The sequence below is a fragment of the Empedobacter sp. UBA5987 genome (genome assembly GCF_002429865.1).
GTDB classification, from domain to species: domain Bacteria; phylum Bacteroidota; class Bacteroidia; order Flavobacteriales; family Weeksellaceae; genus Empedobacter; species Empedobacter falsenii_B.
Genome location: NZ_DJBB01000055.1, coordinates 1 through 57,671, shown reverse-complemented (window position 1 = coordinate 57,671; position 57,671 = coordinate 1). Strand labels below are relative to the sequence as shown.

The 57,671-nt window shown below is 32.0% G+C and carries 52 protein-coding genes and 1 tRNA gene (1 of these 53 running past the window's edge); 23 read left to right on the top strand and 30 right to left on the bottom strand.

Features of this window, described 5'->3' with window-relative positions; all coding sequences use genetic code 11:
• Positions 1–2,430, bottom strand: partial view of a DNA polymerase I gene (polA, locus tag B3J26_RS09330; RefSeq protein WP_125349801.1) — the 5' portion only. Its footprint begins 408 nt before the window's first position; 2,430 of the gene's 2,838 nt are visible here — the first part of the coding sequence; the start codon lies at positions 2,428–2,430; the stop codon falls past the left edge of the window.
• Between the two features lie 75 nt (positions 2,431–2,505).
• Positions 2,506–2,838, bottom strand: coding sequence for a 2Fe-2S iron-sulfur cluster-binding protein (locus B3J26_RS09325; RefSeq protein ID WP_180905218.1), 333 nt, complete (start codon positions 2,836–2,838; stop codon positions 2,506–2,508).
• 142 nt (positions 2,839–2,980) lie between these two features.
• Between B3J26_RS09325 and B3J26_RS09320 the strand changes: the two genes are divergently transcribed.
• Entirely contained in the window at positions 2,981–3,772 is a 792-nt protein-coding gene (locus B3J26_RS09320; protein ID WP_038332593.1) for a TIGR00266 family protein, read from the top strand.
• Between the two features lie 233 nt (positions 3,773–4,005).
• On the top strand, positions 4,006–5,328 hold the full coding sequence (locus tag B3J26_RS09315) for a DUF5723 family protein (protein ID WP_349679514.1): 1,323 nt from the start codon (positions 4,006–4,008) through the stop codon (positions 5,326–5,328).
• Between the two features lie 61 nt (positions 5,329–5,389).
• On the opposite strand, the gene B3J26_RS09310 is transcribed toward B3J26_RS09315, so the two are convergent.
• From B3J26_RS09310 to B3J26_RS09300, 3 genes are all read right to left on the bottom strand, one after another.
• A complete protein-coding gene (locus B3J26_RS09310; RefSeq protein WP_115001902.1) occupies positions 5,390–6,442 on the bottom strand; it encodes an NAD(P)/FAD-dependent oxidoreductase in 1,053 nt (350 codons plus the stop codon).
• Positions 6,443–6,590: 148 nt separating this feature from the next.
• Positions 6,591–6,664: transfer RNA gene (locus B3J26_RS09305), tRNA-Met, on the bottom strand.
• 203 nt (positions 6,665–6,867) lie between these two features.
• The gene (locus tag B3J26_RS09300) at positions 6,868–8,049 is read right to left on the bottom strand and encodes a pyridoxal phosphate-dependent aminotransferase (protein WP_219034881.1); all 1,182 of its coding nucleotides are present in this window, start codon (positions 8,047–8,049) and stop codon (positions 6,868–6,870) included.
• A gap of 112 nt (positions 8,050–8,161) precedes the next feature.
• On the opposite strand from B3J26_RS09300, the gene tpx reads away from it, so the two are divergent.
• Complete coding sequence (gene tpx, locus B3J26_RS09295; RefSeq protein WP_114997736.1) at positions 8,162–8,662, top strand: thiol peroxidase; 501 nt, start codon at positions 8,162–8,164, stop codon at positions 8,660–8,662.
• A 76-nt stretch (positions 8,663–8,738) separates the two neighbouring features.
• Here tpx and B3J26_RS09290 read toward each other — a convergent pair whose 3' ends face one another.
• A complete protein-coding gene (locus tag B3J26_RS09290; RefSeq protein WP_114997739.1) occupies positions 8,739–9,629 on the bottom strand; it encodes a 3-hydroxyacyl-CoA dehydrogenase family protein in 891 nt (296 codons plus the stop codon).
• Between the two features lie 198 nt (positions 9,630–9,827).
• On the bottom strand, positions 9,828–10,832 hold the full coding sequence (locus tag B3J26_RS09285) for a Gfo/Idh/MocA family protein (RefSeq protein ID WP_114997742.1): 1,005 nt from the start codon (positions 10,830–10,832) through the stop codon (positions 9,828–9,830).
• Positions 10,833–10,903: 71 nt separating this feature from the next.
• Between B3J26_RS09285 and B3J26_RS09280 the strand changes: the two genes are divergently transcribed.
• Entirely contained in the window at positions 10,904–11,551 is a 648-nt protein-coding gene (locus tag B3J26_RS09280; RefSeq protein WP_038332579.1) for a protein-L-isoaspartate(D-aspartate) O-methyltransferase, read from the top strand.
• 48 nt (positions 11,552–11,599) lie between these two features.
• On the opposite strand, the gene B3J26_RS09275 is transcribed toward B3J26_RS09280, so the two are convergent.
• From B3J26_RS09275 to B3J26_RS09265, 3 genes are all read right to left on the bottom strand, one after another.
• The gene (locus tag B3J26_RS09275; protein ID WP_114997745.1) at positions 11,600–12,028 is read right to left on the bottom strand and encodes a PepSY-like domain-containing protein; all 429 of its coding nucleotides are present in this window, start codon (positions 12,026–12,028) and stop codon (positions 11,600–11,602) included.
• Positions 12,029–12,093: 65 nt separating this feature from the next.
• Entirely contained in the window at positions 12,094–13,368 is a 1,275-nt protein-coding gene (locus B3J26_RS09270; protein ID WP_221854498.1) for a sensor histidine kinase, read from the bottom strand.
• A 1-nt stretch (position 13,369) separates the two neighbouring features.
• Complete coding sequence (locus tag B3J26_RS09265; RefSeq protein ID WP_114997751.1) at positions 13,370–14,041, bottom strand: response regulator transcription factor; 672 nt, start codon at positions 14,039–14,041, stop codon at positions 13,370–13,372.
• 94 nt (positions 14,042–14,135) lie between these two features.
• Between B3J26_RS09265 and B3J26_RS09260 the strand changes: the two genes are divergently transcribed.
• Positions 14,136–15,152: a threonine aldolase family protein gene (locus B3J26_RS09260; protein ID WP_280036984.1), complete on the top strand. Its 1,017-nt coding sequence runs from the start codon at positions 14,136–14,138 to the stop codon at positions 15,150–15,152.
• 38 nt (positions 15,153–15,190) lie between these two features.
• Here B3J26_RS09260 and B3J26_RS09255 read toward each other — a convergent pair whose 3' ends face one another.
• Both B3J26_RS09255 and B3J26_RS09250 read right to left on the bottom strand, forming a co-directional pair.
• Complete coding sequence (locus tag B3J26_RS09255) at positions 15,191–15,700, bottom strand: hypothetical protein (RefSeq protein ID WP_286475725.1); 510 nt, start codon at positions 15,698–15,700, stop codon at positions 15,191–15,193.
• A gap of 89 nt (positions 15,701–15,789) precedes the next feature.
• Positions 15,790–16,965 carry a trans-sulfuration enzyme family protein gene (locus B3J26_RS09250; protein ID WP_291074267.1) on the bottom strand — a complete coding sequence of 392 codons (1,176 nt, stop codon included), beginning with the start codon at positions 16,963–16,965 and terminating at the stop codon, positions 15,790–15,792.
• Positions 16,966–17,208: 243 nt separating this feature from the next.
• Here B3J26_RS09250 and B3J26_RS09245 point away from each other — a divergent pair, with 243 nt between their 5' ends.
• A complete protein-coding gene (locus B3J26_RS09245; RefSeq protein WP_286475726.1) occupies positions 17,209–18,351 on the top strand; it encodes a DEAD/DEAH box helicase in 1,143 nt (380 codons plus the stop codon).
• A 70-nt stretch (positions 18,352–18,421) separates the two neighbouring features.
• Here the strand turns inward: B3J26_RS09245 and aspA are convergent, their stop codons facing one another.
• Positions 18,422–19,819, bottom strand: coding sequence for an aspartate ammonia-lyase (aspA, locus tag B3J26_RS09240; protein ID WP_291074296.1), 1,398 nt, complete (start codon positions 19,817–19,819; stop codon positions 18,422–18,424).
• Between the two features lie 108 nt (positions 19,820–19,927).
• Here aspA and B3J26_RS09235 point away from each other — a divergent pair, with 108 nt between their 5' ends.
• Together B3J26_RS09235 and B3J26_RS09230 are read left to right on the top strand one after the other, a co-directional pair.
• Positions 19,928–21,136 (top strand): acyltransferase family protein, encoded by a 1,209-nt coding sequence (locus B3J26_RS09235; protein ID WP_180905236.1) that lies wholly within the window; start codon positions 19,928–19,930, stop codon positions 21,134–21,136.
• 10 nt (positions 21,137–21,146) lie between these two features.
• Positions 21,147–21,713, top strand: coding sequence for a hypothetical protein (locus tag B3J26_RS09230; RefSeq protein ID WP_038332561.1), 567 nt, complete (start codon positions 21,147–21,149; stop codon positions 21,711–21,713).
• A gap of 30 nt (positions 21,714–21,743) precedes the next feature.
• Here the strand turns inward: B3J26_RS09230 and B3J26_RS09225 are convergent, their stop codons facing one another.
• Positions 21,744–22,403 (bottom strand): helix-turn-helix domain-containing protein, encoded by a 660-nt coding sequence (locus tag B3J26_RS09225; protein WP_038332559.1) that lies wholly within the window; start codon positions 22,401–22,403, stop codon positions 21,744–21,746.
• Between the two features lie 93 nt (positions 22,404–22,496).
• Between B3J26_RS09225 and B3J26_RS09220 the strand changes: the two genes are divergently transcribed.
• The 7 genes from B3J26_RS09220 to B3J26_RS09190 all read left to right on the top strand — a co-directional run bounded on the left by B3J26_RS09220 (position 22,497) and on the right by B3J26_RS09190 (position 34,145).
• On the top strand, positions 22,497–22,889 hold the full coding sequence (locus tag B3J26_RS09220) for a hypothetical protein (protein ID WP_038332747.1): 393 nt from the start codon (positions 22,497–22,499) through the stop codon (positions 22,887–22,889).
• Between the two features lie 12 nt (positions 22,890–22,901).
• Positions 22,902–23,606, top strand: a complete 705-nt coding sequence (locus tag B3J26_RS09215) for a PspA/IM30 family protein (protein ID WP_180905237.1) — start codon at positions 22,902–22,904, stop codon at positions 23,604–23,606.
• 69 nt (positions 23,607–23,675) lie between these two features.
• Positions 23,676–23,870, top strand: coding sequence for a DUF4177 domain-containing protein (locus B3J26_RS09210; protein WP_038332555.1), 195 nt, complete (start codon positions 23,676–23,678; stop codon positions 23,868–23,870).
• 18 nt (positions 23,871–23,888) lie between these two features.
• A complete protein-coding gene (locus B3J26_RS09205) occupies positions 23,889–24,581 on the top strand; it encodes an OB-fold-containig protein (protein WP_114997780.1) in 693 nt (230 codons plus the stop codon).
• 99 nt (positions 24,582–24,680) lie between these two features.
• Positions 24,681–26,765, top strand: coding sequence for a flotillin family protein (locus tag B3J26_RS09200; RefSeq protein WP_114997783.1), 2,085 nt, complete (start codon positions 24,681–24,683; stop codon positions 26,763–26,765).
• Positions 26,766–26,852: 87 nt separating this feature from the next.
• Positions 26,853–31,688, top strand: a complete 4,836-nt coding sequence (locus B3J26_RS09195; RefSeq protein ID WP_286475729.1) for a DNA repair ATPase — start codon at positions 26,853–26,855, stop codon at positions 31,686–31,688.
• 63 nt (positions 31,689–31,751) lie between these two features.
• Positions 31,752–34,145 (top strand): hypothetical protein, encoded by a 2,394-nt coding sequence (locus tag B3J26_RS09190; protein ID WP_291074262.1) that lies wholly within the window; start codon positions 31,752–31,754, stop codon positions 34,143–34,145.
• 26 nt (positions 34,146–34,171) lie between these two features.
• Here the strand turns inward: B3J26_RS09190 and prfH are convergent, their stop codons facing one another.
• From prfH to B3J26_RS09170, 4 genes are all read right to left on the bottom strand, one after another.
• Positions 34,172–34,792 (bottom strand): peptide chain release factor H, encoded by a 621-nt coding sequence (prfH, locus tag B3J26_RS09185; protein ID WP_291074260.1) that lies wholly within the window; start codon positions 34,790–34,792, stop codon positions 34,172–34,174.
• A 6-nt stretch (positions 34,793–34,798) separates the two neighbouring features.
• The gene (locus tag B3J26_RS09180) at positions 34,799–36,190 is read right to left on the bottom strand and encodes an RtcB family protein (RefSeq protein WP_291074258.1); all 1,392 of its coding nucleotides are present in this window, start codon (positions 36,188–36,190) and stop codon (positions 34,799–34,801) included.
• A gap of 2 nt (positions 36,191–36,192) precedes the next feature.
• Complete coding sequence (locus B3J26_RS09175; RefSeq protein ID WP_291074256.1) at positions 36,193–36,954, bottom strand: hypothetical protein; 762 nt, start codon at positions 36,952–36,954, stop codon at positions 36,193–36,195.
• 358 nt (positions 36,955–37,312) lie between these two features.
• On the bottom strand, positions 37,313–39,793 hold the full coding sequence (locus B3J26_RS09170; protein ID WP_291074255.1) for a beta-mannosidase: 2,481 nt from the start codon (positions 39,791–39,793) through the stop codon (positions 37,313–37,315).
• Between the two features lie 281 nt (positions 39,794–40,074).
• Here B3J26_RS09170 and B3J26_RS09165 point away from each other — a divergent pair, with 281 nt between their 5' ends.
• The 3 genes from B3J26_RS09165 (at position 40,075) to B3J26_RS09155 (ending at position 42,708) form a co-directional block, all read left to right on the top strand.
• Positions 40,075–40,347, top strand: a complete 273-nt coding sequence (locus B3J26_RS09165) for a helix-turn-helix transcriptional regulator (RefSeq protein ID WP_291074253.1) — start codon at positions 40,075–40,077, stop codon at positions 40,345–40,347.
• A gap of 126 nt (positions 40,348–40,473) precedes the next feature.
• Positions 40,474–42,270 carry a translation elongation factor 4 gene (gene lepA, locus B3J26_RS09160; RefSeq protein WP_038332533.1) on the top strand — a complete coding sequence of 599 codons (1,797 nt, stop codon included), beginning with the start codon at positions 40,474–40,476 and terminating at the stop codon, positions 42,268–42,270.
• Between the two features lie 93 nt (positions 42,271–42,363).
• A complete protein-coding gene (locus B3J26_RS09155; protein WP_125350035.1) occupies positions 42,364–42,708 on the top strand; it encodes a DUF4260 domain-containing protein in 345 nt (114 codons plus the stop codon).
• On the opposite strand, the gene B3J26_RS09150 is transcribed toward B3J26_RS09155, so the two are convergent.
• Positions 42,703–43,695, bottom strand: coding sequence for a 2-hydroxyacid dehydrogenase (locus tag B3J26_RS09150; protein WP_125350034.1), 993 nt, complete (start codon positions 43,693–43,695; stop codon positions 42,703–42,705). The genes B3J26_RS09155 and B3J26_RS09150 overlap by 6 nt on opposite strands.
• Before the next feature lie 173 nt (positions 43,696–43,868).
• Here B3J26_RS09150 and B3J26_RS09145 point away from each other — a divergent pair, with 173 nt between their 5' ends.
• The 4 genes from B3J26_RS09145 (at position 43,869) to B3J26_RS09130 (ending at position 47,015) form a co-directional block, all read left to right on the top strand.
• A complete protein-coding gene (locus B3J26_RS09145; protein WP_291074251.1) occupies positions 43,869–45,407 on the top strand; it encodes a serine hydrolase in 1,539 nt (512 codons plus the stop codon).
• Positions 45,408–45,469: 62 nt separating this feature from the next.
• The gene (locus tag B3J26_RS09140) at positions 45,470–46,057 is read left to right on the top strand and encodes a DMT family transporter (protein WP_260392006.1); all 588 of its coding nucleotides are present in this window, start codon (positions 45,470–45,472) and stop codon (positions 46,055–46,057) included.
• Entirely contained in the window at positions 46,054–46,353 is a 300-nt protein-coding gene (locus B3J26_RS09135) for a DMT family transporter (protein ID WP_260392005.1), read from the top strand. Before B3J26_RS09140 ends, B3J26_RS09135 begins: the two co-directional genes overlap by 4 nt.
• A 29-nt stretch (positions 46,354–46,382) precedes the next feature.
• Complete coding sequence (locus tag B3J26_RS09130; protein ID WP_125350032.1) at positions 46,383–47,015, top strand: CatA-like O-acetyltransferase; 633 nt, start codon at positions 46,383–46,385, stop codon at positions 47,013–47,015.
• A gap of 40 nt (positions 47,016–47,055) precedes the next feature.
• On the opposite strand, the gene B3J26_RS09125 is transcribed toward B3J26_RS09130, so the two are convergent.
• The 6 genes from B3J26_RS09125 to B3J26_RS09100 form a co-directional block, all read right to left on the bottom strand.
• Complete coding sequence (locus tag B3J26_RS09125) at positions 47,056–47,646, bottom strand: hypothetical protein (RefSeq protein ID WP_291062286.1); 591 nt, start codon at positions 47,644–47,646, stop codon at positions 47,056–47,058.
• Between the two features lie 23 nt (positions 47,647–47,669).
• A complete protein-coding gene (locus B3J26_RS09120; protein ID WP_114997823.1) occupies positions 47,670–48,317 on the bottom strand; it encodes a hypothetical protein in 648 nt (215 codons plus the stop codon).
• A 94-nt stretch (positions 48,318–48,411) separates the two neighbouring features.
• Complete coding sequence (locus B3J26_RS09115) at positions 48,412–48,912, bottom strand: regulatory protein RecX (protein ID WP_114997826.1); 501 nt, start codon at positions 48,910–48,912, stop codon at positions 48,412–48,414.
• Positions 48,913–49,102: 190 nt separating this feature from the next.
• On the bottom strand, positions 49,103–49,750 hold the full coding sequence (rpe, locus tag B3J26_RS09110) for a ribulose-phosphate 3-epimerase (protein ID WP_114997831.1): 648 nt from the start codon (positions 49,748–49,750) through the stop codon (positions 49,103–49,105).
• 84 nt (positions 49,751–49,834) lie between these two features.
• A complete protein-coding gene (locus tag B3J26_RS09105; RefSeq protein ID WP_291074248.1) occupies positions 49,835–50,422 on the bottom strand; it encodes a hypothetical protein in 588 nt (195 codons plus the stop codon).
• 60 nt (positions 50,423–50,482) lie between these two features.
• Entirely contained in the window at positions 50,483–50,872 is a 390-nt protein-coding gene (locus B3J26_RS09100; RefSeq protein ID WP_291074246.1) for a hypothetical protein, read from the bottom strand.
• 96 nt (positions 50,873–50,968) lie between these two features.
• Between B3J26_RS09100 and mgtE the strand changes: the two genes are divergently transcribed.
• The gene (mgtE, locus tag B3J26_RS09095; protein WP_291074245.1) at positions 50,969–52,288 is read left to right on the top strand and encodes a magnesium transporter; all 1,320 of its coding nucleotides are present in this window, start codon (positions 50,969–50,971) and stop codon (positions 52,286–52,288) included.
• Between the two features lie 39 nt (positions 52,289–52,327).
• On the opposite strand, the gene B3J26_RS09090 is transcribed toward mgtE, so the two are convergent.
• The 5 genes from B3J26_RS09090 to B3J26_RS09070 all read right to left on the bottom strand — a co-directional run bounded on the left by B3J26_RS09090 (position 52,328) and on the right by B3J26_RS09070 (position 57,025).
• On the bottom strand, positions 52,328–53,194 hold the full coding sequence (locus tag B3J26_RS09090; RefSeq protein ID WP_019975176.1) for a sigma-70 family RNA polymerase sigma factor: 867 nt from the start codon (positions 53,192–53,194) through the stop codon (positions 52,328–52,330).
• Between the two features lie 124 nt (positions 53,195–53,318).
• The gene (hutG, locus tag B3J26_RS09085; protein ID WP_291074243.1) at positions 53,319–54,260 is read right to left on the bottom strand and encodes a formimidoylglutamase; all 942 of its coding nucleotides are present in this window, start codon (positions 54,258–54,260) and stop codon (positions 53,319–53,321) included.
• Between the two features lie 2 nt (positions 54,261–54,262).
• On the bottom strand, positions 54,263–54,868 hold the full coding sequence (locus B3J26_RS09080; protein WP_291074241.1) for a trimeric intracellular cation channel family protein: 606 nt from the start codon (positions 54,866–54,868) through the stop codon (positions 54,263–54,265).
• A 38-nt stretch (positions 54,869–54,906) separates the two neighbouring features.
• Positions 54,907–55,515 (bottom strand): trimeric intracellular cation channel family protein, encoded by a 609-nt coding sequence (locus B3J26_RS09075; RefSeq protein ID WP_291074239.1) that lies wholly within the window; start codon positions 55,513–55,515, stop codon positions 54,907–54,909.
• A gap of 127 nt (positions 55,516–55,642) precedes the next feature.
• Positions 55,643–57,025: an NAD(P)-binding domain-containing protein gene (locus B3J26_RS09070; protein ID WP_291074237.1), complete on the bottom strand. Its 1,383-nt coding sequence runs from the start codon at positions 57,023–57,025 to the stop codon at positions 55,643–55,645.
• Positions 57,026–57,671: the final 646 nt, after the last annotated feature.

The following is a 57,671-nucleotide window of genomic DNA, read 5'->3' as shown; positions in this document are numbered from 1 at the left end:
ATAATACGCATCAATCAATGCTTTGGCTTCTTTACGAGAAATATTCGCTTGATCTGCCAAACCGAAAGCCGAAACACCATAAATAATTCCGAAATTCACCGTTTTTGCCTGACTACGTTGTTCACGCGTCACCTCATCCAACGCCACATTAAAAACTTTTGCGGCAGTAGAAGCATGAATATCTTCTCCATGTTTGAAAGCCTCTACCATTGCAGGATCTTGTGACATTTGCGCAATCAAACGCAATTCAATTTGCGAATAATCGGCAGAAATAATCACATGATTTTCATCTCGTGCAACAAAGGCTTTACGAATCTGCTGACCTTCTTCTGAACGAATCGGAATGTTTTGTAAATTCGGATTTACAGAAGACAAACGTCCCGTTGCAGCAACCGTTTGCGCGTATGTTGTATGCACGCGACCAGTTTTTGGATTCACCAATTCTGGCAACGCATCAATATAAGTCGATTTTAATTTTTGTAATTGACGGTACTCTAAAATATCATTGATAATTGGATGTTTATCTTTCAATTTCGATAAAATTTCTTCTCCTGTTGCGTACTGACCTGTTTTGGTTTTCTTCGCTTTTGGATCTAATTGTAATTTATCAAATAAGATTTCTCCCAATTGTTTTGGCGAGTTAAGATTGAATTCTTCTCCAGCATCTTCCTGAATTTTTGCTTCCAATTCTCTTAATTTCGCTTCGTGTTTAACTGAAAGTTCTTTCAAGAACGGAACATCCAAATTAACACCTTCCAATTCCATATCAGCCAAAACTTGCATCAATGGCATTTCAAGATCAGTGAATAATTTGTGTGTATTTGCTTTGATTAATTCTGGTTCGAAAAGATTTTTCAATTGATTTGTAATATCAGAATCTTCTACTCCATATTCAGTTTGCTCCATCAACGGAACATCACGGAAATTCTTTTGATTCTTTCCTTTTTTTCCAATCAAACTTTCGATTGAAACGGGTTGATAGCTCAAATATGTTTCTGACAACACATCCATATTGTGACGCATATCTGGATTAATCAAATAATGCGCAATCATCGTATCAAAATTCTGACCTAAAACAACAATGTCATATTTGTTTAAAACTTTAATATCATATTTTAGATTTTGACCAATTTTCGAAATTGATTCATCTTCAAAAAATGGTTTAAATTCGTTGATAATTGCTTTTGTTTCCTCGAAATCAGTTGAAAAAGGAACATAATAACCTTTTCCTTTTTCCCAAGAAAATGAAATTCCAACCAATTCAGCTTCTAAAGCATCCAAAGAAGTTGTTTCCGTATCGAACGTCACTTCTTTTTGTTTTAGAATATTTCGTAATAAAATTTCTCTACCTTTTTTCGTATCGATTAATTGATATAAATGATTCGTTGTTGAAATATCTGTAAAAGCTGAATTTTGTGGAACGATTTCTTCATCAGACGTAAAATCGAACAATGATTGTTGAGCCATTTGCACTTGATTCGAAGAAATCTGACTTGCCGCAGAAATTTCTTCTTGCGCTTCTTTGATAATTCCCGAAACATCCAAACCATAAATTCTGTAAACCGTTTCTAACATACGACGGAATTCTAACTCCGTGAAAAGTTCAGTAACTTTTTCTATATCTGGCGGGCAAACCGTTAAATCTTCTTCATCAAATTCTACAGGAACATCTGTAATAATCGTTGCTAATTTCTTCGAAAGAATTCCAAGCTCTTTATTCTCTTCAATCTTTTCTTTAGCTTTCCCTTTCAGCTTATCTGTATTCGCTAAAAGGTTTTCCAATGATCCAAATTCTTTCAAATATTTACTTGCCGTTTTTGCTCCAACACCTGGTAAACCTGGAATATTATCCACAGCATCACCCATCATTCCAAGGTAATCGATAACTTGAATTGGATCGTCGATTTCAAATTTTTCTTTTACTTCTTCAATTCCCCAAATCTCAACACCTTTTCCATTTGCAGCAGGACGATACATTTTAATTTTTTCCGTTACCAATTGCGCAAAATCCTTATCGGGTGTCACCATATAAGTTGTATAACCAGCTTTCTCTGCTTTCTGTGCTAATGTTCCGATCACATCATCTGCTTCGTAACCTTCGGCGAAAAGTACTGGAATTTTTAACGCTCGTAAAATATCTTGAATATACGGAACGCCTTGACGAATGGCTTCTGGCGTTTCATCACGATTTGCTTTATATTCAGGATAATCTACCGTACGAACTGTTGCTTGACCAACATCAAAAACAACCGCCAAATGCGTTGGTTGTTCACGTCGAATGACATCGAACAAGGAATTCGTAAATCCCATAATTGCCGATGTATTGAAACCTTTTGAGTTGATTCGTGGATTTTTGATAAATGCATAATATCCTCTAAAAATTAAGGCATAAGCATCTAACAAAAAAAGTCTTTTATCTAATTGATTCATATAATTTTCGTTATGCGAAAAGCGATGAGCGTAAAGCGAAAATTCTCACAAATCGCTAACCGCAATACGTTTATTTTAATATTCTGGTGCTAATTCAACAACCAATCCATCCATTTCATCCGAAAGATGTAACTGACAACCTAAACGTGAATTATCTTTCACATTAAATGCCTCTGCTAACATTGCATCTTCATCAGGCGTCATTTCTGGTAATTGAATTTCTGGTGTCAATACATAACATTGACAAGAGGCACACATTGCCATTCCACCACAAATACCAATGGTTCCTTCTGGTGCTAATTCGTATGCACGCACAAGCTCCATAATATTCATATTCATATCAGTAGGTGCGTCAACTTCGTGCGAAACACCTTCTCTATCTATAATTGTAATTTTAATATCTGCCATAATACTTTTTCAAGTTACACAAAAATACGGATTGTTTACTTTCAAAAAAAGAATATGCCTCATTGGATTATATTTAATACTAATTTTAAATAAGAACTGTTACGAATCACGAATTTTGTCTACTAATTGAAAAAATTAAAAAATGAATGCACACGAAATAGATTATAAAATTTACGGCGAAGAAATGCAATTTGTCGAAATTGAATTGGATCCACAAGAAACTGTTGTAGCAGAAGCAGGTAGTTTTATGATGATGGATGATGGCGTAAAAATGGAAACAATTTTTGGCGATGGTTCTCAACAAAGTGGTGGAATTTTCGGAAAATTATTAAATGCTGGAAAACGAATGTTAACAGGTGAAGGTTTGTTTATGACTTCGTACACGAATTACGGACAAGGAAAAAAGAAAGCTTCTTTTGCTGCACCATATCCAGGAAAAATTGTTCCGATTGATTTACCAGAGGTAAATGGGAAATTTATCTGTCAAAAAGATGCTTTTCTTTGTTCTGCTAAAGGAGTTTCGGTTGGAATTGAATTTAATCGAAAGTTAGGAACTGGACTTTTTGGAGGAGAAGGTTTCATTATGCAAAAATTAGAAGGCGACGGAATGGCTTTCATTCATGCTGGTGGAACATTGCATCGTCGAGTTTTACAAGCTGGCGAAGTCTTAAAAGTTGATACAGGTTGTATTGTTGGTTTCGAACAATCTGTTCATTACGATATCGAATTTATAGGCGGAATTAAAAATACATTTTTCGGAGGAGAAGGTGTTTTCTTTGCAACTTTGAGAGGTCCAGGAGTTGTGTATATTCAGTCTTTACCTTTTAGTCGATTGGCTGATCGAATTATTGCTCATGCACCTTCTGCAGGTGGTTCTTCTCAAGGCGAAGGATCTATTTTAGGAGGTTTAGGAAGATTAATTGATGGTGATTAAAATTTAATTTTATAAAAAAGAGTTTCAAATTGAAACTCTTTTTTTGAGCTCTACGTAAAACCGTAATTTATTTCGATTGATTTTTCTTATTTTTAATAAAAATTTCATCGTTTGAAAAAACTTCTATTAACCGTTATTTTTTGTTCAGGATTTACTTTTGGACAAAATATTTTATCTTTTAGTAATGATCAATATAGCGGGATTAACGGTAGTGTTTTTTCTCCGACAACTCCATATTTAATCCGAATAAATGGGATGTAAATATTATTTCTGAGGATATTTTATTCAGAAATGATTACGTCTATATATCCGATCAAAACGTATTAGGCTTAATAAAAGGTGAAACAAAATCAGCAAATATAAAAGCTGGCATAAGAGGTGAAACGCATTCTAATATTATAGATTTCACAACTAAAAATACGATTTCTTATCATTTGGAAAATGATCTTATGGGACCTTCCGTTTCTTTTAAAAAGAAAATTAATAATCAAACTTATCGTCTTGGAATTTTTACCCGACTTCGTACACAAGGTTCTATTAAAGATTTAGATAATTATTTTCGTTTTAGTAATCAAAATGAAATAGAACCAAAAAATTATGCGTTTGAACCAACAAAGACAAATGCAATGAATTGGGCTGAATTAGGCTTAAACGTTGCAACAAATTTGTACATAACTAATACTTCTGAAGTAATTATTGGTGCAAATATTAAATATCTTTTGGGTTTAGATGGGGCATATATCAAAAGTAAAAACGCGATAAAATTAGAAGCAGAACCAAGCTTATCAGGTACATTTGATCATTCCAAACTAGATATTTATGCCTCAAATTATGATATAGAAGCAGGATATTCTACCAATTATGATTTTGATCGAGATAAATATGTTTTTCGAAATAGAGGAAATGGAGTTGGAATAGATTTAGGAATTTCTTTTGTGAACAGAAGAGCGAATGATGAATTATATGATTTCAAATTTTCGGCAAATTTATTAGATGTTGGATTAGTGAAATTCAGAGGCGATAACCATCATTTCTACAATCCTTCACAAAGAATTCAACTTCGTAATAATCCAAATTTAGATGGAGTTGAATTTGAAAGTGTTGATCAATATTTAGGACTTTTGAGCAAAGAAGTTTATGGAGATGAGACAAAATCTAAAACGGGAAATAATTTTTCAATCGGTTTACCAACCAGTTTACATCTTAATCTAAGTAAAAAAATTATCGAAAATCATTACTTAAATTTCAATTGGATGCAACGAATTCCAGTTTTTGAAAATAGTTTGAAACGTATCAATGTGCTACAAACGTCTTATACTATCCAAAAAGATGGATTTGGAATTGGACCTTCCCTTTCTATCTATGATTATGAAAATGTAACGTTTGGTGGTTATGTAAGAATTGGCCCTCTGATTTTGGGCAGTGATAATGCAATTCCAATCGTTTTCAAACAGAAAAAATTAACTTCTGCAAACTTTTATTTTGGATTAAAATTTTATCCTTTTTGGGACAATGAAGCCAAAAGACGAAGTAGAGAACCTTGTGAATGTGAATAAAAAAAACCTTTTACGCAAAACGTAAAAGATTTAAAAAATATTTCTATTTATTTTGTTAAAATTAGTCAATAGCTTTGACAACCGCTTTTTCGGCTTCTTTTCTTGTCCCGTCGAAACCATCAACACCAGAAACAGTTGTGTATTTCAAGACAAATTTTTTCCCAGGATTCATTCTATTGTAAACAGACTGACACATTAACGTTGCTTCATGGAAACCACATAAAATCAATTTCAATTTTCCTGGATAAGTATTTACGTCTCCAATCGCGTAAATTCCTTCGATATTTGTTTGATAATCTAACGCATTATTTACCTTGATTGCATTTTTCTCAATCTCCAATCCCCAATTTGCAATAGGACCTAGTTTTGGAGAAAGACCAAACAATGGAATAAAATAATCTGTTTCAAGTTCAAAAGTTTCACCTTCTTTTTCAATTACCAAACTTTCCACTTTTCCTTCACCTTTGATTCCAGTAATTTCAGCTGGAGTAACCAAATTAATTTTTCCAGCTTTTTTCAATTCAATTACTTTATCAACAGAATCTAACGCTCCACGGAACTCATTTCTTCTGTGTACCAACGTAACTTCCGCAGCCACATCAGCCAAGAAAATCGACCAATCCAAAGCAGAATCTCCACCACCAGCAATTACGATTTTTTTATCACGGAACAGTTCAGGATTTTTTACAAAATACTCCACTCCGTTTTCTTCATACGCTTCGATGTTTTCGATAATTGGCTTACGAGGCTCAAAAGATCCAAGACCACCTGCAATCGCAACCGCTTTTCCTTGCACTTGCGTTCCTTTATTTGTTGTTACAATAAAAGTTCCGTCTTCTTGCTTATCGATTGTTGCAGCTTGTTCGTTCAATGTAAAACCTGGCTCAAATTGTTTGATTTGCTCCATTAAGTTATCAATCAATTCACCTGCACCAACAGAAGGATAACCAGGAATATCAAAAATTGGTTTTTTTGGATACAATTCTGTCAATTGCCCTCCTGGTTGAGGAAGTGCATCAATAATATGACATCTCATTTTTAATAAACCAGCTTCGAAAACGGCAAAAAGACCAGTTGGTCCAGCTCCGATTATAACTATATCTGTTTGAATCATTTTTTTGAATTTTATTTAGAACGTTACTAAATTGAATGCAAATTTAATGAATTTGAAAGGATTAATCGATGATTATCATCAGAAGTCTAATAATATTTATTGATAATAAAAAAGACAAATTCAATAATGAATTTGTCTTTTGAATTTGTAGCGAAGAGCAGAATCGAACTGCCGACCTCAGGGTTATGAATCCTGCGCTCTAACCATCTGAGCTACCTCGCCTTGTTTTTAGTGGTGCAAATATAAGAGGTTATTTTCGATTAAAACAAATCTTTTTTGAAATATTTTCAATAAAAAGTCGCTTAAATAGGCTAATCAATTGAAATTCATTAAAATTAAAATCACATTTTTTTGAAGAAAATATCATCTACAAAAAAATCCTCAAGCAAAACTTGAGGATTTTGATATTTTATCTGCTTTTCTACTTATGCTAAAGCATTTTTGATACGTGTCATTGCTTCTTTTAACTCCTCTACAGACGCCGCATACGAGATACGAATACAATTTTTAGATCCGAAAGCCGAACCAGAAACAACCGCAACTTGAGCATGTTCTAATAAATATAAAGCCAAATCATCTGCATTGTTAATTGTAACACCATTGTACGTATTTCCGAAAGTTGCCGTAACGTCTGGGAATAAATAGAAAGCTCCTTTTGGTTCGTTAACTTTGAATGTTGGAATTTCTCTCGCCCAACCTAACATCAATTCACGACGTTCTGCAAACGCATCAACCATGTATTGAACTGAGCTTGGATCTGCTTCTAAAGCCGTAATTGCCGCTCGTTGAGCGATAGACGTTGCTCCCGAAGTCACTTGTCCTTGTAACGTTTCGCATGCTTTTGCTAACCAAGCTGGCGCTCCAATGAAACCAATTCTCCAACCTGTCATTGCGAAAGCTTTTGCTAAACCATTTACAGTTACTGTTTGATTATAAACTTCTGGGAAAGATGCAATCGAAACATTTTTTTCTCCGTAAACAATGTGCTCATAAATTTCGTCCGAAATAATAATCACATCTGGATATTTTGCTAAAACCTCAGCCAAACCTTTCAATTCTTCTCTTGTGTAAACTGATCCTGACGGATTACAAGGAGATGAATAAATAATAGCACGCGTTTTATCTGTAATTGCAGCTTCTAACTGTGCTGGTGTAATTTTGAAATCAGCTTCTAAAGTTCCTTCCACAAAAACTGGCGTTCCTCCTGATAATTCTACGATATCTGAATAAGAAACCCAATAAGGTGTTGGAATAATTACTTCAGTTCCTTCGTCTACAATTGCTTGTAAAACATTATAAATAGATTGTTTTGCTCCAGTAGAAACAACAACTTGATTTGCTGTATATTCAATATTGTTATCACGTTTAAACTTCTTACAAATTGTTTCCTTCAAATCTGCATACCCTGCAATTGGAGGATATCCTGAATAATTTTCGTCGATAGCTTTTTTAGCTGCCTCCTTGATAAAATCTGGTGTATTGAAATCTGGTTCTCCAATACTTAAACTAATCACATCGATTCCTTGTGATTTTAATTCTCTTGCTTTCGCAGACATTGCAATAGTTGCAGATGGTTTCAAATTCTGTAAACGCTTTGAAAGTTGCATAATATTTGTGTGTTATTTGTAATGTAACAATTTATTATTGCGAAGATACTTTTTTCTCCGTAGAATTTTGTTACTTTTAATCATTAAAAATCTAAGAATAAAATAAAAAATTATGGCTGAAATTACATTCAAAGGAAATCCTATTCATACAGGCGGAGATTTACCTATAATTGGTGAAAAAGCGCCGATTTTTGCTTTAACAGCAGGAGATTTAAGCGACAAAACATTGGCTGATTATGCTGGAAAAAATGTTGTTTTAAATATTTTTCCAAGTGTTGACACTGGTGTTTGTGCGCAATCTGTACGAACTTTTAACAAAGAAGTTTCTTCTGCTGCAAATACAGTTGTGTTATGTATTTCGAAAGATTTACCTTTCGCTTTATCTCGTTTTTGTGCTGCCGAAGGTTTGGATAATGTAGTCACTTTATCTGATTTCAAAAATGAAGAATTCGCAAATGCTTATGGTGTTAAAATGGTTGATGGACCATTAAATGGATTATTATCTCGCGCAGTTGTAGTAATTAATCCAAATGGAGAAGTTGCTTATGCAGAACAAGTTCCTGAAATTGGTCAAGAGCCTGATTACACACATGCTTTAGCAGCAATTAAGTAATCAAAATAGTTTTCAAAATAAAAAGCGTTACCCGAAAAGTAACGCTTTTTGTTTTGACTATTTTGTGTAAGATAAACTACTTCGCAAACTGAGCAGCTAATTTTTCTGCTTTTTTAGATTCTGAATAATCATAGAATCCTTCTCCAGATTTTACTCCTTTTTTACCAGCAGTTACCATGTTAACTAACAATGGACAAGGTGCATATTTAGGATTTTTGAAACCATCGTACAACACTTCTAAGATTGATAAACAAACGTCTAAACCGATAAAATCTGCTAATTGTAATGGTCCCATTGGATGAGCCATACCTAATTTCATTACTTCGTCAATTTCTTTCACGCCCGCAACTCCTTCATATAAAGAATAAATTGCTTCGTTAATCATTGGCATTAAAATACGATTGGCGATAAAACCTGGATAATCATTCACTTCAACTGGAACTTTTCCTAATTTTTCTGACATTTCCATAATCGCTTTCGTTACTTCGTCTGTTGTATCGTAACCACGAATAATTTCAACCAATTTCATCATCGGAACTGGATTCATGAAATGCATTCCAATCACTTGTTTTGGACGACTTGTAACAGACGCAATTTTTGTAATCGAAATAGAAGAAGTATTAGACGCTAAAATTGCATTTGCTGGCGCAGCTTCATCAATTTGTTTGAAGATTTTCAATTTCAAATCTAAATTTTCTGTTGCAGCTTCTACAACTAAATCCGCATTTTTTACCGCTTCCGCAGTATCTGTAAATGTTGTAATATTATTTAAAGTTGCTGTTTTGTCAGCTTCCGTAATTTTTTCTTTGGCGATCATACGCTCCAAATTTCCAGCGATTGTTTTCAATCCACGCTCCAAACTATCTTGAGAAACGTCAACCAAATTCACTGCAAATCCTGATTGTGCGAAAACGTGAGCAATTCCATTCCCCATCGTTCCAGCTCCAATAACTGTAATGTTTTTCATCTTTTTGTATGTTTGTTTTTATTATTTATTTTTTTTCGAGATTCGAAGTTCGAAATGAGTTTTGCGAAATTTGATTTTTCAGAATGAGAAGCTGAAATGAATTCAGCTTGACAAATTTTCGTCATTCTGAACTTGTTTCAAAATCACATCATATTCATGCGTTTAGCGAAATTCGAACTTCTAAAATCTAACATCGATTTATTCTTTCTCGATTGTTTGATTTTTGATGACTTGCTGTTCTTTTTCAAAATAAGCAATAATCTCCAATGCAACTTTCAATGCATTTCGTCCATCTTGTAACGAAACTTTAATTGGTGAATTATTCACAATAGAATCTGCAAAGCTTTCTAATTCATCCAAAATTGCATTATTTGGTAAAATTTCTGGATGTTCAAAACAAATTTCTCTACGATCTCCTTTATCGTTTTCCAAAATCATCGCAAATTCACTTGGATTTTCTGGCGCTTTGTGCATTTTAATAATTTCAGTCTTTTTCGTCAAGAAATCAATTGAAATATACGCATTTCGTTGAAAAACACGCATTTTTCGCATATTTTTCATTGACATTCTACTTGTCGAAACATTCACCACACAACCATTTTCAAACTCAATTCGAGCATTTGCAATATCAGGTGTATCACTAATTACCGAAACTCCAGACGAATGAATTGATTTAATTTCTGATTTTACAATCGATAAAATCACATCTAAATCATGAATCATCAAATCTAAAACTACAGGAACATCTGTACCGCGCGGATTAAATTCTGCCAAACGATGCGTTTCAATAAACAATGGTTCTTCGATAAAAGGTGCAGCCGCTGTAAATGCAGGATTAAAACGCTCTACGTGTCCAACTTGCGCTTTCAAACCTTTTTCATTTGTCAATTTCAACAAATGATCTGCCTCTTCTAAGGTATGCGTAACTGGTTTTTCGATGAAAAAATGTTTATTTTTTTCGATCACTTTCAATGCCACTTCATAATGTGATAACGTTGGTGTCACAATATCGACAACATCAACAGCATCAATTAATTCGTCCATCGAACTAAAATATTTATACCCAAATTCAGCTTCAACTTTTTTTCCATTTTCTTCAAAAGAATCAAAGAAGCCAATTAATTCGTATCTTTCCGATTGATTTAATAACTTTAAATGGATTTTTCCAAGGTGCCCAGCACCGATCACTCCTACTTTTAACATTTGGTAGATTTTGCCGTTAAAATTAATGAGAATAAGTTGTATTTAATGCATTTTTGTAAAAATTTTGGAATATGTCTGTAGACGATTTTAAACACAGAGGACGACGCAAAATGTTGGTTGATTTGTTGCGCTCGAAAGGAATTGAAGATGAAAACGTATTGGAAGCTATTAATTTAGTGCCACGACATTTATTTTTAGACAGCGCATTTACGGAATTCGCATATCGCGACGAAGCTTTTCCGATTGCTGCTGGACAAACGATTTCGCATCCGTTTACAGTTGCTTTTCAGACACAATTATTAGACATTCAGCCTAATGAAAAAGTCTTAGAAATCGGAACTGGTTCTGGTTATCAAACTGCTGTTTTGGTTGCTTTGGGTGTTGAAGTTTTTACGATTGAAAGACAAAAAGATTTGTTTGATTTCTCGAAAATCATGTTGAAAAAAATCAATTTCGAGCCACGTTATCAAACGTATGGAGATGGTTACAAAGGTTTACCTTCTTTTGCTCCTTTTGATAAAATTATTGTAACGGCTGGTGCGCCAGAAATTCCAGAAGAATTAAAAAAACAATTGAATATTGGAGGAATAATGGTGATTCCAGTTGGTGAACAATCGCAACGAATGATTGTCATTATGAGATTATCAGAAGATCAATTTGAACATTACGAATTTGGTGATTTCAAATTTGTGCCAATGTTAGAAAGTCGAGATAAATAGAATAAAAAACTCCAACTAAAGTTTAGTTGGAGTTTTTTATTTTATTTATTAATCATCAATTTTCTTAAAATTCCCGTTTTTATCAAATTTTAATTCAAGTCCATTGTTCAATTTCACTTCAATTTCTTTTCGATCTCTTTCTATTTTTGTTATTGTAGTATTCGGAAAACTTCTTTTCACATAATTCGAAATTTTAGCTGGAATAAATCCTGTTGGAATAGCATTTCGTTTTCCATCGACTTCTTTCCAAGCTCCGTCTCCATCAAATTCTACTTTTGTTCCATTTGCCAAATACACTTTATATTCTTTCGAAAAATAATCGTCGTCCAACATCACAGAACCAACTTGTTTTACACCAAAATATTTGTTGATAAATTGCTGTCCCATTTTTGGAACTTGGTTATATTTTATTGCTTTATCTTGAGCAAAAGAAATCAACGTTGCACTTAACATGATAACACTTAAAAACTTTTTCATTTTGTTTGATTTTATAATTATTAAGACAAAGTTGCAAAGTGAATTAGGAAAGATTTGGGAATAATTTATTTTTTCAAAATAAATTGATGAAAAGGAAACTCATAATTGTAACGTAACGTCAAATTTTGTTGATTTTTGATAATCGTGTCCACAATCGAAAGCCCCAAGCCATTATTTCCATCACTTGTTCCTTGTTTATAAAAACGACTAAAAATAAGATTCGAATCCAATGTTGCGTTTTTCCCTGTATTCGAAATTATAAATTGATTTGAATCACTTTCTATCTTAATAATTTTCTCATCATTATTATGTTTGATCGCATTTCGAATCAAATTTGAAATTAAAATTCGCGCTAAATCGATATTAAAATCAAGAATAAAATCTGCCTTAAAATTCGTTTCTAATTTAATTTCTTCTGCTTCTAAAATTTCTTCATAATCTTCGATCAAATCTTTTGTCAAAGCTGTAAAATTAACTTCAACATTATTTTTGTATTGATTATTCTCGATTCGAGATAACATTAACAACGATTTATTAAGATTCACCATTCGCCAAAGTGTTTGCTTGGTTTCTACCAAACTCATCACCTCTTTTTCTTTTAAATCTGAATTTTCTATTAGCAAATCAAGTTTGTTTAGCGCAATTGTCAAAGGTGTTTGCAATTCGTGGGAAGCATTTTCGATGAACAATTTTTGTGAATTAAAAACCTCATCATTTCGATTAATCATTCGCTCAATTTCTTTTTGCAAATAAGAAAATTCTTTCACATTCGTTTCGACAAGTTTTGGTTTTTCGTTATTTCCTACTTCATATTTTCTTAATTGAGAAATAATTTGCCCAAAAGGTTTGAAGGCTTTTTTCAATCCAAAATGATTAATCAATAAAATACTAATCAAAATAAAAACATACAACGCAATCAAAGAAATCGATAAATCATAAATCAATTCATCTTCTTCGACTGTTGAGGTTCTTATTTCTAATGAATACGGATGATTTTCTTTGTCATAAAAACCAGTTCTCAATATACGATAAGGTTCCATATCATCATCGTATCCCATGTAAACCAACTCATTCGAAAAGTGATTTCTTTCATCATATTTACTTGGATCAACTTTGGAAATTTTGAATTGACTTAATCCAAATTCGGTTGTATTTAATAAATTCGGATCGCGATAAGCTTCTCGAATAATTTCAATTTTTTGATTCTTTAATCCGTCATCTACATTGTCATAAACTTCATCCAAAATCAAGGAATGAAAAAGAAATGCCCAAATCGCAATAACGATAAGCAACCAAAATGTGAGGTAACGAAATGTATAATTTTTTAGTGATATTTTCATGTTAAATCAACTTATAACCAATCCCATAAACCGCTTGTAAATCGGCTTCAGAATTTGCTTCTTTCATTTTTTTTCTTAGATTTTTTATTTGCGAATAAATAAAATCTAAATTATCAGATAGCTCAATATGATCTCCCCAAACACTTTCTGCTAAAGTTGTTTTCTGAAAAACACGTTCGGGTCTCAACATAAAATAATACAGCAAATCATATTCCTTTCTGTTTAATTTCAGTTCGATATTATTTACTTTTACCAAACGATCTTCGGGAAAAATTTGAATATTTTTATAACTCAAAACATCCTCTCCTTTTTGTAGATTTTTGCGCAAAGCAACTTTAATTCGAGCCAATAATTCAGCAAAATGAAATGGTTTCGCTAAATAATCATCCGCGCCAATCAATAATCCTTCTACTTTATCATCAACCGAATCTTTCGCCGACAAAATAATCACCGAAGTTTCTTTATGAAGATTCTTCAATTCCTTCAACAAAGACATTCCATCACCGTCTGGTAACATCATATCCAATAAAATGCAATCATAATCGAACGAAATTATTTTATCCAAAGCTTGCTGATAATTATCTGCTGTTTCGACAATCATCTTTTCCTTTTCTAAAAACTCAACAATTGTTTCTTGCAATTTTATTTCATCTTCTACGACTAAAATCTTCATAACTTCAGTTTAAATAATTGGTAAAAATAGATAGTAAAATAGGAAAGAATTAGGAAAACTCCTACTTTTATTCTCAAAATTTAAGATTTCAATTTTGAAAAAATATAGCTTTAAAAATGATTATAGCGAAGGCGCTCACCCAGCAATTTTGCAACGATTAATCGATACAAATTTAGAACAAACAATTGGTTACGGCGAAGACGAATTTTGCAATGAAGCAAGAGAGTTCATCAAAAAAAGACTGAAAAAAGATTCAGCAATTCATTTTGTTTCTGGTGGAACACAAGCCAATTTAATTGTAATTTCTTCTATTCTAAAACCACACGAATCTGTAGTTGCAGCCGAAAGCGGGCATATTGCCGTTCACGAAACGGGCGCGATAGAAGCAACAGGACATAAAATAAATACCATTGCGACGGATAATGGAAAAATAACTCCTGAGCAAATTTCGATTATTCTTGCCACACATACGGACGAGCATATGGTAAAGCCAAAATTGGTTTATATTTCTAATTCTACGGAAGTTGGAAGTGTTTATTCAAAAAAGGAATTGCAAAAGCTTTATCATTTTTGCCAAGAAAATAATTTATACCTTTTTGTTGATGGCGCACGTTTAGCTTCTGCTTTAACTTCTTCTAAATGTGATTTAAACTTAGAAGATATGGCAAATTTTGCAGATGTTTTTTACATTGGTGGAACTAAAAATGGTGCACTTTTAGGTGAAGCAATTGTGATAAATAATTTAAAATTGGACGAAGATTTTCGTTATCATATTAAGCAAAAAGGCGGAATGTTAGCGAAAGGACGTTTGATAGGAATTCAATTTTCGGAAATGTTTCGAGATGATTTATTTTTCGAGATGGGAAAACACGCCAATCAAATGGGAGAAAAATTAGCAAATGCTATTTCAGCAAAAGGTCACAACTTTTTGACAGAACCATCTTCCAATCAAATTTTCCCTATTTTACCAAATTCAATTATCGAAAAACTACAACAAGATTTTGAGTTTTATATTTGGCAAAAAATTGATGAACAAAATTCTGCAATTAGATTAGTCACTTCTTGGACAACACCAGAGGAACAAGTAGAAAATTTTATCAAATCAATATAAAAAATAAAAGGATCCATAAATTATTGGATCCTTTTATTTTAATAATAATCTTTCACATTTTTCAAACGCTCTTTCGCGCGTTTATATTCTGCTTTTCTGATTTCTTTTTTACGTTTCATCAAATTTTTATCGTGAGAATAATTACGTTCTATTCGCTTGATATCTCTTTCGTATTCGTCTTCTAAACGCTCTAATCGATCATCAATTCGGTCTTTGTAATAATCGTCACGATGAGAATTTGACCATTTATAACGTTGATTATCGTTTAAGATTTTATCAATATCACGTTGTAAATTGTAAGAAATCTCTCTTTTTCTTCTACCTTTTTCGTAACCAGATAAATTACGATCTCTTCCAACTCTTTCGAAATCTTTACTTGCTTGTTTTTTTAAAGCAATTATTTTATTTTTTTGACTACTTGATATTCCGTAATAATCAGATCTTTCAATTAAAACATCGACATTTCTATTATTTCCATCATTTGGTCTATTTTGCGCATAACTTGACATTGTAAACAACGCAAAACCAAAAATTAAAAACTTCTTCATATTCTAAACTTTCGTTTAGAATAAGCAAAGTCCGTGCTGAAATGAATAAATTTTTAATAATTACACATAATCAACAAATAATCAACTTATTAAAGTTTAGTTTTTTCTAATGCTTGCAAAATATCTTCGATAATATCTGTTTTATCTTCCAAACCGACTGATAAACGAATAGAACCCGGCATAATTCCTAAATCTGCGCGTTCTGCATCTGATAATTTTGCGTGAGTTGTTGTTGCTGGATGCGTTGCAATCGATCTCGAATCCCCTAAATTAGACGTATATAAAATCATTTCTAATGCATCAATAAATCTGAAAGCACGTTCTTTTCCTCCTTTCACTTCAAATGTTACGATTCCACCCCCGCCTTTCATTTGTTTTTTCGCCAACTCATATTGCGGATGCGATGGTAAAAATGGATATTTCACATCTGCAATTTCAGCATGATTTTCCAAAGCTTCTGCCAACGCCAACGCATTTTCGCAATGACGATCCATACGAAGTGGCAACGTTTCTAAACTTTTAGAAATTGTCCACGCATTAAAAGCCGACATCGCCGGACCTGTATGACGAATAAAAAACATCATTTCATTGATTAATTCTTCTTTTCCTACAACTACTCCACCCAAAACTCGACCTTGTCCGTCCATATATTTTGTTGCAGAATGAATAGATAAATCAAATCCAAATTGCAAAGGTTGTTGTAAATATGGCGTTGCGAAACAATTGTCAATTGCAAAAATAACATTCGGATGTTTTTCTTTCAATTTTGCCAAAGCTTCTAAATCAAATAATTCTAATCCAGGATTTGAAGGCGATTCTAAGAAAACAATTTTTGTATTTGATTGAATTGCTTTTTCCCAATCCTCGATATTTGGCGTTTCTACATATGTATAAGTTACGCCCCAACGCGGAAATAATTGCGTAATTAATTGATGTGTAGAACCAAAAATTGCACGACTCGATACAATATGATCTCCACTTTTTATATACGAAGCAAAAGATGCAAAAACAGCAGCCATTCCCGAAGCAAAAGCTAAACCTGCATCTGCTTTTTCCAAAGCACAAACGCGATTAATAAACTCTGTTGTATTTGGATTTGCATAACGTGAATAAACCATACCTTGCTCTTCTTCTGCAAAAATTGCACGTCCTTGCTCTGCGCTATCAAAAATAAAACTTGATGTTAAATATAATGGAACCGAATGCTCGCGAGTAGCAGATCTTGGCGCTTGCTCACGAATTATCTTAGACTGATCTTTTTTCATAAGAATCAAAGTTAACGATAGTTTTATTAAGCAAAAAGCTTTTAATAAAGTTTTAAACAGAAATTATTTCTGTTTTCAATCGTTGTTTCGATAATTTGACTGTTTCTAAAAAGATTTTTAGAAATATTTCAGAAACGATTTTAAAACTTTCATTTTCATCACGATTAAAAATGATTAAACGAGTAATTATTCCTAAAATATCATTCAAATTTAATCTCTACCTTTGCAGTCTTATATCAATTTATGTCATTCGAAAATTTAGGATTATCACCATATTTATCAAAAGCAATTACAAAACTTGGATTTTTAAAACCTTTTGAAATTCAGACCGAAACAATTCCATCTATTTTAAAAGGAAAAGATGTGATGGGAATTGCAAAAACTGGTTCTGGAAAAACCTTGTGTTTTGTTGCGCCTTTGCTACAAAAAATTCAACATCAATCGTACGAAAAATCTCGTAACATAAAAGCGTTAATTTTAGTTCCAACACGTGAACTAGCAGTTCAGATTGAACAAACTTTTGCAGGATTGCGAACTGCTTTACGCCGTGAGGTACAAACGCAAGCGGTGTATGGAGGAACTTCGATTAATCCACAGATGAAAAATTTGTATGGAACAGAAATTTTGATTGCAACTCCTGGTCGTTTATTGGATTTAATGGATCATAATGCGTTATCATTGGATCAATTGCAATATTTGGTGATTGACGAAGCAGACAAAATGTTCCAATTAGGATTTGGAGATGAAATGAACCGAATTTTGAAAAGTGTTCCGAAAAAGAAACAATCGATTCTTTTTTCTGCGACTTTGAATGATAAAATTGATGAAATAAAATCTACATTAAGTATTGATCCAATTGTTGTTGAAATCAAAAAACAAGAAATTGATTTGGAACAAATCGAACAAGTTGCTTATAAAGTTGATGCCGAAACAAAAGGTCCTTTTTTAAGATATTTAATTAAATCTGAAAACTTAGAACAAGTTTTGGTTTTTGTTTCTTCGACACGAACTGCAGATAATTTAGTAGAAAAATTAAAAAAGAATAAAATCTCTGCAATGGCGATTCACAGTAAAAAATCCCAAGGCGCTAGAATGGATAATTTGGAAGATTTTAAACTAGGTGATATTAAAGTTTTGGTTGCAACTGATTTGATTGGACGCGGAATTCATATCGAAGGTTTACCAACTGTTATTAATTATGAATTACCTCGTTCACCTTTAGATTATGTACACCGAATTGGGCGTACAGGTCGTGCAAATGCAAATGGAAAAGCAATTAGTTTGATTACGGAAGAAGATTTACATCATTTCAAAATCATTCAGAAAAAAATGGGTAAAAAAGTTGATTTACTTCCAACTGATGATGTGAATTTACACGGATTCTAAGAAATACGAAACTCGAATTACGAAGTTAGAAACTCAACAACTCTAACTTCGTATTTCTAATTTTTTACTTCTATATATGTGGACCAAGCATATTTTTAGGATCAAGGATTTCGTCCAAACGTTCTTTCGACAATAAACCGTGATCTAAGACCAATTGATATACACCTCCTCCTGTTTCTAAAGCTTCTTTCGCAATTTTTGTACTTGCTTTGTAACCAATGTAAGGATTTAAAGCTGTAACAATTCCAATACTATTTTGTACTTCATTTTTCAAATGTTCTGCGTTTGCTGTAATTCCATCCACACATTCAACACGTAGCGTATTCATCGCATTTGTTAAATATTGAATCGATTCCATAATCGAAAAACCAATAATCGGCTCCATCACATTTAATTGTAATTGACCAGCTTCGGCAGCCATTGTTATTGATAAATCATTTCCAATCACTTTAAAACAAACTTGATTCACTACTTCTGGAATTACTGGATTTACTTTCCCTGGCATAATCGAAGATCCTGGTTGTTTTGGAGGTAAATTAATCTCGAACAAACCTGTTCTCGGACCAGATGTTAACAAACGTAAATCATTACAAATTTTCGACAACTTCACACAAAGACGTTTCAAAGCTGATGAATAATCCACAAACGAGCTTGTATCCGAAGTTGCTTCAACTAAATTATCAGCCAACGAAACATCTTCATTCATGATTTCAGCTATTTTAGTTGTACACAATTGTGCATAACCTGGAACAGCATTCAATCCAGTTCCAATTGCAGTTGCACCCATATTAATTACTAATAATTCGGCAGCAATTCGGTTTAAATTATCAACTTCTTTATGTAATGTATTCGAAAAACCTTCAAACTCTTGACCAAGCGTCATTGGAACCGCATCTTGCAATTGCGTACGTCCCATTTTTATAACATTACCAAATTGTTTTCCTTTTTTATCAAACGCTTCATACAACGAAGTTAATGCATCAATCAAAGGCTTATTCATATTAAATAATGCTAATTTCAAGGCAGATGGATACGCATCATTCGTAGATTGCGAAAGGTTGACATGATCATTTGGCGAACAAAATTGATACTCACCTTTTTGTTTTCCTAAATGCTCCAAAGCAATATTTGCAATCACTTCATTGGCGTTCATATTTGTAGAAGTTCCTGCACCACCTTGTATCATATCGATCGGAAATTGCTCTGTATATTTACCAGCAATTAATTCATTTGAAGCAAAAGAAATCGCATCAAATAATTCTTTCGATAAAATTCCTAATTCATGATTAGCTTGTGCAGCCCCTAATTTCACAACACCAAGCGCCTTTACAAATTCGGGATAATGCGACAAATAATTATTGGAAATTTTGAAATTATTAATGGCGCGTTGCGTTTGCACACCATAATAAGCCGTTTCAGGAATTTGTAATTCTCCTAATAAATCAGACTCCGTTCTCATTTTATTTATTGTTTGTTATTGACAATTAAAGGTAAGGAATAATCTAGTATCTTTTTGAAAAGCATTTTGTCAAAAAATTCAAAAAATCTATATCTTTAAAACATTAACACAAAAGAGATGAAAGCAGCTCGTTATTATTCATTAGACGTTTTTCGTGGCGCAACTGTTGCGTTGATGATTTTGGTAAATAATCCAGGAAACTGGTCAGCTATGTTTGATCCTTTGGAACATGCAGATTGGCACGGATGCACACCAACAGATTTGGTTTTTCCATTCTTTTTGTTTGCTGTAGGAAATGCGATGGCTTTTGTGATTCCGAAATTGCAACAACAGCCTCAACAGATTTTTTGGCAAAAAGTAATAAAACGAACAATTTTAATTTTCGGAATTGGATTATTCATCAATTGGTGGCCATTTTTCAAGTGGGATAATAATGAACTAATTTTCAAAGCATGGAAAGATTCAGAAGAAAGCGGAATCCGAATTATGGGCGTTTTACAACGAATTGCAATTGCTTATTTTTTCGCTTCGGTTATTGCTTTTTATTTTAAACAAAAACAAGTTTTATTGATAAGTTGTGCGATTCTTCTACTTTATTGGGTTTTAACTTTCGGACTTGGAACTTCTGATCCTTATTCGTTAGAAGGTTTTATCGGAACTAAAATCGATAATCAATTGCTTGGTTTAGCGCATATTTACAAAGGAGAAGGTGTTCCGTTTGATCCAGAAGGAATTTTCAGTACAATTTCTACCATTCCACAAGTTTTATTTGGGTATTTGGTTGGTGACTATATTCAGAAACAAGGAAATATCAATTGGTTGAATCGTCCGTTACCAAAAACAGACAATCCGCAATATAAAATGTTAGCTGGTTTATTTGTTTTAGGAACAATTGCGTTGACAATTGGTTACATTTGGCAATGGGACTTTCCGTACAATAAAAAGATTTGGAGCAGCTCTTATGTTTTCAACACAACTGGTTTAGCAATTTTGACAATTGGCGCAATGATTTGGTTCATCGAAATTTTAGGAATCAAAAATGGTTTCATGAAATTCTTTGATGTTTTCGGAAAAAATCCTTTATTTATCTTTGTTTTGAGTGGATTATTACCTCGATTATTAGGTTTAATCAGAATTGAAGCTGGTTTAAACGACAAAGGAGAAGTCAAATTCATTTCACCATTGGGTTGGTTTTACGAAAACATTTGCGCAAAGATTCCTGGAATTCCAGAAATTGGTTCATTTGTTTATTCGCTAATTTTCTTAGCCTTCTTTTGGTGGTTAGCTTATTTATTAGATAAAAAGAAGATTTATATTAAAGTTTAAAATCTTAATTATGAAGTATTTTATTATTGGATTATTAAGTCTTTTCTATTTTTTCTCTTGCAATGAACAAAAAGAAATCAATGATATTATTGCGTCTTTTCCTCCTAATTACGTAGATTATAATATTCCTCCTGAATGTCAAGAAAACAATGGGTATTATAATAAAGATTCTGAAATTGTTTTAATTAATGAGAACGAATTTAATTCAATTATTAATCGTTTGAAAAAATTAAAATCTTCTAAAGAAATCAATGATTGTCCAAGTGATTTTAGCTTTTCCGTTGGAAAGGACAAATACTGTTCGTGCCTCTATGAAGAACGATTAATTTTTAAAAATGGACAATTACACGAAATTTCAGATACCTTATTATATGACATTAAATCTGCATTGACTTTTTATAATTCCAGACCGAAAGAATATTTAAAATACGATAATTTAATTCAAAAGTTCGGATTGCCTAAAAATTATAAGTATCAACAAGCTGGTGAGACTCTTATATCTTATGACCAAGATGGAAATAAAACAGTAGATTTTATTGATTTTAAAATGCGATTAGTTACTTTAAAAACAAAATAAAAACAAACCACAATCAATCGTATATTCTAGCTAAACTTTCTTATAAACCGCATAAAACTGATAAAAATGTTGAATATTCTCAACATCAAAAATGATTTGTTTCCATTGGTTTAATTCCAAAATCAATTGATTTTCGTGTTGAATAAACTTTCCAACAAAAATTTCATCATCATTCAAATACAAACCAAATTTATCATTGACCAAATGTAAATTTTCCACTTCCAAATGCTCAAAAAATAAAATAGACGATTCTTCTTCTGTAAAATCAATAGGAGAAGCGATACTCGAAGAATATTCTAACGCAATAAATTGATGTGAATTATAAATTGGAAAATAGATTGAAGGATAATTTTCTAAGTTCGAAAACAACTCTTTTTTTGCTTGGATAACTTCTCGAGATAAAAAAGGAATCGCGCTCAAATTTTTAACATTTCGCAACATATCAGCTTCCTCGAAATAGTTATCAAAGTGTAATATTTCGTTAACTGTTAAGTTTTTTTCGATTAAATGACTTATCGGAATGCTAAAATATTTAGCAATTTGAGAAATTGTTTCAATTTTTGGTTCTGCACGTTTTTCTTCATAAGATGAAATATTTCCTCTACTAACTTCAAATAAGTCAGCAAAAGCCTGTTGAGTTAAGTTCTTAACCTGTCTTAATTTTTTTATATTTTCACCTATTTTTGTCATTATTTAAAATTTTAACATTTTTAATTGCTAATTATTTTAGCAAGTTGTTTAATTTTATGGAAACAAATTACAAAAAACACGAATAACAACAAAATGAATTATTTTTCGAAGATTGAAAATTTTATTCAAAACATCAATTACACCATCAGTTACAAAGACGAAAAAGAAGGTGTTTTTATGATTGAAAATTTATTGGATGGTGTTCAAAATCTGATTGTAGGAATTGCACCACCTGTCATCATTTTCGAGTTGTATTTATTTACAATTACAAATGATAATCTGGAAATGCTAAAAGCGTTGTTGATGAAAAATCGCGATATCATTCATGGTGCTTTTGCAATAACAGAAGACGGAAACAAAGTTATTTATCGTTACACACTTCAAATTGCGAATCTTGATCAAAACGAATTTGAAGCAACGTTAAACTCTTTGAGTTTATTGATGAGCGAATATTCTGCTCAATTAATCGAATTTTCTAAACAATAAAACAATATCACTATGAATATTTTCAAACGTATTTTTAGAATTGGACAAGCAGAAATACATTCGGTTGTCGAAAAAATGGAAGACCCAATTAAAATGACTGAACAAGGAATTCGCGAAATGCGCGACGATCTTAATCAATCATTAGAAGCTTATGCAAAAGTAAAAGCGATGGCAATTCGTTCGCAAAATAGCGTAGACAAAAAGAAAGAAGAAGCGGCAGATTACGAACGAAAAGCAATTCTTTTGTTAGAAAAAGCTGGGCGAAGTGAAATTACAGTTGAACAAGCCGAAAGTTTAGCGAAAGAAGCTTTGGGCTTAAAGAAGCAATTGTTAGAAGAAATTACTGAATTAGAAAATCAAGTAATTATTCATGAAAAATCTGCAAATGAAGTCCATAAAAATGTCGAAGTTCTAAAATTCAACATTAATAAATGGGAAAATGAATTGACAACGTTAAAAGCGCGTGTAAAAGTTGCTGATGCGACAAAACAGGTAAACAAACAAATGGCAAAAATTGATGCAAATAGCACAATTAGCATGTTAGAACGCATGAAAGCCAAAGTAGAAGAAGACGAAGCGCTTGCGCAAGCTTACGGAAGTTTGGCGGATAATTCGAAAACAGCTGATGATGAAATTAATGAAACCTTGAAAGGAGATTTGATTCAAAATGAATTAGAAGCTTTGAAGCTAAAAATTCTATCGAAAAATCAAGAATAAATCACTTTTTATAGTGAGTTTTATTTCTTTAAAATAATAGAACTTAATCATTTTTAATTTTGAAACTATATGCCAAAATTTGAATACAAAACAATCGAAATAAAAGCTGAACAAGGAATTTTCAAAGTCTCTATCGACCAAGAATATTTAGATAAATTATTGAATCAATACGGAGCAGAAGGCTGGGAATTAACCTCCTCTACTCCATTGTCAAATAATGGAATAACTTACAGAATTTATTTTACCTTTAAAAGACAACTTTAACACTAAAAATCAACGCTAATGAGCGAAATTTTAAACCTTCTTTTCAATCCATTGGCCAATGGAATTATGACCATTCTGATGGGATTTTCTCTCGTCTATTGGGTGTTTCAATTGTTGGCTGGTGACGGAATTGACCTTGGAACTGATTCAGATTTTCATATCGGAGACATCAATGATGTTGATGCGCACCACGAAATTGACGCCGATCACGATGCTGATGCTGACGTGCATCACGAGCCAGGTTTTTGGGCAAAATGTTTAGAATTTATCAATGTTGGTAAAGTTCCGTTAATGGTAATTATTACCTTGTTCAAATTTATCAGTTGGGTGATTACCATTATTTCTTCGATTGTTTTTGGATTAAGCAAGTTAGGATTGTATTCTGTTTTAGTTTTAATTCCAGTTTTCATCATCGCTTATTTTATGATGCATTGGATTACAAAACCACTCGTAAGAGTTTATGCAGAATTAGGCTATCACGGAGAAGACGAAACAGATTTTATTGGAAGAGTCGGAAAATCGAAGTCTAAAATCACTGGTGATAAAATAGGTTCTGCTGAATTTCAAATCGAGAAAGATATTATTACGCTTAACATCAAAAGTCAAAATGGCGAAGAAATTAATTTTGGTGACACCATTATTATTACTGACGAATCGCCGTCAAATCATTATTATTTCGTCATCAAACACATTACTTTAAACAATATTTAACCTAATTATGATACTATTATTTCAACTTACTTCGTTTATTATCGAAGATATTTTAACCTTAATTATTAACTAAATCAATCAAAATATAATAAAAATCTCATGACAAATTTTATTCTTTTAGCAGTTGGTGTCATCGTTTTCATCTTTATTGCTTTCATCGTCGTTTTAAGCGTTTTCTATAAAAAAGTTCCGCAAGGAAAAGCCATCGTTCGTACTGGTGTTGGAGGTTCGCAAGTAGCATTCAACAAAGGAATGTATGTAATTCCTGTTTTCCATAAAATGGAAATTATGGACATTTCGATCAAAAAAATTGACATTGCGCGTCAACAACATGATGGATTAATTTGTAAAGACAACATTCGTGCAGATATCAAAGTTGCATTTTTTGTTCGAGTTAATAAATCGGTGAATGATGTAATCAATGTTGCACAAAACTTAGGAACAGAACGTGCATCAGAACCAGAAACATTAAAAAGTATTTTTGAAGCAAAATTCTCAGAAGCCTTAAAAACAGTTGGTAAAAAATTCGATTTTATCGAATTATACGAAGCAAGACGTGAATTTAGAGATGAAATTTTAAATATTATCGGAACAGATTTGAATGGATATATTTTAGATGACTGTGCAATTGATTATTTAGAACAAACTGAATTACAATTTTTAAGTCCAGACAATATTTTAGATTCTGAAGGAATCAAAAAAATCACTGAATTAACGGCTCAACAAAATATGAACGCCAATTTAATTCGTCGTGAAGAAGAAAAAGTAATCAAAAAACAAAACGTTGAAGCACGTGAAGCAATCTTAGAATTAGAGCGTCAATTAGCCGAAAAAGAAGAGCGTCAACGCAGAGAAATCGAAAATATAAAAGCACGTGAAGAAGCAGAAATTGCAAAAGTTCGTGAAGAAGAACGTCTAAAAGCTGAATCTGTTCGTATTACAACAGAAGAGCAATTAGCAGTTCAAGAAGAAAATAAATTGCGTCAAATTATTATCGCAGAAAAAAATAAAGTTCGTACTGATGCTATCGAAACTGAACGCGTTGAAAAAGATCGCGCTTTGGAGCAAACAGAACGTGAACGAATTGTGACTTTAGCTCAGATTGATAAAGAAAGATCAATCGAGGTGGAGAAAAAAAATATTCAAGGCGTTATCAAAGAACGTGTTCTTTTAGAAAAAGGCGTGATTGAAGAGCAACAAGGCGTGAAAGACGTTGAAGTTTATAGAGAAGTTGAGCGTCAGAAACAAGCCGGAATTATTGCTGCATCGCAAGAAGCGGAAGAGCGTTTAATCGAAACTGTAAAAGCTGCGGAAGCATCTAAAATTGCAGCAGAACAAGAAGCTGCTCGTCAAGTTATCGAAGCCGATGCACAAAAACAAGTTGCAGAACGCAAAGCGCAAGAGTTATTAATTGATGCGGAGGCGAAAAAAGAGGCATCTGCAAAAGAAGCGGAAGCTCGTAAAATTATTGCAGAAGCACAAGCGAAAGAAGAAGCTGCAATTGGTTTATCGGAAGCAGAAGTAATGGTTGCTAAAGCAGAAGCGGAAGAAAAACAAGGAACTGTAGAAGCGTCTGTAATCGAGAAAAAAGCGGAAGCATTGCGTAAAGAAGGTTTAGCACAAGCAGAAGTTGTACGTGAAAAAGCGTTGGCAGAAGCGAAAGGAATCGAAGAAAAAGCAGAAGCTATGAAGAAATTGGACGGTGTTGGAAAAGAGCACGAAGAGTTCAAACTTCAATTACAAAAAGAAAAAGATATCGAATTGGCTCAAATCAACATTCAAAAAGATATTGCTGGAGCGCAAGCTGAGGTGTTATCAACTGCATTGAAATCAGCGAAAATTGACATTGTTGGTGGAGAAACGATGTTCTTCGAAAATATTGTCAAACAAGTTTCGAATGCAAAAGGTTTTGATCATTTAATCGACAATTCTAAACATGCAACAGACATCAAAAATGCATTGATTGACGAAGATGGCGGAAGCGATTTAGCTGGAAAAGTAAGAAGTCTTGCCGATAAATATGGTATTTCGTCAAACGATATCAAAAACTTAACAATTACTGCGGCATTAATTAAATTACAGCAAGCTGCTTCGGCTTCTGGAAACAGCGAAGACACAGGATTTATCAATTCTCTTTTCGGAATTGCGAATCAGTTAGGTGTTTCAAATAAAAAAATAGGTTAATCCATTAAACAACAATAGAGTGATTGAAATCTTATCGTTTCAATCGCTCTTATCATCACGTTTAATCACCTTTTAGATTTTAATTTAATGCAAGAAGAAAAAAATATTAACGTTACCGAAACGCTTGATGCAGGCGCGTACGAAATCATCCGAAAAAGACTTCTTACACAAAAAGATTTTCTTTCGGAAAGATTAACGAAATTGAACGAAGCTCGTAAAGAGGTATTCAATTCTACCAATTTTGCATTAAGCGCAAACCAAAGAATTACAACAGAAAACACTTGTATTTCACGTGGAATTATCGCGTTCGATAAGTTGTGTATTTTTGGGTACAACGTACATTTCGGTTTACGCACAGACATTCAGTTGAGCGATGTTTTTAGTATTTATCTGTTTCAAGAAAATCAATTTATACCTCAACCTCTCGACTTAATTAACGATCAGAATTTCTTTACAGATTTTCAGAATTTATATAAATATTACCGCGATTCTATCTTTTCTAAATTTCGTAGAACAGATAATTATTTGTACATGGTTTTCCAAACCAGTAAAAGCGCACAAGATTTGAAAGCGTTTAAATGGTTAATCAAAGACGGAAAATTAATTTATCAAGATGATCGCAGCATTCACGAAGTAAAAAAAGCAGATCAATTTGATTTCGAATGGCAAAAAACGTCAATTGATGATCGTCGATTAGGTAAATTTCCACACATTTCTATTTTAGATAAAATTTTTATCGAAGCGATTGGTGGCGATATTACGTTCAAAATTGAGGATAATACGGATACAGGAAAAGGAATTTTCACTGAAAAAGTTACGCATTTAGATCAACAATTAGACGATGCCGAATATTATTACGCCGATTTAGGAAATCTGATTGCGGTTAAAATCAAACCTTTTCAAGAAGATTTCAGAGCGTATATTTACAATGTTCGCACCAAGGAAGTCATCAATATTCCTGCTCTTTTGGATGCAGCAGTTTTGTTGCCAGACAATCAAGGTTTGATTTTTTCGAATGGCTATTATTTACAAAACGGAACCTATCATATATTCGAAAATAAGTTAGATAATTTTCAATTTTTCCGTCGTGTAAATTCTCCAAACGGAGAAGATTTTATGTATATTTTCAATCAAGATGAAACCAATACATACATTCTTTTATCGTACAATATCATTCAACAAAATGTCGAAACGCCTATTGTTTGCAATGGTTTTACTATTTTTAAAGACGGAAGTTTAATTTATTTCCGCACAGAAGAAGAAGCAACGCGACATCATCAAGTTCAGATTTGGGAAACGCCTTATGTCGAGCGTTTGGTGGAAAATCAAGAAAAAACAAATCATCCATTATACAAAATTGGAAACAAAGACATTGTAAAAGCAATGGCTGAATCTCAAGAAGTTATCCAATTAATTAACAAAGAAGATTCGTACGAAGGTTTGTATGAGGACATTGTAAAAAAAGCGAATAATATTGTTGATGGATATTTTTGGATCAATGACAAAGATACCTTTGAGCTAGCTATTCCTTTGCTAGAAATCAAAACGGTTGCCAATACAGCGATTGATGAATTTGCAAAAGTCCAAGTTCAGAAAAAATTTGCGCAAGAAACGTTAGAAAAAACGGAAAAATCGATTGAAGAAATCGTTTTCAAAGTAAATAGTACAACGTATAATCAATTGGATTTATTGGTTGAACATTTGGCTGAAGCGCGTAAAATTCAAGGAAAAGTGATTGATTTACGTTCGATTCGTTATATCAATTTAGAACGTGTTCAGGAATTAGAAAATCAATTGCAAGAAGTCAACGAAAATTTATCAACCAAAACAATTGAGTTTCTTTTATTGGATGAAGCGCTGATTCCGTATGAAGAAAAAGTTGCGGAACAGAAAAATTTAGTGGCTTCGATTGAGAAAGTTGTTGACGCTAAAGTAATCGAAGAATCTTGTCTTAAAATTGCTTCCGAATTAGAGTTATTGATTGACATTCTGAACAGTTTAAAAATTGAAGACGCCACGCAAACAACAAAAATTATTGAGAAAATTTCTGTCATTTTTGCTTCGCTTAACGAAGTTCGTGCGCAATTAACACGTCAAACTTCTGCCTTAAAAAGCAAGGAAGCGGTTGCCGAATTTTCTGCTCAAATTACGTTGTTGGAACAAAGTGTGGTCAACTTTTTAGAGTTATCAACAACTGCCGAAAAAACGGAAGAATACAATACAAAAATCATTGTTCAGCTCGAAGAATTAGAAAGTAAATTCTCTGATTTTGATGATTTCGCTTTAAAAATTGCAGATAAACGCGACGAGATAATCAAAGCGTTCAATTCGAAACGCGAACAATTGGTTGAACAAACCAATAAACGCACCAATTCATTAGAGCAAATTGGTTTGCGCGTCTTGAGAAATATCGAAAACAAATCCAAAACTTTTTCAGAAAAAGAAGAAATTTTAGCGTTTTATTCTTCGGATTTAATGATTGATAAAATGCGTCAAATCATTCAAGAATTAAAGGATTTGAAAGATGTTTCGAAAGCCGAAAATCTTGAAAATCTCTTGAAAAAATCGCAAGAAGATACGCTTCGCGTTTTACGTGATAAAACTGAACTTTTTGTTGATGGACAAAATATTATTGCGCTTGGACAAAATAAATTTACAGTCAATACGCAGCAATTAGCGCTGACTTTGTTGAATCGTAACAACGAATTATTTTATCATTTAACAGGAACAAGTTTCTATCAAAAAGTTAAAAACGAAGAAATTTATCGTTATCAAGATATTTGGAATCAAGAATTTGTTTCGGAAAATCAATTGGTTTATCGCGCTGAATATTTGGCTTATCAAGCTTTTTTAGCGAGAAATGAAAAAGATTTCGATGCTGAAAAATTTATCAATCAAATCATTGAACAAAATTATTCGGAAGGTTATATAAAAGGTGTTCACAATTTTGATGCATTGCGAATTTTTACAGAATTGGTAAACATCAATTCGAAGTTAGATGTCTTACAATTTGATGCACCAACACGCACAACTGCTCAAGTCTTTTGGCATTCTATAGAAAATAATTTGCAAGAAAAATTGAATGCGATGATTGGTTCTGCTCAATTAATTTTGAAAAATTTCCCGAATTCAAATCGTTTTGAAAACATTCTAAATGAAATCAAATCGCTTTTTGAAAATTGGGAAACAGAATGGGATAAATCACAAACATCATCAGAAAAAGTTTCTCACTATTTATTTACAACTTTCACGAAATATCATGCTTTTTCGATGAGTAGAGAAGCTGAAAAATTTCAAAAAGAGTTTGTAAATTATTTAGAAAAAAATAAAAATTCGGACGATTTTAATGCATTGATTTCAGATCAACAATTTTCTTCAACAGAGAAATTTTACTTGATCGAAAACTGGATTCATTCTTTTATAGATGAAAACGAAAATTATTCGTCATACAGAAATGTAGTGAATGAAGCGGCGACAATGCTTTTATTTTCGAAAGATCAATATCATATAAATGATGGAAATTCTGTTATCAAAATTGAAGATTTGAAAGGAAATCATGCGGTAATTGTTGACGGAATTTACACTCAAAATTATCATAAAATCATTTCGAAATTAGAACATTTTTCAACTGTTAATGTTCCAAATTTTAAATCATTCCAAAAGCTAAAAGAAGAAATTTCTAAGTCGTATGAAAAAGATTTAAAAATCGCAGAATTTGAACCAAAAGTTTTGACATCATTTGTAAGAAATAAATTAATCAACGAAGTTTATTTTCCTTTAATCGGAAATAATTTAGCCAAACAATTGGGAACAGCAGGCGAAAACAAACGTACCGCTCGTATGGGAATGTTGTTATTAATCTCTCCGCCAGGTTATGGAAAAACGACCTTGATGGAATATTTAGCCAAAACAATGGGTTTACATTTTGTGAAAGTAAATGGACCAACAATTGGACATAACATTACGTCAATCGATCCAATCGAAGCCAAAACTTCTGGAGAAAGAGAGGAATTGAAAAAGATAAATCTTTCGTTTGAAATGGCTGATAATGTCATGTTGTATTTGGACGATATTCAGCATTTGAGTGCCGAATTTTTACAGAAATTTATTTCATTAGCCGATGGACAGCGAAAAATTGACGGAATTTTTGAAGGAGAAAGTAAAACCTACGATCTACGTGGAAAACGTTTTTGCATTGTAATGGCTGGAAATCCATATACGGAAAGCGGTTCTAAATTTCAGATTCCAGATATGTTAGCCAATCGTGCTGATGTGTATAATTTGGGCGATGTAATTGGTGATACGGAAACGTTGTTCAACTTGAGTTTGATAGAAAATGCGACAGGCGATAATCCTTATTTAGATAAAATTACTTCGAAAAGTTTGACCGATTTTTACAAGTTAACAAATTTTGTAACTGAAAATCAAGAACAACTTCCAGATTTGGAAGGCAATTATTTGAAACAAGAAATTGATGATTTTATTGCTGTTTTGAAACATGTAATTAAGATTAGAAATGTTGTCGTAAAAGTCAATCAAAATTATATTGCGAGCGCAGCAATGCAAGATGATTACAGAACTGAGCCACCTTTCAAGATGCAAGGTTCGTACAGAAATATGTCAAAATTAGTTTCGAAAATTGTTCCAATGATGAACGAAAAAGAAATTAATGAAACGATTTTGGCGCATTACGAAAGTGAATCGCAAACGTTGACAACCGACACAGAATCGAATCTTTTGCGCTTAAAAGAAATTGCAGGTTTGATGACTTCTCAGGAAAAAGAACGTTGGGAAACGATAAAAGCAACGTTTGTCAAAAATAATAAGCACGGCGGCTTGAATAAAGACGATAAAGTTTTTGCTCAATTGCTAGAATTCAATGAAAATTTGGAAGGAATTATCCAAGCAATCTTGAAAAAGTAATATTAAAACTGCTCAAAATGAGCAGTTTTTTTTTTATATTTAACCTCAACCAAAACATCTACTATGAAAAAAATAGCCCTTCTTTTTGTTCTATTTAGTTCAATTTTTTCCTATTCTCAAGACACAATTTATTTTGATAAAAATTGGAAAGAAACAACGAAAGCCAAATCCAACTTTTATCGTCCTTTACCGTTAAAAAAGTATGGTGAATTGGTTTTGCTTAAGGATTATTACAACAATGGACAACTTCAATTTCAAGGATATATTTATCCAAAAGATGAAAACAAATATGTTGGTGATGTTTTTTGGTATGATGAAAATGGTTTTGACAATGGTTATCGACAAAATATTAATCTTAGTGATCAAAAAGAATTAATCTATTATAACACCGACGGATCTATTTGGAAAAAAATTAAATACAGAGATTTTGGAGAAAAAACCGAAATTATAATTTACCACAATGGAAAAGAGTTAATAAATGGTAAAATTACGAATGGAAATTTTACCGGAAGTTTTTCTCCAAATAGGCCAGATTTATATTACGATAATCCTTTTTATGAAAATTATGAAAGTATTCCGCCACCTGTAAGCGTCACTGCTCCTGCTATTTCTTATAATGACACAAAAAAAACTCCTGATAAAATTTATAAAGAAGTTATCTATTGGCAAAATGGGAAAATTGCCAAAGAAACAATCAACAAAAATTATTCACAAGAACCTTCTAAATATTGGGATTCTACTGGAAAAGAAATTGAAAAAAGTTCGAAAGAGAAAAAAATTGATATTGAATTTTACACCAAAAATGGTTTTGCAATTCAACCAAAATCTAAGACAGAAACTACAATTCATGAAAATGATTATCTAGTAACCAAAATTTTGTATGATAAAAATGGGAAGATTAGTAATGTTAGCAAACAACAAAATGGTAATCGAGTTGAAGAAAAAATTTATACAAATGGAAAAGAAATTATCTTAAAATATAAAGATGATAAACCATTTGAAGGCAATTTCGATGATACAATTGGACGTTACAATTCTATTTACCAAATGAAAAACGGGCAAATTGTAGATGAAGCAATTACAAAAGATAGCAAAACTTCAAAAATCATTGCAAAAGGTGATTATATAAATGGAAAGCCAAACAATGGAACTTTTTATAATTTTGATGGAAATAAGATAACAATTTCTACTTATAAAAATCAGAAAAGAGACGGAAAACAACAGATTTTTACAAATATTTGGGACGATAAGCCTAATGAAGAATTCGAAATGAAAAATGATTTGATGAATGGTTTTAGAAAGATATATTCGGGCAAAAATTCTGTTTTAACAAGTGAATATAGAAATGGAAAACCTTACCAAGGTACGATTGTAGAAAATAATATCCTATCAATTTATAAAAATGGAAACTTGACTCAAAAAGAAGAATATGACCAAAATTCAGATTATGTTAAAGTTGTTGAAACGTACGAAAACAATCAATTAAAAACGAAAACTTATAAAAACTTTTCAATCAAAGAAAAACCTCAAGGTTTTTACACTGGAATTTATCAAAATGATAAACCTTATGATGGATATTTCATCAATAAAATCATTTTGAACGAAATTCCTTTGGTTGATTATTACAAAAAAGGCGAACTGAAATATCAATACTCTTTCGATTTTTTGGAGCAATTGGATGATTATAAATTTTATGAATATAATCAAAAAAGTGTCTACAAAAATGGCAAAATTGTAGACGGTTTTGAGTTTTTCGATAACGAAGAAGGTTTTTTAATACGAATTGGATCCAAAAACGAAAAGGCAAATTATCTTGAATTAAATCTTTTTGGGATGCACGCTTTTAACCGATTATCATTTGATTATAATGGAAAAGAAATCGTGGTAAAAGATTTTGAAAAGCAAAATTCAATTAAACTAACCGAAAAAAATAATGGAATTCTTGCAGAAGTTTTTGATGAAAACGGAAAATTAATTGTCAATAATCAACAAAAAGAAGTACAAAAAGGCTCACCGAATTCTACTACAATTTATAAAGTAGAAAACAATCTGCTCAAAGAAGAAAATATATCCTCGGAGAGTTTGAATCCTTTAATCGAAAAGGTTTATAAAGAAGTTAATCCAATAATTATATTGATTTATTCTTCTGTTGCTTATAATCGAACGATGAAAATAGATGATTTGTTTAATCAACTTGCGGAAATTTTTAAATCAAATCATATTCAAAAACTTTATAGGCAAGAATCTTTCATAGAAGGTCCAAATAAAGTGCTTTCAAGTTTGAGATATAATAAAAATGGAAATCCTGATTGGGGCGTTAAAATTTCTGAAACGGAAAAAAAGTATTTGGTTGAATTTTATGAAGAAGGTAAAATAACTTTTACTAAAAAAGTAAATTCTTTGGATCAAGTTCAGGAAACTATTAATTCTCTTTATAAAAAATATGAAAAAGAGTAAACAAAGCCGCTCTTTGAGCGGCTTTATTATTCACTAAATTTATCTCCTCTGAATATTTTCACAGGATTCCCTCTTGCAATAGACGTTTGATTGTTCCATTTTTCTTGAACCAAGTCTTTCAATTTATTGGTTTCAAATTCTTGTAACTTCAATAACAAACGCGTTGTTGCAATTTTTTTGTTCTGATGTTGCGAACGCGAATCCATCGAAACAACAGAAATTCCACTTGATTGATGCGTTGCGCGAACAGCTGAATTTACTTTGTTTACATTTTGTCCTCCATTCCCAGAACTACGCATTGTTTGATAGACAATTTCATTTGGATTAATTGAATTTTCTTTCGGAATTTCTAATTCAAAACAACCAATAAACCAATTTTTGCGTTGATGAAATTTTCGGTACGGACTTTTACCAATCCATAAAATTGTTCCAATCCAAGGTTTCAAAAACGTGTTTAAATCATTTCCTTCAAGTTCTATAACCACAGACGAAAGTTGATTAAAATCTTTATCAATTTCTCTTTCGATTACGTCAAGCTTAATGTCTGATTTTGTACACGCTTCCGAAAATTTTTTAAAAACATTGGTCACCACAAAATTACATTCCGCTGGACCTCTACCCGATGTAAGTTGAATAATTTTTTTCATCATCATTTATTTATCCATTCGTACAATTTTAGGCGTAAAAGTTCCTAACACTTTCACTAATTCAGTTTGTAAATTCATCACTGTTTTGATATTTTTATACGCAAATGGTGCTTCATCTACACTTCCGCCAATCAGCTCAATTCCTGCATCTTTCAATTGTGAATTCATAAAGCTTTTCGTTATTGTTGATTTACATTTCGCACGCGACATTTTTCGTCCCGCACCATGCGAAGCCGAATTAATACTCAATTCATTTCCCAAGCCTTCGACAATGTAACCGTTTGCAGTCATTGAACCTGGAATAATTCCTAAAACTCCTTCACCAGCTGGCGTTGCACCTTTGCGATGAACAATTCGTTCCGTTCCTTCAACCATTTCTTTCCACGCAAAATTGTGATGATTTTCGATGTTGAAAACAATTCGCTTACCAATTGCTTTTGCAATTCTTCGGTGAATATCATCGTGACAAGCCTTGGCATAATCTCCTGCCAAATTCATCGCAGCCCAATATTCTTGCCCATCGTGCGTATCCAAATCCAACCAAGCCAAATGCTGAACTTGTTTCGGAAGCGGACATTGTTTCGCCGCCAAATATGTGTAATGTTTTGCAATATTTGCACCCAAACCACGCGAACCACTATGCGATAAAACAGCCAAATATTCACCTGGAATCAAGTTCCATTCTGGTTTTACATCGTCTAATTTTACAATCCCAAACTCAACAAAATGATTCCCTCCGCCCGAAGTCCCCAATTGTTGATAAGCTTTTGTTTTTAAACTTTTCAAAATTGGAATTTCATCAAAAATAGAACGTTCAAAAATTTCGTGATCTGATTTTAATTTATGCGTTTCATACATTCCAAATTTGGTATGATCTTGCAAAATCTGAATCAATTGATGCGATTTTCCTTTCAAAAAACTGGCTGGTAAATCGTAAACCGAAAGACTCATTCGACAACCAATATCCACACCAACTCCATACGGAATCACTGCATTATCCGTCGCCAAAACGCCACCAATCGGCAATCCATAACCTGAATGTGCATCTGGCATCAAAGCGCCTTTTACCGAAATCGGCAATTTCAATGCATCATACAATTGAAATTTTGCTTGTTCATCAATTTCATTTTCTCCAAAAATCGAAAAAGGCGAACGCGTCGTTTTCAATTCTTGTAATCTAACTTCAACTGGTTTTATCAAACCTTCTGCAACTTTTCCCCAAATTCCGTTACCTATGAACTTTTCTGGCTCAAGCAAAACTTCTTTCGCTTCGTTGAGAATCGTTTGTTTCTTTTCTTTTTTTCTATATCGATGAATTTGCCCAATAGCAATATTGATCGAATTATTTTTTGGAAAGCCTAATTTTATAAAGTCTTTTCCAGAGATTTTATTTCCCATAATTAATGTCTTTTAGATAGCTGATGTTCTTGTTCTATCAGCATTTCAGCGATTTCTATCGCCGAATTTTTGTTGTTAAAAAATTTCCTTTTCGTAAAAGGATTTTTAAATTTTGGTTTTCGCTCATACGAATAACCTCCTCCAACTATTTTCTTTAAGAGGATTCCTTGATTTTTATACTTGTCAAAAAAGTGATCGATTTGCGCTTCTTCGCGCTTCAAATCAATATCAAGCGGTTTGTAATGCGTAATCATGTTTGGTTTGACAACCAATCGAAAACGCCACGGTTGCAGAAATTCATAAATTCCTTTGAAACGTTTTGTTTTTGGATCATATACCTGAATACATGCAAAATATCGACGTTCTTCATCATTCAAAATTGAATGCGGTCCTGAATATTCATAAGGTTGTAATTGTTTCAACTCTTGAATTCTCGGAACATAAATTCGCTTTCCGTTTCGTTTTCGTTTTTTTACAAACTTTCGTGTTTCTGCATATTGAGTAGTATTAATTTTCTTCAAGATTTGAGTAAAAAACTCAATCTCATTTTCCTTTTTAATATCGTCTCTCAACACAAATCGACGCTCAAAACCTTTTTGATACGGCTCTTTTAAAGGAACAAGCGGAATCGCTTTTTGCTCTTTAAAAATTTCTTTTCGACGTTTATATTTCTCTCTTACATTTTTTTCTTTTGCTGTTTTTACACTTCTTTTCCTCGCTCTTTTTGTTCGTAAACGAGCTGAAAAGAAAATTGAATCTTCCATAACATGGATTATTTGATTGCAAATAATTGTTTTGAAATAATTAGCGTTAATTATTTCTTCTTCGGAAGTTTTTAAGAAGTTATTCTGGATCTAGAATAGAATAATAAAAGAAAAAGCCCGAAGAATCCTCCGAGCTTTTGATATAATAAGTAAATTATTTACGATTTATAAGCACGAAGAATGCTCATTGCAAAATCTGTTGCAATAGCTGAAAACTGATATGTCGTTTCTTTGAACATTTTATTTCTTCGTTATTAAATTGTTATACGTTATGATTTTTATCAGTGCAAATTTAAGTCAATAAAATTCACATTTCCAAATCGTTTGCGATATTTCACTAAAAATAGGGAGAAAAATATTATTGATTTGCAGCATTCATAGTGTCATACAACGAATAAACTTTTAGATTTTTAATTGTATTTTTTCCAGTAATAATTCGCGATTCATTCGGAATTAAATCAAAGAAATTATCATCAAAATGATTTTTTTCATCCAATAAATAAACATCTTTCGCTAAAACATTTGTCGAAATTTCAAATTGATTATGATTAATCTTTTTAATTTTAATTGTTGGTTTTGTTAAATCTAAATCTTTCGGTTTTTCGAAGAAATAATTTCTCGAATATTTTTCTCCATTTGATTCAAATTCAATTTGAAGAAAAGCTTTAGTTGAAGAGGTTCCTTTTAAAATTTCATTAGTTAATTCCGATATTTTAGTAGAAGAATTAGACGAAATCGTTACATCTTTATCATTAGTCCAATGTTGGTTTCCATTAAAATCAATTACAGAAAACTTTGCTTTTCCTTTCAAATCTTTCAATAAGTCATTTACGATATAAATTTTGTACACATTTTCTTCTTTTTCTACTGAAATCAACACATTTTCGAAACTTCTTTTCACTTGATAATGTAACGCTTTCCAATTTCCTAATTTATCCAAAGACGACCACGAAGTTACTGGCCAAACGTCATTCAATTGCCAATACAAACTTCCCATATTATAAGGTTTTGCACGTCGATGTGCTTCAATTGCCAACTGAATTCCGCGTGCTTGTAACAATTGAGAAACGTAGTTATACTGCACAAAATCGGTCGGAACAACATAATCTCGCTGCATATATTCGTTGATTGTTTCCCAACCTTTTGGATGTTTTTGATGCGCTAAAATTATTGCAGAATTTTTACTCAATGTATCTTTTTCAGAAAACATTGATTTCACCGTTTTCAACGTTGGCATTCCTTGAAAACCATATTCAGAAGCAAAACGTGGAACTTTTTTTTCATACGTTTCAAACGGTTCCATTCCCCACCAAACGCCCCAATAATGCGAATCTCCTTGCGTCAAACTTTCTTTTCTTCGCCAACCAATCGAAGGTGAAGACGGCCAATAGCGATTCTCTGATTTTGGTAAAATCGAATCTAAAACATTCGGAATAATATAATGAAAAGTCGTTTGATAATCTTTCCAAATACTCAACGAATCTTGTTTCGACCAGCCCATTTGTTTCTGATATCCCCAATTTTTCCACGCTTCATCAATTTCATTATTTCCACACCAAAGCGCAATAGAAGTATGATTTTTTAGGCGATTCACTTGATCAATTGTTTCTTGTTTTACATTGTGAAGAAAATCTTGATCGCCAGGATAAAAAGCACAAGCGTACATAAAATCTTGCCAAACCAACAAACCTTTTTCGTCGCATAATTCATAAAAATAATCGTCCTCATAAATTCCACCACCCCAAATACGAATCATATTCATATTGGCTTCAACCGAACTATTTATCAACTTTTCATAATCATTTTTTGAAACTCGTGAAACAAAATTATCTTGCGGAATATAATTTGCACCTTTTATATAAGTTGGAACCCTATTCACTTTAAAATAAAACCTAGAGCCAACTTCGTCTTTTTCTTGTACCAATTCTATCGTACGTAAACCAAATTTTAAATACTTAAATATCTGTTCATTCCCTTGTTTAATTTTGAATTGATAATCGTATAAATACTGTTCGCCCATTCCATTTGGCCACCATAATTTTGGATTGTGAATCGTTTCATCAATCGAAAAATGATTAATTCCTTTGGTTAATTTTTGAGTGATTATTTTCTGATTAAAATTAATTTCTACAGCTGTATTTTGTTCCGATTGGATAATAAATTTAAACTTTACTTTCGCTTGATTTTTATCCAATTTGACAATTTCATAAGACAAGTCATTCAGTTTTAAATTATTCCAAGAAATAAGTTCAATTGGTTTATAAATCGCAACCGTTACCAATCTTGGACCCCAATCCCAACCATACTGATATTGCGCTTTTCGAGTAAAAACACGCTCACCTTCTGGTAATTTATATGGAAGAAGATTTGCTAATCGTTTTCCTTCATTAGGCGACGATTTGAATTGTATTTCGAGCAAATTATTTTTATCTTTCAGTAAATCTTTGACCGAAACTTCCCAAATTCGAAACATATTATTCGCATCCAGAATTAATTTTCCGTTCAGAAAAACTTTTGCATATGTATCCAATCCATTAAATTTTAACTGAATATTTTGCGCTTTTCGTTCGGCTTCAGTCAAATCAAAAGAAGTTTTGTAGTTCCAATCTTCGTTTTCTACCCATTGCACTTTTGCATCATTAACGTCTTTGTAAGGATTTGGAATAATATTATTTAACATCAAATCGGTATGAACAGAACCAGGAATCTCAGCTTTCAGCCATTTTGAATCTCCTTTTTGTTGAAAGGTCCAATTCTCTAAATTCAAATTTCGAGTCGATTGAGCAGAAAGTTGAATAAATGTAAAAAAAGTAATAACAAAAAATAGTAATCTCCTCATTTTGTGCTGATTTTCATAAGGATAAAATTAGGTTTAAAATTCATATAAACACAAAAGAGATTATTAAAAACAATTTCTTTTGTTGAATACATAATATAGGCTTCGTTAATTATGGGAATAATGAATATGCTAAACTTAGGTTGACTCGGCTATATTTGAATTTCAGAAAAAAGCAACTGATTATTCAACCGATTTGTACAATCAAGATCAAGCGGAAACTACAAAAAAATGGAAATGATTCTTCTATCAATTTAAAACAAGTTATGCGAGAAGAAAATTTAATGGATAATGATTTTGAAAGTGCTAAATTTAGAATTCAAGAATTACATTCAAACTTTTTCAAAACGCTAAACGAGCATTCTAAGCAAAAACTAACACCTCTTAATTTGAAATATTGTTCGTATATCTATCTTGGTTTAGACACCAAACAAATTGCAACTCTTCTTAATATTGAACCAAAAAGTGTACGAATAACAAAGTATCGTTTGAAACAAAAATTTGGTCTAGTAAAAGAAGATGAATTATATACTTTTTTTCATCGGATAATTGCCTAGATTTATTTTTTAGTAAAAAACACACTTCAACTCTCGTTAATTTATTAAAATATAATTCATAATATTTTTCAAAATACTTGCAGTCTGCACGGAAAAGATTATTTTTGCCTATTCGACAAATAGAATATGAAAAATATCCGTAATTTCTGTATTATCGCCCATATTGACCATGGTAAAAGTACCTTGGCCGATCGTTTATTGCAAGTAACAAACACGATTTCTGATCGTGAGTTACAAAATCAAACTTTAGACGATATGGATTTGGAACGCGAACGCGGAATCACAATTAAATCGCACGCCATCCAAATGGAATATGAAAAAGATGGTGAAAAATATATTTTAAATTTAATTGACACTCCTGGTCACGTGGATTTTTCTTACGAGGTTTCTCGTTCGATTGCCGCTTGTGAAGGAGCTTTGTTAATTGTAGATGCTGCACAAAGTATACAAGCACAAACCATTTCTAACCTTTATTTGGCTTTAGAAAATGATTTGGAAATCATTCCAGTTTTGAACAAAATCGATTTACCTTCTGCAAATCCAGAAGAAGTAACAGACGATATTGTTGATTTGATTGGTTGTGATCCCGAAGATGTTTTGCGTGTAAGTGGAAAAACAGGTGAAGGTGTGTTAGAATTGTTACACACAATTATCGAGAAAGTTCCTGCACCAGTTGGTGATCCAGATGCACCGTTACAAGCCTTGATTTTTGACTCTGTTTATAATCCTTTCCGAGGAATTGAAGCTTTTTACAAAGTGGTAAATGGAGAAATCAAAAAAGGAGATCAAGTAAAATTCATGGCTACCAACAAAAAATATGGTGCCGATGAAATTGGAACATTAAAACTGAATCAAGTTGAGAAGAAAGTCATTAAAACTGGAGATGTAGGTTATATTATTTCTGGAATTAAAGAAGCTTCTGAGGTAAAAGTTGGAGATACAATTACATTAGTTGAAAATCCTGCAAGCGAAGCTATTGATGGTTTCGAGGAAGTAAAACCAATGGTTTTCGCTGGTATTTATCCGGTTGACACAGAAGATTACGAAGATTTGCGTGCTTCTATCGAAAAGTTACGTTTGAATGATGCTTCATTAACTTTTGAAGCTGAATCTTCTGCTGCTTTAGGTTTCGGTTTCCGTTGTGGATTCTTAGGAATGTTACACTTAGAAATTATTCAGGAGCGTTTAGAACGTGAGTTCAACATGACGGTAATTACAACTGTTCCTAACGTTTCGTATGAAGCGTACTTGGAAAAAGATCCAGAAAAAATGATTCCGGTTCATAATCCATCTGAATTACCAGATCCATCAGGATTAAATCGTGTTGAAGAACCATATATTCGAGCAGCAATCATTACAAAATCTGAATTCGTAGGTCCTGTAATGAGTTTATGTATTGAGAAACGTGGTGAATTACAATCTCAAAACTATTTAACTCAACATAGAGTAGAAATGATTTTCAATATGCCTTTGGCTGAAGTTGTTTTCGATTTTTATGATCGATTAAAATCTATTTCAAAAGGATATGCATCGTTTGATTATGCACCTTCTGGAATGAAAGCTTCAAAATTGGTAAAAGTTGACATCATGATTAACGGTGAAGTTGTAGATGCTTTATCTGCCTTAATTCACGTTGATAATGCCTACAATATTGGAAAGAAAATGTGTGAAAAATTACGCGAATTAATTCCTCGTCAACAGTTTGATATTCCAATTCAAGCCGCGATTGGTGCAAAAATTATTGCGCGTGAAACAATCAAAGCATTACGTAAAGACGTTACTGCAAAATGTTATGGTGGTGATATTTCTCGTAAACGTAAGTTATTAGAAAAACAAAAAGCTGGTAAGAAGAAAATGCGTCAAATTGGACGTGTAGAAGTTCCCCAATCTGCATTCTTAGCTGTTTTGAAATTGAATGATTAAAATTCTTTTTATATACCAAAAGCCGTTCTAATGAACGGCTTTTTTTGTAACAATTGGTAAAATATTTATACTAATAAATTAAGCATCAACATTATGAAAAATTTATTAAAATTAGAACAATTAGCAATTTTAATTGTAACGCTAATCATCTATTATAAACTTGATTATTCCTGGTTTTTGTTTGCAATTCTTTTTCTTGCTCCCGATATTTTTATGTTAGGTTATCTTTTTGGAAATAAGATTGGCGCAATATCTTATAATTTTATTCATAATTATTTTACGACAATTTCATTGATTCTCATTGGTTATTTTTTACACATTGAATGGTGTTTAATGATTGGATTAATTTTTTTCGCTCATATTGCGTTAGATCGTTTTTTAGGATTTGGTCTCAAAAAATATGATGGTTTCAAATCCACTCATTTAGATAATTTATAACATCACAACCTCATCTGTTGAACCTTTTTCTAAAATTTCTAAAATACTTCGCATCGTAATTTCTGAAATTTGTTCCAACGCTTCTTGTGTAAAAAAAGCTTGATGCGCAGTTACCAAAACATTTGGAAAACTCATCAATCGCTGAATCATGTCATCCTGAATAATTTCTGCTGATAAATCTTTGAAGAATAATTTTTCTTCTTGTTCATAAACATCAATTCCCAAATAACCAATTTTATGATTTTTTAAAGCTTCAATCGCTTCATGTGTATTGATTAATCCACCTCTACTCGTATTAATAATCGTTACGCCATCTTTCATCATCGCAATCGTTTCTTGATTAATCATGTAATGATTTTCTGGCGTCAGCGGACAATGCAACGAAATAATATCTGAAGTTTTAAACAACTTATCCAGCTCAACATATTCCACGCCATTATTCATCAATTCTTGATCTGGATACAAATCATAAGCAATAATCTTACATCCAAAACCTTTCGCAATATTGATAAAAGCCTTTCCTATTTTTCCTGTTCCAACAATTCCAATCGTCTTCTGAAAAAGATTAAAACCAAGTAAACCGTTCAATGCAAAATTTTGTTCACGAACACGATTATAAGCTTTATGTGTTTTTCGATTCAATGTTAACAACATCGCCATTGTATGTTCAGCAACAGCCTCGGGAGAATATGCAGGAACACGACAAATTTTAATTCCAAATTCTTTCGCAGCTTCCAAATCGACATTATTAAAACCAGCACATCTCAATGCAATAATTTTAACGCCTTTTTTTGCTAAAACTTCAATGACTTGTCGGTTCACTTTATCATTCACAAACACACAAACAGCGTGTTCATCTTCAATCGCGTTTACGATATGCGGACCTAAATGTGTTTCATAAAAATTAAGTTCAAAACCGTAATTTTTATTTTCAGCCTCAAAAAAAGTTTTGTCATAAGGCTTAGACGAAAAGAAAGCTATTTTCATTGAATTATTTTTAACTAATTTATGTTTTTAATTAATTGTAAATTAGTTTATACTTGATTATTATAAAGTTTTAAATCATTCAAAATTAATTCATCCACTATTTTTGATATTTTACTAAAAGCTATAAGCTGATGAATAAAAATATCTAACTTCGTGAAAATTCAAATTCACACATGAAAAATATACTTTTATCAACGATTACATTAGCTTCTTTTACAGCTTTTGGACAAAATATTTCGAATCAAGCTATTGATAAAGTCACAGAAAATGCAATGAAAGCATTTGATGTTCCTGGAATGTCTATTGCGGTTATCAAAGATGGAACAATTGTACATTCGAAAGGTTATGGCGTAAAATCTCTTAAAACGGGAGAAAAAGTTCAGTCGAATACAAATTTTGGAATTGCTTCTAACTCTAAAGCTTTTACAGCAGCTGCTTTGGCGATTTTGGTTGATGAAGGAAAAATAAAGTGGGATGATAAAGTGATTACGCACATTCCAGAATTTAAGATGTACAACGGTTATGTAACCAAAGAGTTTACAATTCGTGATTTATTAACGCATCGAAGTGGATTAGGTTTGGGTGCTGGAGATTTGATGGTTTGGCCTGATGGACACAATTTCACTCCAAAAGATATTATTTCTAATATTCAATATTTAAAACCTGTTTCAGATTTTCGTGTAAAATATGATTATGATAATTTATTATACATTATTGCAGGAGTTGTGATTGAAAGAGTTTCGGGGCTGTCTTGGACAGATTTTGTAACAAAAAGATTGTTGGAACCAATTGGAATGACGAATACTGCAGCGAATTGGCATTTGCTAAAAGACAAGAAAAATGCAATTGATCCGCACGTTCCAATTGACGGAAAATTACAAGTGATTGATCGTTATACGAACACCATTTTTGATGCAGCTGCAGGAATTTATTCAAATGTTGATGATATTGCAAAATGGTTGCAATTCAATTTGGATAAAGGAAAAGTGAACGGAAAACAAATTATTTCTGAAAAACAAATGAACGAAATGATTACGCCACAAACTTTACAACCAAATCGCACAACTCCGCCTTATAATTCATTATTCAAAGCTTATGGTTTGGGATGGCAATTGCAGGATATGAACGGAAAATTAGAAGTTTCGCATACAGGAGGATTGGAAGGAATTGTAACACAAACGATGTTTTATCCTCAAGAAAAATTAGGAATTGTGATTTTGACTAACCAACAATCAGGTGCGGCTTTCCGAGCAATTTCGAATACAATCAAAGATTTTTACTTAAAAAATCCATCTACAGATTGGGTAAAAACGTATGATGATATGATGAAGAAAAATGTGGAAGAAGCCGATGTTATTACCGATGAAGTTTGGAAAACAGTTGAAGCAAATCAAAAAAATAAAGCTATCAAATTTGATTCAAAAAGCGTAATTGGAACGTATAAAGACAATTGGTTTGGTGATGTTGTGATTTATGAAAAAAAAGGAAAAATAATTTTCGAATCGAAACGTTCACCTCAATTAACTGGTGAAATGTTATTTTACAAAGACAATACGTTTGCGGTAAAATGGTACAATCGTTATTTCCATGCAGACGCTTTTGTTTATGCAGAAATGAAAGATGGAAAAATGACAGGTTTCAAAATGAGAGCCATTTCTCCGTTAACAGATTTCAGTTACGATTTCCAAGATTTAGATTTTACGAGAAAATAAATTTTAATAAATACTAATCAATTACGAAGTTCGAAATTCGAACTTCGTTTTTTCTATTAAAAATGAAATTCAAAGGTTACGCATATGGGCTAATATCGTCCATATCTTATGGATTAATTCCATTATTTATCCTTCCTATAAAACAAGCAAATTTTTCGATGGATACCACATTATTCTATCGATTCTTTTTTTCTGCATTGATTGTCGGAACATATTTATTCATCAAAAAACAATCATTCAAAATAGATGTGAAACAGATTCCATTTTTAATCATTTTAGGATTATTGTACGGAATCTCAGCGGATGCCTTATTTTTAGGTTATGATTATTTAACTCCTGGAATTGCCTCCACATTATTATTCGTTTATCCGTTGATTGTTGCCATCATAATGGCTGTTTTCTTCAAAGAAAGAATTACAATTTCAACTATTGTAGCCATTGTTTTTGTACTGGCTGGTGTAATTTTACTAAGTTTCAAAGAAGGAAAATTCGAGCTAAATCCAATCGGATTAGGAATTGTTTTTATCAGTGCTTTGGGTTACGGATTATATATTGTGACAGTCAACAAATCGAAAGTACGAGATATAAAAGGCTTTACATTAAGCTTTTATTCGTTTCTATTTACAACGATTTATTACGCAACAAAATGATTATTCACAAAGAATCCTTCATTTTACCATCATTAGAATTAACCTTCAACTTTTTTATATTTGCGTTTGTTACGACAGTTGTTTCGAGCATCGCTTTGATTTATGCAATTAAAAACATTGGTTCTACAGCCACTTCTATTCTTGGCGCATCAGAACCTGTGGTTGCCGTTGCTGTAAGTGTTATGATCTTTGGTGAAGATTTTTCGTTGAGTTTGGCTTTAGGAATTTTTATGATTATTCTAGGCGTGACTCTGAATGTAATTGGTGATGCATATCAACAAAAAAGATTGAAGTAATTGTAAATCCTATTTTTAACTTTGCATCAATGAAACAGAAATTTAATCCTGAAGGTTGGAATCGTATAGAGCATTTTAATATGTTCTCGAAAATGGATAATCCGTATGTCGGAGTTGTTGCGGAGGTTGAATGTTCTAAAGCGTACAAATTTGCCAAAGCAAATAAATTGTCTTTTTTCGCAGTCTATTTACATTGCTCGATGTTGGCAGAAAATAAGATTAATGAGTTTAAATATCGCATCGAAGATGATGAAATTTTTGTGTACGATCATTTAGATTGCGGAACAACAATTGGTAGAAAAGACGGAACTTTTGGTTTTGCGTTGATGAATTTTACCGAAGATTTTAATGCATTTAACGCACAACTTCAAGAGCAAATACAAAGTGTAGAAAATTCGGTTGGTTTGCACATCAAAAATGAAGAAATTACCATTGGCTTGGTTCGTCATTCTACGTTTCCATGGTCGAGATTTACGGGATTAGTGCAACCAAGTAACTTTGGAACAGGAGAATCTATTCCGCGAATTATTTTTGGAAAAGCGTATACGCAAAACGATAAAATGTATATGCCTGTTTCGGTTGAGGCGAATCATGGTTTTGTAGATGGTTTTCATTTGGCAAATTATCTGCAAGAATTTGAAAAAGAATTAGGTAAATATTAGAAATAGTAAAAACGAATTTCGAGTTTCGAAATTCGTTTTTTTATTTTACATCATTAGGATGAATAAACGGTTCTTGTTCTGGAATTTCCTCATATTGAATAGGAAAATATTTTTTATCTTCTTCTAAAACAAAATCATCCGTATAATTATAAAAATGCTCCAACTTTCTTAATTGATACTTTCCTTCTTCATCTTTATGAAATCGAAAAGCGTAACCTTTTATTTCACAGCAGAATATTATTTTTTCTTTATCTAAAGGGATATAATTTAAATTTGAGATATCGATATATTCATCTAATACTTCATTTTTATCTAAAAGAATAGTATAATCTGTATTTTGAATAGTAATTGGTAATGTATAATAATTCCCTATTGAACAATCTTGTCCAGTCGAAGAAATATATAAATAAAATTTTTCTTTTGCGAAAAAGAGAGAGATTGTTCTAATTGGTATATGATTACTTTTTGTAATATCAATAGCTTGTTCAATAACTTCATTTACATTCTCATCTTTAAAAACTGAATCTGCTTTTATTTCATTCTTCTTTTCCCAACCTTTAGCAGATTGACTGCTCGGTTGCTCACATTGAACAAAAAGAATGAATAAGAGTAAAAAATATAAATTCTTCATACAAGTGTTTTAATTAAAGATAATCAATTCACTGCAACTTTTTTATTTAGTTTTTTTGACCAAGAAAAAATATAAATCGTTCCGATAATTGAAGGCACAATCCAAAAATAAATATTATCTCCAAATCCAGCGCCTGCAACCAAAAACGCTGTTACTGAAGCGATATAAGCACCAACCATTTTTCCAACATGATTCATTGTCCATTTTTTATAATTCTCTGTATTCTTGTAAAAAACAAAATCTCGATAAGACATAAATCCTCCTAAAAACCCAAAAATTAAATACAATAATCCAATTGCATTGCTTTTGAAAAGTGGAAGTAATCCAAAAACAATCATCACAATAGATGTGATAAACATTGCTCCAGAAATGATTTTATCCAAATTATTAGAATAATTTTTACGCTTATAATTTAGAATTCTATTTCCAATCAAAATCATATAAATCGTGAAAATACCAATCATTAAAAGAAAAGAATTGTGGTGATTTGGAAAAGCACAAATAATTAACGAAAGAACAGAACTGACTAACATACCAATCGAAAATATTTTTCCCACTTTTTTGTGTGTCGAATTTCCTTTTTTTATAATCATAACAGCTGTACCAGCAACTAAACCAATTCCTCCAAAAAAAGCGTGAATGTAAATAATGATTTTGACTAAATTTTCCATAATGTGTTTATTTATTATGGAATAAAATTAAGTGAAGTCTTTTTTAATTTTAAAAATTATTAACCGAATTGTCGAATTTTACGGATGAATTGTATTACTCTTTTGTTTTCACTGTTTCTATAGCATCATTCATCAAATCAAACTCGTAGCCTTTGTACGCTAAATATGCTTTTACTTTGTTTATTTTCTTGAAAGATTCGCGCTCAGAAGCTAATAAATTGAACTTTTTCTGCGTTAAATACAATAAATTATTCCAATATTTATCCAAATCAATTTCTTCTTTAAATGCTTTTTCGATTAATTTTTGGTCAATTTGACGCATTTTTAATTCTTGACGAAGACGATTTCTTCCCCACATTTTTTGATTGACTTTTCCTCGAACAAAATTATGAACAAATCGTTCTTCATTCAGGAATCCGTAATGAATTAGCTTAAAAATAATCTCATCTTTCGCTTCTGGAATCAAATCAAAATCGCGTAGTTTTTTTTCCACTTCCCAATGACAACGATCTTGATAAAGACAATATTTTGCCATTTTATCTTTGATTTCATCAATCGTATAAATCTTTTTTGGGTTGTCTTTAGAGAAATTCATGCAACAAAGTTAAGATTTTAATAAGAAAATTGTTTGATTAACTTGATGAGGATCCTGAAAAAAGTTCAGGATTAATCAACAAAAAAACTGAATCATTTCTGATTCAGTTTTTATATTATTTATTTTAAATAGTTAAAAGAAAAATATGAATTTCTCAATTCTAATTTCTCAAATCTCGATACTATTTTTATTAAGCTTTTTGTAATTCTGCAATATATGCTGTTGGATTCTCAGCATTGAAAACTGCCGAACCAGCAACTAAAGCGTCTGCACCAGCTTCTACCAATTTTGATGCATTTTGTACTCCAACTCCTCCATCAATTTCGATGATAACATTTGCATTAGCTTCTGTAATCATTTTTTTTAATTTTGATACTTTGTTGTATGTATTCTCAATGAATTTTTGACCTCCAAAACCAGGATTAACACTCATGATTAGAACTAAATCTAAATCGTTAATCACATCTTCTAAAACAGATACTGGTGTATGCGGATTAAGCGCCACTCCTGCTTTCATTCCTTCTGCTTTTATAGCCTGAATTGTACGATGTAAATGTGTACACGCTTCGTAATGTACCGTTAAAATATCTGCGCCAACTTGTTTGAAAGTTGAGATGTAACGATCTGGATCAACAATCATTAAATGTACATCTAAAACTTTATCTGTTAACGAATTTATTTTCTCAATAATTGGCATTCCGTAAGAGATATTCGGAACAAAAACGCCGTCCATTACATCTAAATGAAACCATTCGGCTTGAGAATTATTAACCATTTCGATGTCTTTTGCTAAATTTCCGAAATCGGCTGCTAAAATTGATGGTGCTACTATTGGCATAATCTTATTTGTTGTTTGTTTGTATTTTGTGGTGCAAAGGTAATGAAATAAAAAAATCGTTGAAAACTCAACGATTTATATTTTTTAGAAATTATAACCAACTCGAAAGCCTAAATCTAAGGCAACTCCTGTATTTGTACTTTTTACTTCTGATGTTGTATAATTATCAAAATCATAGTTTGTATATGTTTCTTGATAAAGAGAAAGTCCTAATCCTGTATAAAACTCATAAAAAAAGTTTTGAGCAAAAGAACGTTTAAATCCATAATTGAACGTAATAGAACCTTGTGGATTAACACCTAAATTATCACTATTAGAAATTGTTAACCAATCTGGCGTATAAGTTCCTTTTACAGCAATATAATTCCCAGAATTATTTTTGGTATTTTTTCCTTTGTCAATTCTTCGGTCAAAATTATAATAATAACGTCCTTCTAAAGCTATATTTGTTGTCAAAATATACTCAAAATCACTCCCATAAAAATCGCTATAACTGTATTTAAAACCTCCCAAATAGTCTAAAGATCCAACAGCCGTAAAATTTTCGGATAAAGCTTTTTCATATTGAATTCCGATTCCAATAAAACTAACGTTTGCATTAAACAAATCTGTTGCTTTTTCTTGAGCAAATAGAGAAGATGATAATAAGAAAGTAAATAATAGTTTTTTCATTTTCAGTGTTAATTAATACAATACGAATATAACAGAAAAAATGATTCAGCAAAATTATTTTTAATCCAAGAAAACTCTATTATCAATAAAGTTATAAGGTTCTTCGTCTTTTAATTCTTCGTTGATGATAAAATGAATCGAATCTTTTGACATAAAAATATAAGTGTAAATATCTGCCATTTCATCAGAATCTCTAAACTCGTAATATTCATCACCAATTGTACACCAAACGCCTTCGTCTTCAGAAAAAGTTACACGATCATCACTATAAATCGTTTTAAAGTTAACTGTCATTGTACCGTCAACTTTTCTATTGACCATCCAACTATTTGTTTCACCTTTAAAAAATTTTCCATGATCAGTTCCAGACCAAATTCCAACGAATCTGTCATCTACATCCATAGATTTTATAAATTCTTTAATTTGTTTTTGATCTGTTTTATTCATCATAATTTCTATATTAAAATTAGCTTAAAAGTAGCCAATCTATACTTCTTCTCATCTCAAAAAGACTTAATTTGCAGCTCGGGATAAAAAAACAAATTTATGGAAAATAATATGCTTAATCAACATCCAGCAGATATTGCCGAACAATTAACTGCACTGAACGTAAAAGAAAGAAACATCGCTTTTTACTCGCTTTTGAATGATGATAAAGTTGAAGTATTCTCCTATTTTGAACCCGATATTCAGTACGAAATTGTAAAAAGTTTGACGGACGAAGATTTAGCCGAGGTTTTGAACAATCTTGATCCTGATGACCGAACAGAACTTTTTGAAAATTTCCCAGATCAATTAATCAAACATTCCATTAATCTTTTAAATCCTGAAGAACGTGCTACAGCACTGAATTTGATTGGATACAAAGAAGATTCGATTGCGCGTTTGATGACGCCAAATTATATTCAGGTAAAAGAACATTATACGGTAAAACAAGTTTTGGCGCACATCAAAAAATATGGAAAAAAAGCGGAAACGTTGACGTATATTTTTATTGTGGATGGAAAAAATAGATTGATTGATGATTTAAAAATTGGCGAAATTCTTTTGGCTGATGAAGACACGAAAGTAGAAAATTTGATCGATCATAATTTTGTTTCAATCAAGACGACGACTCCTTTAGAAGATGCGTTAGAAGTTTTTGATAAATACGATCGTTCTGCTATGCCAATTGTGACAGAAAATGATGTTTTGGTCGGAATTGTAACCTTCGACGACATCTTGGATCGAATGAAAATGCGTGATACAGAAGATATTCAGAAATTCGGAGGAATGGAAGAATTGGATGTTTCGTATACTAAAACACCTATTGCGGAATTAATCAAAAAGCGCGCAGGTTGGCTGGTTATCTTATTTATTGGCGAAATGTTTACGGCTTCTGCAATGAGTTATTATGACCAGGAAATCGAAAAAGCGGTTGTGTTGGCTTTATTTGTTCCATTGATTATTTCGAGTGGCGGAAATTCTGGTTCTCAAGCGGCTTCACTGATTATTCGTGCGATGGCTTTGGGCGAATTAAAGCTAAAAGATTGGTGGTATGTAATGAAAAAAGAATTTGCTTCGGGATTAATCTTAGGTGCAATTCTAGGATTTGTTGGTTTTATCAGAATCTTAATTTGGCAAAAAACTGGAATTTATAGTTATGGAGAGTATTGGTTGTATATAGCTTTAACAGTCGCTTTATCTTTAATTGTTATTGTTTTATGGGGAACACTTTCAGGATCTTTAGTTCCATTTATTTTGAGAAAAATTGGATTTGATCCCGCAACAGCATCCTCGCCTTTCGTTGCTACTTTGGTTGACGTTTCAGGATTGATTATCTACTTTACAATTGCTGCAATTTTACTAAGCGGGAAATTATTATAATGAAAAACTCCAACTAAATTTAGTTGGAGTTTTTTATTTTTATCGTCCGATATATGTTTTCAAAATCTTAGATCTTGAAGTATGTTTTAAACGACGAATTGCTTTTTCTTTAATTTGACGAACACGTTCTCTTGTTAAATCAAACGTTTCTCCAATTTCTTCTAACGTCATTGGATGTTGACCGTTTAATCCGAAGTATAAACGAATTAAATCAGCTTCACGAGGCGTTAATGTTTGTAATGCACGCTCAATCTCTACACGTAAAGATTCTATCATCAACTGTACATCTGGAGATGGAGATTCACCAATGTTTAATACATCGTATAAGTTAGAATCTTCTCCTTCTACTAATGGTGCATCCATTGAGACGTGGCGACCAGAGTTTTTCATCGACTCTTTTACATCACCTTCAGACATATCCAAAACTTCAGAAATTTCTTCTGCAGATGGAGCACGTTCATGTTCTTGCTCTAATAAAGCATAGGCTTTATTAATTTTATTGATCGATCCAATTTTATTTAATGGTAAACGTACAATACGAGATTGCTCTGCTAATGCTTGTAAGATAGATTGACGAATCCACCAAACTGCATACGAGATAAATTTGAAACCACGTGTTTCGTCAAAACGTTGTGCAGCTTTAATCAAACCTAAATTTCCTTCATTAATTAAATCTGGTAAACTTAAACCTTGATTTTGATATTGTTTCGCAACAGATACCACGAAACGTAAGTTTGCTTTTGTTAATTTTTCTAAGGCAACACGATCTCCTGCTTTGATACGTTGTGCTAACTCTACTTCCTCCTCCGCTGTAATCAAATCTACTTTACCAATCTCTTGTAAGTATTTATCCAACGACGCAGTTTCACGATTTGTTACCTGCTTTGTAATTTTAAGCTGTCTCATTTAACTAAAACCCTCCTATTATTAATGATTATTATCGATTTCTTTTGGCATTTTATCAACACCACTATATATGTATACGCAGATAACTGAAAAAGGTTACAAAATATTGTAAAATATTTCAGAATTAATGTCTTAAAACTTCGTAAATCATTTGTGCAGAGAGTTTCGCTGTCGAGTTATCAACATCAAAAAGCGAATTATATTCAACCAAATCAAAGATTTTCACTTTGTTTGAGTTTATCAAAACCTTCAAAATATATTTAACCTGAAAAGGAGTCAAACCATTAATTGTCGTTGCACTTACACCTGGCGCATAAGCTGCATCAAAAACATCCATATCCAACGAAACATAAAGCGCATCAAATTGTTGAACAATCGTTTTCAAATCGTCTAACACTTTATTCAAATTGAAATGAACTTCATCTGCTAAAATATAATTAGCGCCTAAATTTTCTGCACGTTGAAATAAAGCTTTCGTATTTCCTAATTCTTGAATACCGATTGGAATATAATTGAAAGCTATTTCATTTTCTTCGCAGTACTTAGCCATTTCGTAAAAAGGCGTTCCAGAAGTTGATTGTGGATTTGGCGTTCTCAAATCAAAATGTGCATCAAGATTGATAATTCCAATATTTTTGTATGATTTTGCTAAAGCCAAGAAATCTCCTAAAGCCGTTTCGTGTCCTCCTCCAATTATAATTGGAAAATGATTTTGTCGAATGATTCTATCAACTTGATTAATTTGTTCTTCTCGCGCAGATTCTAGATTCTTATCATCACAGTGAATATTTCCAGCATCGAAAATAAAATTAGTTTCAGAAAAATGCAAAGGTAAATTTGCTAAACTTTTTCGAATCAAATCTGGCGAATTTTTAGCACCAATTCGTCCTTTATTTCGTTCAACTCCTTCTTCTGAACAGAAACCTAAAAATATTTTTGGTTGAATTGATGATGATTTAAATTTTTCATAATCAGAAATTACTTGATGAATTCTTAGTCCTAATTCTCCGTCTTCTGAATCAATTCTTCCAGTCCAAATTTCTTGATTAAATGGTGTTTTTTGCATGATTAATAAAATTTAGGTAACGACAAATTATATTTTACAGTCACAATACGAATCGCCGCGATAATAGCTCCCGAAACGATGAAATTTATATTACGATCTAATCCAAAATTATCAAAAACCAAATAAGCTACACCACCTACAATACAGGCTGTTGCATAAATTTCTTGAACAAAAATAGTTGGTGTTCTATTCATCAAAACATCTCTTAACATTCCTCCCATTACAGCGGTCATCATTCCCATCATCACAGAGATAAAATCATTTGCACCCAAAGAATGTGCTTTTTCTAAACCTACAATTGTAAATAAAGCTATTCCCAATGTATCAAAAAGCATTAATGTTATTCTTAATCGTGAAAAAAAATTGAAAAATAATCCTGCCAATAAAATACCAGCAAAAACTGCATAAATAACATTCATATCATTTATCCAAACCAAAGGATAACTATTCAAAAATAAATCGCGCAAAGTTCCTCCTCCGACTGCTGTAATAAAAGCAAAGCAAGCAATTCCAAACCAATCGTGTTTTTGTCTTTCATCTCCAGCTAAAGCACCAGAAATTGCAAACACAACCGTTCCAAATAATTCAAAAACGTATTGAATTTCCATCTATAAAAAATTAGTCCGCAAAGATACGAATCTATAAATTAATGACTTTTGAATTTCGGTAATGATAAATTGTATTTAATTGCAGCCAAACGAATTGCAACAATCACAGCTCCCGAAATAAAGAAATTGATGTTACGATCAAGTCCCAATTTCCATAAAATCATATAAATAACTGCACCACAAAGACATGCAAACGCATAAATTTCTTTCTTGAAAATAATAGGAACTTCGTTCAACATCATATCGCGAATAATGGATCCAAAAACCGCCGTAAACATTCCCATTACAGGTGCAATTACAGGATGAATTCCAAGATTTAGAGCTTTTTCTAAACCAACAATCGTAAACAAAGCAATTCCTAACGTATCAAAAAGCATAAATGTTTTACGAAGTTTCAACAGAGGTGTATAGAAAATTGCCGCTAAAATAACACCAATCCCTACCGCATAAATAAGATTAACATCCTTTATCCACATAATTTCAACGGAAAGTAAAATATCACGAATTGTACCACCTCCAATTGAAGTTAGGAAAGCAATAAAGGTTACACCAAACCAATCGTTACCAGATTTTTCATCTGCTGCTAAAGCGCCCGAAATTCCAAAAAAAAGTGTACCAAATAATTCGAAAAAATATTGAATCTCCATTTCTATTGTATTAAATCATATTGTGTTGTGCTCTGTCAAAAATAAACACTTTTCTTTTTTAACGATGTTTAAATATACAATCGAAAATAAAAAAAGACCAACACATTTGTTAGTCTTTTTGTTAATATTAATAATAATTTGTTTTTTCTAATTGCTTTTCATCAATCGGATCTTCATCCAAATAGCGTTCTAAACTATCATCCAACTCTTTCATCCAAGGTGTGTGATGTTTTTCTGCTTTCGTTTCGTCCATAACTGAGGTATAGGTTTTATCTCGATAAGTTAAAATATTTTCTTCTTTATCTTTTAACCAAGATTTGAACATATTAGCAACTTTATCCAAATCGAACATAGGATAATCAGTTAAATGAATTAAATCCTTCAAATAATCAGTTTGAAAATCAACATGATCATCAGCAGAAATCGATTGTTTTTCATAATCAACCCATTTCTGAATATCTTTTTGAATTTCTTCTTTTGAAGGTAAATTAATTCGTCCTAAAATATAATCACGTGCAAACCATGCTTGCGCATCAAACATATTAAATGTGTAATATTGATCCTGCATTCCCAAAAATAACAATTGAGCATTAACATCTGATATTACACCTTTATACATTCCTTCTGGATACAAACAGTTTTTTGTTTTTAAACGGAAATTATCTGGTAAAAACGGAAATTTGTGTTGATAACCTGTACACATAATTACTGCATCAAACTCTTTTGATGTTCCGTCTTTGAAAAATGCTTTCTTATCTTCAAAATGTGTCACTAAAGGCAATTCTTTTATCCCTTCGGGCCATTTACAATCAATCGGGTTTGTACGATAAGAAATTATGACCGATTTAGTTCCGTGTTTATAGCATTGTACCGCAATATCTTCTGCCGAATAACTACTACCAATCAATAAAATTTCTTTGCCTCTAAATGGATCAGCTCCGCGAAAATCATGCGCATGCATTACATTTCCTGTATAATTCTCGATACCTTTAAAATAAGGCATATTTGGTGTAGAAAAATGTCCAGTTCCGACAATTAAATAATCGAAATATTCTTCGAAAGTTTCATTTTTCTTTAAATCATCAAAAACAACGCGAAACTGTTTTTTATCCTCTACATAATCTACCCACCTTGCAACGGTATTAAACTGAATGTACTTTCGCGCATTACTTTGTTTAATTCTCCCTTCTATATAATCGAATAATACTTCTCTAGGTGGATAAGAAGATATTGTTTGACCAAAGTGTTCAGAAAATGTATAATCTGCAAATTCTAAGCATTCTTTTGGTCCATTCGACCATAAATATTTATACATACTGCCATGCAATGGCTCTCCGTATTTACCTACTCCTGTACGCCAAGTGTAGTTCCACATTCCTCCCCAGTTGTCTTGCTTCTCAAAACATTTAATTTCTGGAATTTTGTTACCTTTTTTCTCTTCTGACTCAAATGCTCTTAACATTGCCAAACCACTTGGTCCAGCCCCGATAATGCCTACTTTTAAACTCATGAATTGTTTTTAATTAAACTTATATGAACTACTCAACTATCTCTCGATAGTAATTGATTTTTATGTCTGAAACGACCTGATATAGAAACTAACTTCTATAAAAACTGTGTAAAACAGAATAGAATGAGTAATCTAATGATTACAACATATAAAGAGATAGAAAACCTCTTGCTGAATAAATAAAATTTTATTCAAAATTAAATTATTCTTCAATGTACTAAAATTATAGCAGATGGACAAATATTAATAAAACATAATGATAAGCGTAATTATTATGGCGTTCCCTTCGGTCGGGCTATCCGTTCCAATCTTTTGTAGAAGAAGATTAGAAGTGATTATAGAAAATACAATTCTTACAAAAGGATTTTCACTACTATCCCTAACGCGGGTTTTAAGTGATAAGCGAAAATAAAACTGTCATTCTGAATGTAGCGATAGCGAAGTGAAGAATCTCTTCAAGTTTTAAGTTCTGAGTTAGTTGTAAAAAGGAAGCTTTCTTTTTATCAAGAAGAAGCTTCTTGTTGACTAATTAGAAGCCTCTTGTTGGATGAAAGCAAGCTTCTTGTTTTATAAAACATAGTCTGGAGATGCGTAAAGCTTAAAACGTTCAGCCTAAAGCGCGACGTATACCCACAAAAAAAGCCTC

Excerpts from the sequence above, each read along its gene's own strand:
- B3J26_RS09235 (WP_180905236.1), top strand. The coding sequence starts at position 19,928 with ATGAAAGCAGCTCGTTATTATTCATTAGACGTTTTTCGTGGCGCAACT.
- hutG (WP_291074243.1), bottom strand. The coding sequence starts at position 54,260 with ATGCAAAAAACACCATTTAATCAAGAAATTTGGACTGGAAGAATTGAT.
- B3J26_RS09245 (WP_286475726.1), top strand. The coding sequence starts at position 17,209 with ATGTCATTCGAAAATTTAGGATTATCACCATATTTATCAAAAGCAATT.
- B3J26_RS09075 (WP_291074239.1), bottom strand. The coding sequence starts at position 55,515 with ATGGAGATTCAATATTTTTTCGAATTATTTGGTACACTTTTTTTTGGA.
- B3J26_RS09140 (WP_260392006.1), top strand. The coding sequence starts at position 45,470 with ATGAAATTCAAAGGTTACGCATATGGGCTAATATCGTCCATATCTTAT.
- B3J26_RS09230 (WP_038332561.1), top strand. The coding sequence starts at position 21,147 with ATGAAGTATTTTATTATTGGATTATTAAGTCTTTTCTATTTTTTCTCT.
- B3J26_RS09215 (WP_180905237.1), top strand. The coding sequence starts at position 22,902 with ATGAATATTTTCAAACGTATTTTTAGAATTGGACAAGCAGAAATACAT.
- B3J26_RS09210 (WP_038332555.1), top strand. The coding sequence starts at position 23,676 with ATGCCAAAATTTGAATACAAAACAATCGAAATAAAAGCTGAACAAGGA.
- B3J26_RS09285 (WP_114997742.1), bottom strand. The coding sequence starts at position 10,832 with ATGTTAAAAGTAGGAGTGATCGGTGCTGGGCACCTTGGAAAAATCCAT.
- B3J26_RS09190 (WP_291074262.1), top strand. The coding sequence starts at position 31,752 with ATGAAAAAAATAGCCCTTCTTTTTGTTCTATTTAGTTCAATTTTTTCC.
- B3J26_RS09070 (WP_291074237.1), bottom strand. The coding sequence starts at position 57,025 with ATGAGTTTAAAAGTAGGCATTATCGGGGCTGGACCAAGTGGTTTGGCA.
- B3J26_RS09290 (WP_114997739.1), bottom strand. The coding sequence starts at position 9,629 with ATGAAAAACATTACAGTTATTGGAGCTGGAACGATGGGGAATGGAATT.
- B3J26_RS09200 (WP_114997783.1), top strand. The coding sequence starts at position 24,681 with ATGACAAATTTTATTCTTTTAGCAGTTGGTGTCATCGTTTTCATCTTT.
- B3J26_RS09120 (WP_114997823.1), bottom strand. The coding sequence starts at position 48,317 with ATGGAAAATTTAGTCAAAATCATTATTTACATTCACGCTTTTTTTGGA.
- prfH (WP_291074260.1), bottom strand. The coding sequence starts at position 34,792 with ATGAAAAAAATTATTCAACTTACATCGGGTAGAGGTCCAGCGGAATGT.
- B3J26_RS09205 (WP_114997780.1), top strand. The coding sequence starts at position 23,889 with ATGAGCGAAATTTTAAACCTTCTTTTCAATCCATTGGCCAATGGAATT.
- tpx (WP_114997736.1), top strand. The coding sequence starts at position 8,162 with ATGGCTGAAATTACATTCAAAGGAAATCCTATTCATACAGGCGGAGAT.
- lepA (WP_038332533.1), top strand. The coding sequence starts at position 40,474 with ATGAAAAATATCCGTAATTTCTGTATTATCGCCCATATTGACCATGGT.
- B3J26_RS09225 (WP_038332559.1), bottom strand. The coding sequence starts at position 22,403 with ATGACAAAAATAGGTGAAAATATAAAAAAATTAAGACAGGTTAAGAAC.
- B3J26_RS09100 (WP_291074246.1), bottom strand. The coding sequence starts at position 50,872 with ATGATGAATAAAACAGATCAAAAACAAATTAAAGAATTTATAAAATCT.
- B3J26_RS09310 (WP_115001902.1), bottom strand. The coding sequence starts at position 6,442 with ATGATTCAAACAGATATAGTTATAATCGGAGCTGGACCAACTGGTCTT.
- B3J26_RS09170 (WP_291074255.1), bottom strand. The coding sequence starts at position 39,793 with ATGAGGAGATTACTATTTTTTGTTATTACTTTTTTTACATTTATTCAA.
- B3J26_RS09280 (WP_038332579.1), top strand. The coding sequence starts at position 10,904 with ATGTCTGTAGACGATTTTAAACACAGAGGACGACGCAAAATGTTGGTT.
- B3J26_RS09090 (WP_019975176.1), bottom strand. The coding sequence starts at position 53,194 with ATGAGACAGCTTAAAATTACAAAGCAGGTAACAAATCGTGAAACTGCG.
- B3J26_RS09250 (WP_291074267.1), bottom strand. The coding sequence starts at position 16,965 with ATGAAAAAAGATCAGTCTAAGATAATTCGTGAGCAAGCGCCAAGATCT.
- B3J26_RS09080 (WP_291074241.1), bottom strand. The coding sequence starts at position 54,868 with ATGGAAATTCAATACGTTTTTGAATTATTTGGAACGGTTGTGTTTGCA.
- B3J26_RS09275 (WP_114997745.1), bottom strand. The coding sequence starts at position 12,028 with ATGAAAAAGTTTTTAAGTGTTATCATGTTAAGTGCAACGTTGATTTCT.
- B3J26_RS09135 (WP_260392005.1), top strand. The coding sequence starts at position 46,054 with ATGATTATTCACAAAGAATCCTTCATTTTACCATCATTAGAATTAACC.
- B3J26_RS09270 (WP_221854498.1), bottom strand. The coding sequence starts at position 13,368 with ATGAAAATATCACTAAAAAATTATACATTTCGTTACCTCACATTTTGG.
- B3J26_RS09125 (WP_291062286.1), bottom strand. The coding sequence starts at position 47,646 with ATGAAGAATTTATATTTTTTACTCTTATTCATTCTTTTTGTTCAATGT.
- B3J26_RS09325 (WP_180905218.1), bottom strand. The coding sequence starts at position 2,838 with ATGGCAGATATTAAAATTACAATTATAGATAGAGAAGGTGTTTCGCAC.
- B3J26_RS09130 (WP_125350032.1), top strand. The coding sequence starts at position 46,383 with ATGAAACAGAAATTTAATCCTGAAGGTTGGAATCGTATAGAGCATTTT.
- B3J26_RS09195 (WP_286475729.1), top strand. The coding sequence starts at position 26,853 with ATGCAAGAAGAAAAAAATATTAACGTTACCGAAACGCTTGATGCAGGC.
- B3J26_RS09115 (WP_114997826.1), bottom strand. The coding sequence starts at position 48,912 with ATGAATTTCTCTAAAGACAACCCAAAAAAGATTTATACGATTGATGAA.
- B3J26_RS09145 (WP_291074251.1), top strand. The coding sequence starts at position 43,869 with ATGAAAAATATACTTTTATCAACGATTACATTAGCTTCTTTTACAGCT.
- B3J26_RS09175 (WP_291074256.1), bottom strand. The coding sequence starts at position 36,954 with ATGGAAGATTCAATTTTCTTTTCAGCTCGTTTACGAACAAAAAGAGCG.
- B3J26_RS09265 (WP_114997751.1), bottom strand. The coding sequence starts at position 14,041 with ATGAAGATTTTAGTCGTAGAAGATGAAATAAAATTGCAAGAAACAATT.
- mgtE (WP_291074245.1), top strand. The coding sequence starts at position 50,969 with ATGGAAAATAATATGCTTAATCAACATCCAGCAGATATTGCCGAACAA.
- B3J26_RS09300 (WP_219034881.1), bottom strand. The coding sequence starts at position 8,049 with ATGCAACTTTCAAAGCGTTTACAGAATTTGAAACCATCTGCAACTATT.
- B3J26_RS09220 (WP_038332747.1), top strand. The coding sequence starts at position 22,497 with ATGAATTATTTTTCGAAGATTGAAAATTTTATTCAAAACATCAATTAC.
- B3J26_RS09255 (WP_286475725.1), bottom strand. The coding sequence starts at position 15,700 with ATGAAGAAGTTTTTAATTTTTGGTTTTGCGTTGTTTACAATGTCAAGT.
- B3J26_RS09155 (WP_125350035.1), top strand. The coding sequence starts at position 42,364 with ATGAAAAATTTATTAAAATTAGAACAATTAGCAATTTTAATTGTAACG.
- rpe (WP_114997831.1), bottom strand. The coding sequence starts at position 49,750 with ATGCCAATAGTAGCACCATCAATTTTAGCAGCCGATTTCGGAAATTTA.
- B3J26_RS09180 (WP_291074258.1), bottom strand. The coding sequence starts at position 36,190 with ATGGGAAATAAAATCTCTGGAAAAGACTTTATAAAATTAGGCTTTCCA.
- B3J26_RS09320 (WP_038332593.1), top strand. The coding sequence starts at position 2,981 with ATGAATGCACACGAAATAGATTATAAAATTTACGGCGAAGAAATGCAA.
- B3J26_RS09150 (WP_125350034.1), bottom strand. The coding sequence starts at position 43,695 with ATGAAAATAGCTTTCTTTTCGTCTAAGCCTTATGACAAAACTTTTTTT.
- B3J26_RS09165 (WP_291074253.1), top strand. The coding sequence starts at position 40,075 with ATGGATAATGATTTTGAAAGTGCTAAATTTAGAATTCAAGAATTACAT.
- B3J26_RS09105 (WP_291074248.1), bottom strand. The coding sequence starts at position 50,422 with ATGAAAAAACTATTATTTACTTTCTTATTATCATCTTCTCTATTTGCT.